Source organism: Bacillus sp. URHA0034 (assembly GCF_056280405.1).
The window spans coordinates 3973549-4031219 of sequence record NZ_JBWCDK010000002.1; the positions used below are offsets into that span (position 1 = coordinate 3973549).

General features: G+C 35.5%; 56 protein-coding genes, 1 pseudogene and 1 riboswitch (2 of these 58 only partly in view). Of the genes and pseudogenes, 50 read left to right on the plus strand and 7 right to left on the minus strand.

All coding sequences use genetic code 11. The features are described 5' to 3' along the window. The 19 genes from ACZ9EE_RS21135 to ACZ9EE_RS21225 all read left to right on the plus strand — a co-directional run. On the plus strand, window positions 1-840 hold the 3' portion of the coding sequence (locus tag ACZ9EE_RS21135) for a glycosyltransferase family 4 protein (RefSeq protein ID WP_476030260.1). The gene continues 315 nt to the left of window position 1, outside the view; only the last 840 of its 1155 coding nucleotides appear in the window; its start codon lies off the left edge, out of view; it ends in the stop codon at window positions 838-840. Beyond that, window positions 825-1934 carry a glycosyltransferase family 1 protein gene (locus tag ACZ9EE_RS21140; RefSeq protein ID WP_476030262.1) on the plus strand — a complete coding sequence of 370 codons (1110 nt, stop codon included), beginning with the start codon at window positions 825-827 and terminating at the stop codon, window positions 1932-1934. Before ACZ9EE_RS21135 ends, ACZ9EE_RS21140 begins: the two co-directional genes overlap by 16 nt. A gap of 5 nt (window positions 1935-1939) precedes the next feature. Continuing rightward, window positions 1940-2824 (plus strand): glycosyltransferase family 2 protein, encoded by an 885-nt coding sequence (locus ACZ9EE_RS21145; RefSeq protein ID WP_476030264.1) that lies wholly within the window; start codon window positions 1940-1942, stop codon window positions 2822-2824. A 53-nt stretch (window positions 2825-2877) separates the two neighbouring features. Continuing rightward, on the plus strand, window positions 2878-3948 hold the full coding sequence (locus tag ACZ9EE_RS21150) for an EpsG family protein (RefSeq protein WP_476030266.1): 1071 nt from the start codon (window positions 2878-2880) through the stop codon (window positions 3946-3948). Window positions 3949-3977: 29 nt separating this feature from the next. Continuing rightward, window positions 3978-4124 (plus strand): YwzD family small protein, encoded by a 147-nt coding sequence (locus ACZ9EE_RS21155; protein ID WP_476030268.1) that lies wholly within the window; start codon window positions 3978-3980, stop codon window positions 4122-4124. Window positions 4125-4143: 19 nt separating this feature from the next. Beyond that, window positions 4144-4758: a sugar transferase gene (locus tag ACZ9EE_RS21160; RefSeq protein ID WP_476030270.1), complete on the plus strand. Its 615-nt coding sequence runs from the start codon at window positions 4144-4146 to the stop codon at window positions 4756-4758. Continuing rightward, window positions 4755-5405 (plus strand): acetyltransferase, encoded by a 651-nt coding sequence (locus ACZ9EE_RS21165; RefSeq protein ID WP_476030272.1) that lies wholly within the window; start codon window positions 4755-4757, stop codon window positions 5403-5405. The genes ACZ9EE_RS21160 and ACZ9EE_RS21165 overlap by 4 nt, the downstream gene beginning before the upstream one ends. 48 nt (window positions 5406-5453) lie before the next feature. Further along, complete coding sequence (locus tag ACZ9EE_RS21170) at window positions 5454-6587, plus strand: DegT/DnrJ/EryC1/StrS family aminotransferase (RefSeq protein ID WP_476033034.1); 1134 nt, start codon at window positions 5454-5456, stop codon at window positions 6585-6587. Between the two features lie 39 nt (window positions 6588-6626). Next, the gene (locus ACZ9EE_RS21175) at window positions 6627-6977 is read left to right on the plus strand and encodes a helix-turn-helix domain-containing protein (RefSeq protein WP_476030274.1); all 351 of its coding nucleotides are present in this window, start codon (window positions 6627-6629) and stop codon (window positions 6975-6977) included. A 30-nt stretch (window positions 6978-7007) separates the two neighbouring features. Further along, entirely contained in the window at window positions 7008-7742 is a 735-nt protein-coding gene (locus ACZ9EE_RS21180; RefSeq protein WP_476030275.1) for a glycosyltransferase family 32 protein, read from the plus strand. Between the two features lies 1 nt (window position 7743). After that, window positions 7744-8937, plus strand: coding sequence for a glycosyltransferase (locus tag ACZ9EE_RS21185; RefSeq protein WP_476030277.1), 1194 nt, complete (start codon window positions 7744-7746; stop codon window positions 8935-8937). Window positions 8938-8951: 14 nt separating this feature from the next. Next, window positions 8952-9989: a glycosyltransferase family 2 protein gene (locus ACZ9EE_RS21190; protein ID WP_476030279.1), complete on the plus strand. Its 1038-nt coding sequence runs from the start codon at window positions 8952-8954 to the stop codon at window positions 9987-9989. Beyond that, complete coding sequence (locus tag ACZ9EE_RS21195; protein ID WP_476030281.1) at window positions 9986-11179, plus strand: glycosyltransferase; 1194 nt, start codon at window positions 9986-9988, stop codon at window positions 11177-11179. The genes ACZ9EE_RS21190 and ACZ9EE_RS21195 overlap by 4 nt, the downstream gene beginning before the upstream one ends. 6 nt (window positions 11180-11185) lie before the next feature. Further along, entirely contained in the window at window positions 11186-12307 is a 1122-nt protein-coding gene (locus ACZ9EE_RS21200) for a polysaccharide pyruvyl transferase family protein (protein ID WP_476030283.1), read from the plus strand. After that, window positions 12304-13482 (plus strand): glycosyltransferase, encoded by a 1179-nt coding sequence (locus ACZ9EE_RS21205; RefSeq protein ID WP_476030285.1) that lies wholly within the window; start codon window positions 12304-12306, stop codon window positions 13480-13482. The genes ACZ9EE_RS21200 and ACZ9EE_RS21205 overlap by 4 nt, the downstream gene beginning before the upstream one ends. Window positions 13483-13509: 27 nt before the next feature. Beyond that, window positions 13510-15054: an oligosaccharide flippase family protein gene (locus tag ACZ9EE_RS21210; RefSeq protein ID WP_476030287.1), complete on the plus strand. Its 1545-nt coding sequence runs from the start codon at window positions 13510-13512 to the stop codon at window positions 15052-15054. Between the two features lie 139 nt (window positions 15055-15193). Next, window positions 15194-16255 carry a glycosyltransferase family 2 protein gene (locus ACZ9EE_RS21215; RefSeq protein WP_476030289.1) on the plus strand — a complete coding sequence of 354 codons (1062 nt, stop codon included), beginning with the start codon at window positions 15194-15196 and terminating at the stop codon, window positions 16253-16255. A 168-nt stretch (window positions 16256-16423) separates the two neighbouring features. Beyond that, window positions 16424-16633, plus strand: a complete 210-nt coding sequence (locus ACZ9EE_RS21220) for a hypothetical protein (protein ID WP_476030291.1) — start codon at window positions 16424-16426, stop codon at window positions 16631-16633. Window positions 16634-16641: 8 nt separating this feature from the next. Continuing rightward, complete coding sequence (locus ACZ9EE_RS21225; protein WP_476033035.1) at window positions 16642-16719, plus strand: hypothetical protein; 78 nt, start codon at window positions 16642-16644, stop codon at window positions 16717-16719. A 301-nt stretch (window positions 16720-17020) separates the two neighbouring features. On the opposite strand, the gene ACZ9EE_RS21230 is transcribed toward ACZ9EE_RS21225, so the two are convergent. Beyond that, window positions 17021-19456, minus strand: coding sequence for a right-handed parallel beta-helix repeat-containing protein (locus ACZ9EE_RS21230; protein WP_476030293.1), 2436 nt, complete (start codon window positions 19454-19456; stop codon window positions 17021-17023). Window positions 19457-21044: 1588 nt separating this feature from the next. Between ACZ9EE_RS21230 and ACZ9EE_RS21235 the strand changes: the two genes are divergently transcribed. From ACZ9EE_RS21235 to ACZ9EE_RS21260, 6 genes are all read left to right on the plus strand, one after another. After that, on the plus strand, window positions 21045-21305 hold the full coding sequence (locus ACZ9EE_RS21235; protein ID WP_476030295.1) for a hypothetical protein: 261 nt from the start codon (window positions 21045-21047) through the stop codon (window positions 21303-21305). A 77-nt stretch (window positions 21306-21382) separates the two neighbouring features. Continuing rightward, window positions 21383-22171, plus strand: a complete 789-nt coding sequence (locus ACZ9EE_RS21240; protein ID WP_476030297.1) for a hypothetical protein — start codon at window positions 21383-21385, stop codon at window positions 22169-22171. Next, window positions 22168-22443 (plus strand): PqqD family protein, encoded by a 276-nt coding sequence (locus tag ACZ9EE_RS21245; protein ID WP_476030299.1) that lies wholly within the window; start codon window positions 22168-22170, stop codon window positions 22441-22443. The genes ACZ9EE_RS21240 and ACZ9EE_RS21245 overlap by 4 nt, the downstream gene beginning before the upstream one ends. Next, window positions 22433-22891, plus strand: coding sequence for a signal peptidase I (locus ACZ9EE_RS21250; RefSeq protein ID WP_476030301.1), 459 nt, complete (start codon window positions 22433-22435; stop codon window positions 22889-22891). The genes ACZ9EE_RS21245 and ACZ9EE_RS21250 overlap by 11 nt, the downstream gene beginning before the upstream one ends. A gap of 18 nt (window positions 22892-22909) precedes the next feature. Beyond that, window positions 22910-24715: an ABC transporter ATP-binding protein gene (locus ACZ9EE_RS21255; protein ID WP_476030302.1), complete on the plus strand. Its 1806-nt coding sequence runs from the start codon at window positions 22910-22912 to the stop codon at window positions 24713-24715. 16 nt (window positions 24716-24731) lie between these two features. Next, window positions 24732-25823, plus strand: coding sequence for a nucleotidyltransferase family protein (locus ACZ9EE_RS21260; RefSeq protein WP_476030304.1), 1092 nt, complete (start codon window positions 24732-24734; stop codon window positions 25821-25823). A gap of 50 nt (window positions 25824-25873) precedes the next feature. Here the strand turns inward: ACZ9EE_RS21260 and ACZ9EE_RS21265 are convergent, their stop codons facing one another. Beyond that, a complete protein-coding gene (locus ACZ9EE_RS21265) occupies window positions 25874-26347 on the minus strand; it encodes a VanZ family protein (RefSeq protein WP_476030306.1) in 474 nt (157 codons plus the stop codon). A 506-nt stretch (window positions 26348-26853) separates the two neighbouring features. Next, a riboswitch (cyclic di-GMP riboswitch) is annotated at window positions 26854-26937 on the plus strand. A gap of 30 nt (window positions 26938-26967) precedes the next feature. On the opposite strand from ACZ9EE_RS21265, the gene ACZ9EE_RS21270 reads away from it, so the two are divergent. Then, window positions 26968-27090 carry an anti-repressor SinI family protein gene (locus ACZ9EE_RS21270; protein WP_476030308.1) on the plus strand — a complete coding sequence of 41 codons (123 nt, stop codon included), beginning with the start codon at window positions 26968-26970 and terminating at the stop codon, window positions 27088-27090. 225 nt (window positions 27091-27315) lie between these two features. Here the strand turns inward: ACZ9EE_RS21270 and ACZ9EE_RS21275 are convergent, their stop codons facing one another. Both ACZ9EE_RS21275 and ACZ9EE_RS21280 read right to left on the minus strand, forming a co-directional pair. After that, window positions 27316-28371 (minus strand): lactonase family protein, encoded by a 1056-nt coding sequence (locus ACZ9EE_RS21275; RefSeq protein WP_476030310.1) that lies wholly within the window; start codon window positions 28369-28371, stop codon window positions 27316-27318. 108 nt (window positions 28372-28479) lie between these two features. After that, complete coding sequence (locus ACZ9EE_RS21280) at window positions 28480-29232, minus strand: SDR family NAD(P)-dependent oxidoreductase (protein ID WP_476030312.1); 753 nt, start codon at window positions 29230-29232, stop codon at window positions 28480-28482. A gap of 282 nt (window positions 29233-29514) precedes the next feature. Between ACZ9EE_RS21280 and ACZ9EE_RS21285 the strand changes: the two genes are divergently transcribed. From ACZ9EE_RS21285 to ACZ9EE_RS21390, 22 genes are all read left to right on the plus strand, one after another. Then, window positions 29515-29823 (plus strand): PTS sugar transporter subunit IIB, encoded by a 309-nt coding sequence (locus ACZ9EE_RS21285; protein WP_476030314.1) that lies wholly within the window; start codon window positions 29515-29517, stop codon window positions 29821-29823. Window positions 29824-29827: 4 nt separating this feature from the next. After that, window positions 29828-30160 carry a PTS sugar transporter subunit IIA gene (locus ACZ9EE_RS21290; RefSeq protein ID WP_235740919.1) on the plus strand — a complete coding sequence of 111 codons (333 nt, stop codon included), beginning with the start codon at window positions 29828-29830 and terminating at the stop codon, window positions 30158-30160. A gap of 22 nt (window positions 30161-30182) precedes the next feature. Continuing rightward, the gene (gene celB, locus ACZ9EE_RS21295; RefSeq protein WP_476030317.1) at window positions 30183-31478 is read left to right on the plus strand and encodes a PTS cellobiose transporter subunit IIC; all 1296 of its coding nucleotides are present in this window, start codon (window positions 30183-30185) and stop codon (window positions 31476-31478) included. Between the two features lie 114 nt (window positions 31479-31592). Further along, window positions 31593-32996: a glycoside hydrolase family 1 protein gene (locus tag ACZ9EE_RS21300; protein WP_476030319.1), complete on the plus strand. Its 1404-nt coding sequence runs from the start codon at window positions 31593-31595 to the stop codon at window positions 32994-32996. A gap of 172 nt (window positions 32997-33168) precedes the next feature. Continuing rightward, a complete protein-coding gene (locus tag ACZ9EE_RS21305; protein WP_476030320.1) occupies window positions 33169-33882 on the plus strand; it encodes a GntR family transcriptional regulator in 714 nt (237 codons plus the stop codon). Between the two features lie 17 nt (window positions 33883-33899). Next, complete coding sequence (locus tag ACZ9EE_RS21310) at window positions 33900-34772, plus strand: ROK family protein (RefSeq protein ID WP_476030322.1); 873 nt, start codon at window positions 33900-33902, stop codon at window positions 34770-34772. Between the two features lie 11 nt (window positions 34773-34783). Continuing rightward, window positions 34784-35731 carry a mannose-6-phosphate isomerase, class I gene (gene manA / locus ACZ9EE_RS21315; protein WP_476033036.1) on the plus strand — a complete coding sequence of 316 codons (948 nt, stop codon included), beginning with the start codon at window positions 34784-34786 and terminating at the stop codon, window positions 35729-35731. A gap of 858 nt (window positions 35732-36589) precedes the next feature. After that, window positions 36590-37318 (plus strand): RraA family protein, encoded by a 729-nt coding sequence (locus ACZ9EE_RS21320; protein ID WP_476030324.1) that lies wholly within the window; start codon window positions 36590-36592, stop codon window positions 37316-37318. A 111-nt stretch (window positions 37319-37429) separates the two neighbouring features. Next, window positions 37430-38290: an NAD(P)-dependent oxidoreductase gene (locus ACZ9EE_RS21325; RefSeq protein ID WP_476030326.1), complete on the plus strand. Its 861-nt coding sequence runs from the start codon at window positions 37430-37432 to the stop codon at window positions 38288-38290. A gap of 91 nt (window positions 38291-38381) precedes the next feature. Continuing rightward, window positions 38382-39683 (plus strand): ABC transporter substrate-binding protein, encoded by a 1302-nt coding sequence (locus ACZ9EE_RS21330; RefSeq protein ID WP_476030328.1) that lies wholly within the window; start codon window positions 38382-38384, stop codon window positions 39681-39683. Window positions 39684-39764: 81 nt separating this feature from the next. Continuing rightward, window positions 39765-40646 carry a carbohydrate ABC transporter permease gene (locus tag ACZ9EE_RS21335; protein ID WP_476030329.1) on the plus strand — a complete coding sequence of 294 codons (882 nt, stop codon included), beginning with the start codon at window positions 39765-39767 and terminating at the stop codon, window positions 40644-40646. A gap of 90 nt (window positions 40647-40736) precedes the next feature. Continuing rightward, window positions 40737-41561: a carbohydrate ABC transporter permease gene (locus ACZ9EE_RS21340; RefSeq protein ID WP_476033037.1), complete on the plus strand. Its 825-nt coding sequence runs from the start codon at window positions 40737-40739 to the stop codon at window positions 41559-41561. 60 nt (window positions 41562-41621) lie between these two features. Beyond that, window positions 41622-42659 carry a LacI family DNA-binding transcriptional regulator gene (locus ACZ9EE_RS21345; protein ID WP_476030331.1) on the plus strand — a complete coding sequence of 346 codons (1038 nt, stop codon included), beginning with the start codon at window positions 41622-41624 and terminating at the stop codon, window positions 42657-42659. Further along, window positions 42652-42999, plus strand: coding sequence for an RraA family protein (locus ACZ9EE_RS21350; protein WP_476030334.1), 348 nt, complete (start codon window positions 42652-42654; stop codon window positions 42997-42999). Before ACZ9EE_RS21345 ends, ACZ9EE_RS21350 begins: the two co-directional genes overlap by 8 nt. Then, on the plus strand, window positions 42962-43348 hold the full coding sequence (locus ACZ9EE_RS21355) for an RraA family protein (protein WP_476030336.1): 387 nt from the start codon (window positions 42962-42964) through the stop codon (window positions 43346-43348). The genes ACZ9EE_RS21350 and ACZ9EE_RS21355 overlap by 38 nt, the downstream gene beginning before the upstream one ends. Beyond that, entirely contained in the window at window positions 43326-44432 is a 1107-nt protein-coding gene (locus ACZ9EE_RS21360) for an Ldh family oxidoreductase (RefSeq protein WP_476030338.1), read from the plus strand. Before ACZ9EE_RS21355 ends, ACZ9EE_RS21360 begins: the two co-directional genes overlap by 23 nt. Then, window positions 44426-45616 carry an iron-containing alcohol dehydrogenase gene (locus tag ACZ9EE_RS21365; protein ID WP_476030340.1) on the plus strand — a complete coding sequence of 397 codons (1191 nt, stop codon included), beginning with the start codon at window positions 44426-44428 and terminating at the stop codon, window positions 45614-45616. Before ACZ9EE_RS21360 ends, ACZ9EE_RS21365 begins: the two co-directional genes overlap by 7 nt. A 26-nt stretch (window positions 45617-45642) precedes the next feature. Further along, window positions 45643-47139, plus strand: a complete 1497-nt coding sequence (locus tag ACZ9EE_RS21370; RefSeq protein WP_476030342.1) for an aldehyde dehydrogenase family protein — start codon at window positions 45643-45645, stop codon at window positions 47137-47139. Window positions 47140-47253: 114 nt separating this feature from the next. Beyond that, window positions 47254-48387, plus strand: coding sequence for a glycerate kinase (locus ACZ9EE_RS21375; protein WP_476030344.1), 1134 nt, complete (start codon window positions 47254-47256; stop codon window positions 48385-48387). Between the two features lie 31 nt (window positions 48388-48418). After that, window positions 48419-49381 (plus strand): 2-hydroxyacid dehydrogenase, encoded by a 963-nt coding sequence (locus tag ACZ9EE_RS21380; protein ID WP_476030346.1) that lies wholly within the window; start codon window positions 48419-48421, stop codon window positions 49379-49381. A 422-nt stretch (window positions 49382-49803) separates the two neighbouring features. Further along, complete coding sequence (locus ACZ9EE_RS21385; protein ID WP_476030348.1) at window positions 49804-51543, plus strand: glycosyl hydrolase; 1740 nt, start codon at window positions 49804-49806, stop codon at window positions 51541-51543. A 245-nt stretch (window positions 51544-51788) separates the two neighbouring features. Next, window positions 51789-54350, plus strand: coding sequence for a beta-mannosidase (locus ACZ9EE_RS21390; RefSeq protein WP_476030350.1), 2562 nt, complete (start codon window positions 51789-51791; stop codon window positions 54348-54350). A 103-nt stretch (window positions 54351-54453) separates the two neighbouring features. On the opposite strand, the gene ACZ9EE_RS21395 is transcribed toward ACZ9EE_RS21390, so the two are convergent. The 3 genes and pseudogenes from ACZ9EE_RS21395 to ACZ9EE_RS21405 all read right to left on the minus strand — a co-directional run bounded on the left by ACZ9EE_RS21395 (window position 54454) and on the right by ACZ9EE_RS21405 (window position 55469). Then, window positions 54454-54750 (minus strand): YesL family protein, encoded by a 297-nt coding sequence (locus ACZ9EE_RS21395; RefSeq protein ID WP_476033184.1) that lies wholly within the window; start codon window positions 54748-54750, stop codon window positions 54454-54456. 84 nt (window positions 54751-54834) lie between these two features. Next, window positions 54835-55101: pseudogene (locus ACZ9EE_RS21400) on the minus strand (DUF624 domain-containing protein); the annotation flags it as partial. Window positions 55102-55172: 71 nt separating this feature from the next. Beyond that, window positions 55173-55469: a hypothetical protein gene (locus ACZ9EE_RS21405; protein ID WP_476030352.1), complete on the minus strand. Its 297-nt coding sequence runs from the start codon at window positions 55467-55469 to the stop codon at window positions 55173-55175. 149 nt (window positions 55470-55618) lie between these two features. Between ACZ9EE_RS21405 and ACZ9EE_RS21410 the strand changes: the two genes are divergently transcribed. Continuing rightward, window positions 55619-56587, plus strand: a complete 969-nt coding sequence (locus tag ACZ9EE_RS21410; protein WP_476030354.1) for an acetylxylan esterase — start codon at window positions 55619-55621, stop codon at window positions 56585-56587. Window positions 56588-56768: 181 nt separating this feature from the next. Further along, window positions 56769-57671, plus strand: the 5' portion of a protein-coding gene (locus tag ACZ9EE_RS21415) for a LacI family DNA-binding transcriptional regulator (protein ID WP_476030356.1). 108 nt of this gene lie beyond the right edge of the window; only the first 903 of its 1011 coding nucleotides appear in the window; it begins with the start codon at window positions 56769-56771; its stop codon lies beyond the right edge, outside the window.

Here is a 57671-nt window from a genome sequence, read left to right on the forward strand (position 1 = left end):
ACAAGTATCATTTATACAGCACATGGTTTTCACTTTTGTAAAGGGGCTCCATTTAAAAGCTGGCTTCTTTATTATCCAATAGAAAAGTTACTTGCTTCTTTTACAGATTGTCTTATTACAATTAATCAAGAAGATTTTCAACTAGCTAAAACCCATGGATTTAGGGCAAATTCCATCAAACATGTGCATGGTGTGGGGGTAAATACTGAAATTTTTAAACCAGTGGAAGAGCTACAAAAGAATAATCTAAGAAAATCATTAGGATATAAACCTAATGATTTTTTAATGTTCTATGCAGCTGAGTTCAATAAAAACAAGAACCAAAAATTGCTCATTGAATCCTTAGTCCATGTTAAACAAGAGGTGCCTAATGCAAAGCTTTTATTAGCCGGAGAAGGATATTTATTACAGGAATGTCAAGAACTTGCACGAAAATTAAAGGTTGATCACTTGGTTCATTTTCTGGGCTATAGAAATGACATTGTTAATCTATTAAAAATATCTGATATAGCGGTTGCTTCTAGTCTGAGAGAAGGTCTTCCTGTAAACATAATGGAAGCTATGGCTTGCGGTCTGCCAGTAATAGCAAATAATAACAGGGGACATAGGGAATTGGTTCAAAATGACCAAAATGGCTGGCTAATTAATAATTTGTCAAATGAATTTGCCCAAAAGATTAAGAAACTAGCATGTAATAGTGAGTTAAAAATAGAGTTAGGTTTAAAAGGACGTAAAAAGATTCTTTCAAACTTTAGTATCAAGAATGTTTTAGCCGAGAAAAGTGAGATTTATCAAGGATATATGGATGAAATGGAGGATTTAGTGTGGGCAAACCACTAAGAATTTTGCATGTTGTGGTCAATATGAATCGGGGGGGAGCAGAAACATTAATCATGAATCTGTATCGTAATATTGATCGGTCTAAGGTTCAATTTGATTTTTTAACTTGTAAAGAGGGAGTATTTGATACTGAAATTGCTGAAATGGGCGGTAAAATCTTTAGAATTCCATATATCACAGATGTAGGGCATTTTAAATATTTAAAAGAACTTAAAACTTTCTTTTCTAAAAACAATAATTATAAAATTATCCATTCCCATTTGGATAGGATGAGTGGTTTGGTGCTCCGTGAAGCAAAAAAAGCCGGGATTCCTAATCGGATTTCTCATAGCCATAATACGAGTAGTGAGGGAAGGGCAGCAACCAGAATTTATAAGTGGTATGCTGGAAACTTTATACTCTCAAGTGCTACAGATTTGTTTGCATGTTCAAATGATGCAGCTGAGTGGCTATTTAAACAAAAATCCTCTGTGTCTAAAATATTAAAAAATGGAATTGAATGTAATCAGTTTGTCTATTCAGAAAAAGTTAGAAAAGAGGTAAGGGAAGAATTAAATATAAACTCAAATGCCATTGTACTAGGGCATGTCGGTAGATTTGCTCATCAAAAAAATCATACATTTTTATTGGAGATATTTGCAGAATTTAATAAACATAAAAATGACTCGGTGTTATTACTAATTGGTGATGGTCCGCTTCGTTCTGATCTCGAAACGCGAGCAGTTGATTTAAAGGTTAGTGACAAAATAAAGTTTGTCGGTATCCGGAACGATATTAATCGCATTCTTCAGGCTTTTGATTTATTTGTATTCCCATCCTTACATGAGGGCCTACCAGTTTCCTTAATTGAGGCACAAGGAGCAGGATTACCCTGCGTTATATCTGAAAATATTTCAAAGGAAGTCGATCTTGGCTGTAACCTGGTTGAATTCCTTCCTTTAAATAATAAGGAAAAATGGGTAAAACGAATAAATAATTTCGCTGAACAAAAATCAGTTAGAAAAGCTTATTCAACTGTAATTGCTGAAAAAGGTTATGATATTAGCGAAACCGCTCAAAAAATTGAAGATTATTATTTAAGAGTCTCGGGGTGAAATCATTGAAAATGTTAACGGTATTTACTCCGACCTTTAATCGGGCGTATTGTCTAGAGAAGTGTTACCAGAGTCTTGTAAATCAAACTAGTAAAGGTTTTATTTGGTTGATCATTGACGATGGTTCTACTGATAATACAAGGGAATTAGTAAGTAGTTGGATACTGGCAAATAAAATAGAAATTCACTATCATTGGCAAGAAAATCAAGGAATGCACGGAGCACATAATACTGCCTATGAATTAATCGAAACAGAACTAAATGTATGTATTGATTCCGATGATTATATGCCAGAAGATGCTGTTGAAAAAATTGTTTCGTTTTGGAGAAGACATGGGAATGGTCAATTTAGCGGCATTATGGGACTTGATGCCTTTAACGATAATCAAGTCATAGGTACTCGATTTCCTGAGCATCTTAAAAGCTCTACTTTGTTTGATATCTATTACAAACACGGTGGAACTGGGGACAAGAAATTAGTTTATAGGACTGAACTAACAAAGGCCAATCCATATCCTAGATTTAAGAATGAAAAATACGTAGGATTGGCATATAAATATTACCTTCTTGATAAGCAGTACGAAATGCTCTTATTAGATGAAATACTTTGTTACGTGGAGTATCTTCCTGATGGTTCATCTTTAAATATGTTTAAACAGTATAAAAGAAATCCAAGAGGATTTGCTTTTTACAGAAAAGAGCTAATGAAATTGCCATTTACAAGTGTTCTTTTTAAATTTAGACAGGCGATTCATTATGTATCAAGCAGTTTAATGATTAGTAATTGGAAGTTTCTAAAAGAAAGCCCATCCAAAGGATTAACTTTTTTAGCATTGCCATTTGGAATTTTATTATATTTTTACATTATGTCAAAGACTAGAACTGTTTGACTCATTATAATTTTGAAAATTTAGACAAATAAAGGAATGGCAGGAATAAAATTATGAATATTCTATGGATAAATCTTTCCATAGTCTTTATATTTTCACTTTTTGCAAGATACTTTTCGAAGCCTATATTTATTAACGGTACATCATTTTCTGTAAGACCCAATAAGATTTCGATTATTGTAGCTTTAGCCTCGTTAATTTTAGTATCAGGCCTTCGAAATAATATTGGTGATACTTTCTTTTACATGCACTCGTATAAAATGTTTAATTTTACTTGGGATTTTATTAAAACTCAAAAAGATATTGGCTTTGGAATTCTACAAATGATATTGAAAAGCTATTCCGACAATCCACAAATCTTAATATTTACAACAGCATTAATCACCAATTTATTAATCCTTATCGTTTTATATAAATATTCCAGAATATTAGAGATAAGTATATATGTTTATATAACAGGTGGATTATTTTTAATTACAATGAATGGAATTAGGCAATGCCTTGCAGCATCCATTATTTTCACTGCAACAAAGTTCTTGATTGAAGGAAATTGGTTCAAATACACCTTAGTAATAATTTTTGCATCTTTATTCCACCAAAGTGCATTAATATTAATACCTATATTTTTTTTCGTGAGGTATAAGGCATGGTCAAAAGCAACATTAGTACTTTTGCTAATGTCTATATTAATTGTATTAGGATTCAATCAATTTTCTTCTGTTTTATTTTCTACAATTCAAGATTCACAATACAGTGAATATAGTAATTTTTCTGAAGGAGGAGCAAATATTATTAGAGTAATAGTTTTTGCAATTCCTTTAGTAATTGCTTATTTGGGTAAAGAAAGGCTTCGGGAAATATATTCTGAAAGCGATTATATAGTAAATATGTCAATTGTTGGTTTGGTGTTTATGATAATTTCAACACAAAATTGGATATTTGCGAGGTTTAATATTTATTTTGAACTTTATCAAGTAATTTTAATTTCGTGGATTATAAAAGTATTTAATCAAAGGGATCAGAAGCTAATCTATTTGGCTATTCTAATTTGTTATTTTGCATACTACTACTACGAAAGTGTGATTAGTTTAAATATTGTATATAAAAGTGATTACTTGGGTTAATGACCTAAAAATTAAGTGAGGTAATTAAATTGAATTTATCTGGAAAGGTTTCACAGGAGAAACTGCAGGAAATTTTAGTATATGCGTATAAAAAGGGCACTAATTCTAAAAGTCTAAGAATCGAAGAAATAATAGAAGATATTAAACAACGGCTATTAGCAGTAAAAACTAAATAGATTTGGAGAGATAATAATAATGAAGCGTATGTTTGATTTCTTTGTTTCAATCATTATATTTATCGGCCTTTCTCCAATTTTTTTGGTAATCGCAATTCTAATTAAAATTAAACTTGGTAACCCAGTCATCTTTAAGCAACAGCGTCCTGGACTATTAGGTAAACCGTTTTATTTATACAAATTTCGGACAATGACAGATGAAAGGGATCAAAAAGGTAGATTGTTACCAGATTATGAGAGGGTAACTCCCTTCGGGCAATTTCTGAGGAAATATAGTCTAGATGAATATCCCCAATTGATTAATGTAATAAAGGGAGAAGTAAGTTTAGTTGGTCCAAGACCTTTATTAATGGAATATCTCCCATTATATACAAAAGAACAGTCATTACGTCATAATGTAAAACCTGGCATAACAGGATGGGCCCAAGTAAATGGTCGAAATGCGATTTCATGGGAAGATAAATTTGATTTAGATGTCTGGTATGTCAAGAATCATTCATTCATATTTGATATGAAAATATTATTTTTAACTGTCTACAAAGTAGCCGTTTCTGAGGGAATCAACCAACCAGGAAATGTCACTATGGAAAGCTTTAAAGGATCAAAATCTACTGTTGGAGGGGGACACGGTTGAAAATTGTAGTGATTGGTCGTGGAGGGCATAGCAGGGTGGTTTCTGATACTGTTCTAACAAATCGAGGCTATGAAATTGTAGGATTTTTAGATGATAAATATGATGATGTAAGACTAATAAACAACACTTATTGTGGTCCTATTTCTTCGGTTAAAAGATTAATAGAAAATATTTCTGATTTAAATTTTGTCATAGCAATCGGAGACAATAAGATACGTCAATCCATCTTTAGAAGACTAAATCTTCCTGATGAGTATTTTCCGAGTTTAATTCATTCTTCTGCAGTTATAAGTCCAAGTGCAAAGATAGGTTATGGGACTGTTATCATGCCAAACACAGTTCTAAATGCAGATACCATAATCGGTAATCATTCCATAATAAATACAAGTTCAATTATTGAACATAATAGTATTATTGGAGATTTTACACATATTTCTCCGGGAGTAACACTGACAGGAGCTATTAAAATAGGTGACGGTGTACATATTGGAGCAGGGTGTACAATAATTCCCAATATTATAGTAGGTAAATGGAGTATTATTGGTGCGGGTGCAACTGTAATTAATGATATTCCACCATATTCTACTGCTGTTGGTATACCCGCAAAGATTATTAAAGTTAACCAAATGGCCTCGGAGGTGAAATAGTTGTTAAACACAACCGTAAAAAAGAGAATACTCCTCTCATCGCCACACATGAGTGGAAATGAGTTAAAGTATATAAAAGAAGCATTTGATACTAATTGGATTGCACCCCTTGGGCCAAATGTAGATGCCTTTGAAAAAGAAATAGGGGAATATGTAGGAGTCAATGAAGCTGTAGCTGTTAGTTCGGGAACGGCAGCAATTCATCTGGCTCTTTCTTTATTAGATGTAAAAAAGGGAGATAAAGTGTTTTGTTCAACTCTTACTTTTGTTGCTAGTGCAAATCCGATTGTCTATCAGGGGGCAGAACCAGTTTTTATTGACTCAGAGTTAGAAACATGGAACATGTCGCCATTAGCCTTAGAAAAGGCTCTTAAAGAAGCACTGGATGAAGGGAATCTTCCTAAAGCAGTTATAGTCGTAAACTTATATGGTCAAAGCGCTAAAATGGATGAAATTGTTTCATTATGTGAATTTTATAATGTCCCTATCATTGAAGATGCAGCAGAATCCCTTGGGTCAACCTATAAAGGTAAACCGAGTGGAACGTTTGGGAAGTTTGGAATTTATTCTTTTAACGGAAACAAAATTATCACAACTTCAGGCGGAGGCATGCTGGTATCTAACGACGAAGCAGCATTAAAAAAGGCCCGTTTTTTAGCCACTCAAGCACGGGATCCTGCACCACATTATCAACATAGCCAAATAGGGTTTAATTATCGTTTGAGTAATATATTGGCTGGAATTGGTAGAGCCCAACTGGAGGTTCTAGGAAATCGAATAGAAGCAAGAAGAAATATATTTGAAAATTATTATAATGAATTGAGCAACCTCCCAGGAATCTACTTTATGCCTGAATTAAAGAATACGTTTTCGAATCGCTGGTTGACGTCATTTACAATAAATGAGGGTAAGGCGGGGATCTCTGTTAAGGATATGTTGAACAAACTTACAGAAGAGAATATTGAGGTCAGACCAGTATGGAAGCCACTTCATCTTCAACCAGTTTTTAAGGATTTTAAATATTACCCTCACAATGAAAGTGAAAATATCTCTGAAATTCTTTTTAATAATGGGTTATGTCTACCATCAGGATCAAATTTGACTCGAGATGAACAAATGAGAGTTATAAATTCAATTAAAGAATTATTTTCTTTGAAAAATGGAATGAAGAGTAGTTTTTAATAGATGAAAAACTAATAAGTTAAAACGGGGTAGTGGCTAATGATTGGAAGAAATATATATGAGTTAAGATTGAAAAGGGGTTTAACATTATCAGAGTTGGCTGAACGAGCAGGGATTTCAAAATCTTACCTTAGTAATATTGAGAGAAACTTAAATCAGAACCCATCAATTCAGGTTATGAATAAGATCTCTTTAGTATTGAATGTGGATCTCAGAACTTTATTAGAGAATGATAAAACTGAAAAAGAACAATTAACAAGAGACCAAGATGTTATGGAATTGTTAAATGAAATAAAGGAATCAGGGATTAAAAAGGAACAAATTAAAGAATATAGAACATTAATTGAATTTATTAAATGGCAAAATCAAGTTAATGGGGTAAAAAAATGATCTTTGAAAAAAATATACTGAGGAAGATTTATGAATAAAATTCCTAAAATTATTCACTATTGTTGGTTTGGTGGTAAAGAAAAGCCAGACATTGTAACAAAATGCATTGAGACGTGGAGAAAACAAATTTCTGATTACCAGATTATCGAATGGAATGAGTCTAATTTTGATATAAGCTGTAATTTGTATGTAAAGCAGGCCTATGAATCAAGGAAATTTGCTTTCGTTAGTGATTATGTCAGGGTCCATGCTTTATATAATTTCGGAGGAATTTATTTAGATACAGATGTTATGGTATTTAAGCCATTTGATGAACTGTTACATCATGATTCGTTTTGGGGATTCGAACAAGAGAATTATATAGCAACCAGTACGATCGGAGCTGCTAAAGGAAACAAATTGATAGGGTTATTCTTAGATTCCTATAAAGGTAAAACTTTTCTTAAAGCTGATGGTACCCAAAATGATTTAACAAATGTTGCAGTTATAACTAAATTATTAAAAACTAAAGGGCTTAAACAGAATGGTCAATTTCAAGAAATTCCTCACTTGGGGGTTTTTTATCCGCAAACTTATTTTTCTCCATATGATTATATCAATTGCAGGAAATTTATAACTGAAGACACTTTTGCAATGCATCTTTTTTATAAAAGTTGGTTACCACCGAAAGCTAGATTAAAGGGTAACATTAAGAAATTAGTATCTAAGCTAATAGGTGGAGATAATATAGCAAGGATTAGAAAAGCAGTTTCAGGTAGGGGATAAAATGAAAAAATTACTAATAGCCTCTTTCGATATGGAAGTTGGTGGAGTAGAGAGAAGTTTAATTAGCATGTTGAACAACTTTGATTACGAAAGGCATACAATTGATTTAATGTTATATAGTCATAAAGGTGATTTTATGCAGTTTCTTCCTAGTAACCCTAATCTATTAGAAGAGAATCAGTACTATAGTACTTTTAGAAAATCTATAAGTGAAATTGTTAAAGAGAAAAATTATACTATTGGTTTTTCAAGAATATTATCAAAACTACATGCTAGTCTTTATAAAAAAATAAAAAGGATAGATGAACCCGGTTATTACCAAATGCAGTTAATGTGGAAATACTCCCTGCCATTTTTACCAGCATTGGATATTGAGTACGACGTTGCAATAAGTTACTTGTGGCCTCATTATTTTATAGCTGAAAAGGTGAAAGCTCGAAAAAAAATAGCATGGATTCATACCGATTTTTCAGTCATTAATACCGATGTGAAAATGGATTATAAGATGTGGAATAAGTTTGATCACATTGTAGCAGTCTCCGAAGCTTGTAAAAATTCTTTCTTAGAAAAATATATTGGTTTGAAAGAGAAAGTAATAGTTATAGAAAATATATCCTCTCCAAAATTTATTTTGGATATGTCCAAAGATAATTCTGTAAACCCTATGGATACTGATAGTAGATTTAAAGTACTTACGGTAGCACGACTATCGTATGCTAAAGGAATTGACAATGCTATTAAGGCTTTAAAAATACTAATAGATAAGGGTTACAAAGATTTAGTCTGGTATGTAGTGGGATATGGTGGAGATGAAGGTAAGCTTAAAGAATTGGTTAGAAGAAATAATTTAGAAGATAATTTCATCTTATTAGGTAAGAAAACTAACCCGTATCCTTATATTAATAAATGCGATATTTACGTTCAACCATCTAGATATGAAGGTAAGGCTGTAACTGTCGAAGAAGCAAAAATCCTAGGTAAACCAATCTTAATTACCAACTATCAAACTGCTACAAGTCAAATTAAAGACATGGTTGATGGGTATATATCTGAGCTGTCAGTTGATGGGATTGCGAATGGAATAGAGAAACTATACTTGGATTCAAAATTAAGGATGAAGTTAGCAAATAATTGTAAAAATATAGATTGGAATAACGTTAAAGAATTAAATAAGTTGTACAATTTAGTTAATTAATTTGGAGGTAGGGGATGGTACCCAAAGTTAGTGTTATAGTTCCGGTTTATAATTGTGAGAAGTACCTTTCGATGTGTTTAGATAGTATACTAGCCCAGACTTACCCAAATATAGAAATTTTAATTGTTAACGATGGATCAACGGACGGTACTGAGAACATCATTAACAAATATAAGGAAGTTTATAAAGATATTAAATATTTTTTTCAAAAAAACAGTGGACCTTCCGAAGCACGAAATAAAGCAATTTCAAATGCAACCGGTGAATATTTAGTATTTATTGATTCAGATGACTCTGTTGAAAAGACATATATTGAAAATTTATGTGGGAAAATAATAGAATCAGGTGCCGATTTAGTTTGTTGTGGATATAAAGATATATCGCGATTTGGGATCATTAATCATTCGGATTTTAATTTTGATTATACTACATCATTACACTCTTTAATTGATATGGTATGCAATGGTACTGGTGGAGTTCTATGGAGTAAGATATATAAAAAAGAGATTATTTTTAATAACAATTTAATACTTGACAAAAATATTTTTATGTCAGAGGATTTATTGTTTGTATTGAGATATGCTACTCATTGTAGGTCTTTTGCCTCCATAGACGAGTACTTATACAATTATAATAGATTAAATGATAATAGCATTAGTTCAAATAAATCGATAAATTATTTACAAAATTACATTACTTTTTGTAGATATTTAGAGAAGATATTAAATTCAGTTAGTTTAGATAAAATTAAGATAGACAATATAATTGCAAGGAAAATCCAAGATATTGTAATAGATATAGTAGAGCAGCAAAGTAAAAATTTAAAAGGGATTGGGTGGGAAAATGCAAATAAAAATGTGTTTGCAATTTTATCGATAGAATATATACAAAAATATAAAGACTTTTTTTCTACTAAACGGGTAATATATGTACCTTTAATATATTTATTAAAAAATAACTTTGTTAGAATAAGCATCATTTATGGTATCCAATTAAATATCTTAAGATCTTTTAAAAATATATTTAGAAAAAGAAAGCAAGTGAGTCTATGAAGAAAAAACTGTTATTTGTAATTGATTCACTTTCAATTGGTGGAGCTGAAAAAAGTTTAGTATCCTTATTAAATTTAATTGATTCTTCTAAATATGATATTGATTTATTGTTATTTAGAAAAAATGGGGAACTTGAAAGATATTTACCTCAATTTATAAACATCTTACCTGTTCCAGAATATTTCCAATTTACAAATAAAAAAAATCTTAGCTTTATTAAGAACTTAATATTTAAATATTTTAGAATTAAAACTGCTATAAATTTAAGATTGAATAATTTAAAAAAACATCCGCTTCATTCTGAACAAGTTGTTTTTAAATGTATAAACAAAATAATGTTGCCTATTCAGAAGAAATATGACATCTCAGTAGCATACAGTCAGGGGATGCCTACATATTTTGTTGCCAATAAAGTAACTTCTGCTAAAAAACTTGCTTGGATTAATACAGATTATGTTAACACACTATATAACAAAGAAATTGATTACCAATCGTACAAAATAATGGATAAGATTATTGCTGTATCCAAACACACTAAAGAGTCAGTATCCCAAGTTAGAGAAGAATATAATAACAAAGTTGAATTAATACTAGATATCGTTGATCCGACTTTAATACATAAAATGTCTGATGAACATGAAGTAATTGAATTTGATAATTCTGTGGTAAATATATTGACAGTGGGAAGGTTAGTAACCGCTAAGTCGCATGATAAAGCAATAAATGTAGCCAATAAATTAAAAAATTCAGGGTATAAGTTTAAGTGGTTTTTGATAGGTGAAGGACCAGAAAGAAAAAAACTACAAACACTTATAGATAATTTCGGTTTAAATGATCGCTTTATTTTGCTGGGAAAGAAATTAAATCCATATCCATACATGAAAAAATGTGATATATACGTTCAAACTTCAATAAAAGAGGGGTTTGGTCTTACTGTATGTGAGGCTAAAATTTTAAAAAAGCCGATAGTTTGTACAAATTTCACAACTGCAAAGGAAATAATTAATAACAATGTAGATGGATTAATTGTAAATCAGGATATTAATAGTATTTTTACTGGCATAAGTATATATATGAATGATATAAGTTTTAGAAAAGGAATAGTGGAAGAACTTAATTCAAAAGAACCTTATAATTCAAAAGATCAGTTAAATGAATTTTATCGATTAGTACATAATAATGTGTGGTGATAATAAATGAAAAGAATATTTGTTGACATTTATCTAGCATTTAATTTAGGGGATGATTTATTTTTAGATCTCCTTGCGACTAAATATCCAGATTGTGAATTTACCGTTAATTATTTAGGGAGAAATTATAATGAATTTATTTCTGAATATAAAAATATATCAACAAGAAAATATACAGTCTTTAACAAAATTGCCCAACGACTTAAAATATCAAATTTTATAAATAATTACGAAAAAATTGCTGAGGACCATGATGCTCTCTTATTTATTGGAGGCTCTATTTTTAGAGAAGAAAGTTATCATGACTCTTTATATCAAGATAGAATAAGGATTATTGAAGGGTTTAAAAAGAGAAATAAGCAAGTATTTATCATTGGAGCAAACTTTGGTCCATTTAAAACCCAAAAATTCTTTAATGAATATTATGAGCTTTTTAAACTTTGTGATGATGTTTGTTTTAGAGATGTATATTCTTACGATTTATTTAAAAACTTGCCACAAGTAAGATATGCACCGGATATTATTTTTCAAATGAATATGGATGAATTTAAGGGATTAATTAAAAAAAATAGAGTTGGTTTTTCAATAATAGATGTACGTCATAAAAATGGATTAATACAATATTATGAAGAATATATAAAAAGTACAGTCAAAGCAATAGAATTACTAACTAATAAAGGGTATGAGTGTTATTTGATGTCATTTTGTGAACAAGAGGGGGACTTAGAGACTATAAATATTATTAAGTCTTATCTATCTAGTGAGACTTTGAAAAATATAACAATCTATCAGTATAAAGGTAAGTTAAAAGAAGCTATTAGATTAATAGCTTCTTTTAACTTATTTATTGCTGCAAGATTCCATGCAAATATAATTGCGTTATTATTAGGAATTGGGACCATGCCGATTATTTATAGTTCAAAAACATCAAATATGCTAATAGATATTAAACTAAATGATATTTTAATAGGTATGGACAAACTTCATTTACAGTATGATGAATCAATTATAAATAGGGCAATTGACAATAAGATAAACCTACAATCCGTAATAAATGAAGCGGAAAATCAGTTTGAGATATTAAATGAGTATATGCAAATTAACACGGTTATACCGGAGGAAGTATGAAAAAAAAAATTATATTTATGATAATAAATATGAATATTGGTGGAACAGAAAAGGCATTACTTAATATGTTATCAGAAATTCCAATGGATAAATATGAAATAACCATACTTATGTTAGAACAAGAGGGTGGATTTTTAAACTTTGTCCCAAAAGAAGTTAATGTTCAATGCGTAAAAGAGTATTCAAGAATAAAGGATGTACTTAACAAGCCTCCTAGTACAGTTGCTTTGGATTTAATTAAAAGAGGTAAAACAATAAAGGCATTTAATGTGATATTTTTACATTTATTAACCAAAATCATAAAAGATAGAAGTCTCTTTTTTAAATATGTATTACGTAAATACCGTGTTATTAACAATAATTTTGATGTTGCTATAGCTTATGCAGGCCCGATGGACTTCATAAGCTATTTTATTTTAAATAAAATTAATGCCAAAAGGAAAATTCAGTGGATTCATTTTGATGTAACTAAGATAGGTTTTAATCAAAAATTTGCATCAAAAACATATAAAAAATTCGATAAAATTTTTATCGTTTCAGAGGAAGGAAAAGAAAGAATTGTTAAATTGCTTCCAGATCTACATGGGAAGATTGAAAGGTTTGAAAATGTCATATCAGCTAAAAATATAAAGAAGATGGCTAAAGAAGGTGACGGCTTTAAAGATAATTTCAAAGGAATAAGAATTCTTACTGTTGGTAGACTTAGCAAAGAAAAAGGGCAAGATTTAGCTATTACTGTACTAGCAAAACTTAAACAAAACGGTTATAACGTACGTTGGTATTGTATTGGGGAAGGTAATGCAAGAAAGGATTATGAAAATCACATTAGAGAATATGGACTTGAAAAAGAATTCATTCTACTTGGTTCGACCCCAAACCCTTATCCTTTTATAAAACAGTGCGATATTTATGTGCAACCTTCTAGACATGAAGGATATTGTATAACTCTTGCAGAAGCAAGAGTACTTTGTAAGCCTATTGTTGCAACTAATTTTGTAGGAGCGAAAGAACAGATTGATTGTAAAAATAATGGCTTAATAGTTAACTTTGAAAAAGATGATCTTTATAATGCAATTCAGAAATTAATCATGAATAAAGACCTAAGAATTCAATTCACCAATGCATTAAAGGAGTATAATTTTGATAATTCAAATGAGATAAGTAAATGCCTATAAAAAATTTAACGATAGAAGGTTACAAAATTGAAAAATCAACTTAAAGCAGGGGCACTTTTATCTTATATTGCCTTATTTCTTAATAGTTTTATTTCCATTCTCTATACCCCAATCATGTTAAAACTACTTGGACAATCTGAGTACGGCTTATATAGTTTGGCTAATTCAGCAGTTGGCTTTATAGGGGTTTTAAATTTTGGTTTGGGGAATGCATTAATTAGATATACGGCAAAATATAAAACATTAAACGATGAAGAAAGTTGTTCGAAATTATATGGGACGTTTTGTATCATTTATGTAACTCTAGGATTAATAGCATTTGTATTAGGTCTTTTTTTAACAGCTAATTCAGAATTATTATTTTCAAATTCTTTAAATGTGAATGAAATCGTAAAGTTAAAAATTCTAATGTTGATAGTAACAATAAATATTTCAATTGGTATTGGTTTAGGCATGTTTAGTGTTATCGTATTAGCACATGAAAAATTTATTTTTCAAAAAGTAATGGTCATTTTAAGCACGATCATTAATCCAATGCTAATGTTACCGCTATTATTAATGGGGTATAAATCAATCTCAATTGCGATTGTATCTACAATTATTAGTTTTATAACAATAGTTGCTAATATGCTATATTGCTTTAGAGTTCTAAAAATAAGAGTTTTATTCAAAAAAATTGAAAGTAATTTATTAAAAGAGATATTTATTTTTTCGTCTTATATATTTTTAAATTTAGTAATTAGTAAATTATACGACTCAACCGACCAAGTTATTTTGGGGATATATAGTGGTACAGTGGCAATTTCAATTTATGCTATTGGAGCAACTTTTACTGGATATTTCGCCGGTTTTTCCTCATCGATTTCTAATGTGTTCTTAAGTAAAGTTACTAGTATGGTAACTAAGAGTGTATCAAATAAGGAACTTTCAGATCTGTTTATTAGAATTGGAAGAATCCAGTTTATTGTCTTATCCTTTGCATTAAGTGGTTTTTTAGTATTTGGTGAAGAATTTATACTTTTATGGGTCGGGAAGAAATACCAAGAATCCTTTATTATTGCCATAATTATTCTTATACCCATGATTGTTTCGCTAATTCAAAGCTTAGGAGCTGTTATACTTCAAGCAATAAATAGGCAAAAGTTTAAAACATTAGTAAATGCTGCAGTAGCTCTTATTAATGTTCCTATAAGTATTATATTTGCTCAGTGGTGGGGACCTGTTGGATGTGCTCTAGGAACCGCAATCGCATTTGTTATTGGTAATATTGTTATTATTAATATTTATTATTGGAAATCCATAAAAATAAATATACCAATATTTTGGTTAAATATCCTTTATATGAGTGGTCCATTTGTAATAAGTATAATATTTGGACTCACTCTAAATAAGATGATTCAAGCAAATTCCTGGATTTTGTTGTTAATAAAAATGGTAACTTTTTCAGTCTTTTATATTATTTTAATGTGGAAAATTTCTATGAATAAGTATGAAAAAAATTTATGTTTAGCTCCAATTAATGAAATTACAAAAAAGTTTAATAAAATACGGAATCGTGTTGCACAGAACTAATCCAAAGTAATATAGATTTTGATTTATAAGGCTTTTAAAAAGTTTGTATTAGCAAAATAAATAATAAATCAATAAAAAATGAATATTTATATGATTTATCATTCGTTATAAAGTGTATTATAATTCTTGGAGGATATTTATGAGTAAAGTAAGTGTTGTAGTACCGATTTATAATGCAGGAACTAGACTTCATAAGTGTATAAAATCAATATTAAATCAATCTTTTACAGATTTTGAGCTAATTTTAGTAAATGATGGATCAACTGATAACAGTTTAGAAATATGCCAAAAATACGCTACCAAGGATAAACGAATTGTTATAATTAACAAAAAAAATGAAGGTAGTATCATAACTAGAAAAAGAGGAGTAGAATCTTCTCAATCTGATTACATTATGTTTATTGATGCAGATGATTGGATTGACCGGAAATTAATTGAAACATTACATGATGAATTACTAAAAAATAATGCTGATATTACAGTATGCAATATGTATAGAGCAATTGGTAACGGTGTAATAAGGAAAAAAGTAAAAAGCTGGTATTTTATAGAAGATAAAATGTACGATGAAAAAATGGTAAAGGAAGAGTTAGTGACTGCTTATTTTCACGGTCATCCCTTTCCTTCTTCTCTTTGTGCAAAATTGTATAAAAAGGAACTGGTGATTAATTGCGGTAACTATCTTACTGATATTAAATTCTTAGGTGACGATTTATTCTATAATTTAGAGATACTTTTAAAAGCTACAAAGGTGAAATTAATTAAAGAGCCTATGTATTATTATCGATACGGTGGAACAACAAGTAAATATATGCCTTATTTATTCAATGATATGATAGCTGGCTTTAACATTCAACGTAAAGTTATACAAAAATATTATAGACATTCCCTCCATAAGCATAACAATGGAATTTGTATAATGTTACTAAATACTTTTAAATCAACTTTAGCGAATTTATTTTATAGTGGACTACCTAGCAATGAAATAGAATCTTTAATTAAAAGTTATACTATGAATCAAGTTGTTAGAGAATGTTTAGACAATGAAGGTGTAATAAAATACTTTTCTAATGATTTCTTATCTGCAATAAAATTAAATGAAGTTCAAACTTTGTTTAAGATGGGAGAATCATTATATAAGGAAAGAAGATTGGGGAAAAAGGTCGCAAATTTTATTTCTAGTCTAGTAAGAGTAAAATAGTTAAGTGAACACCTTTTCCGCACATAATGATTTGGCACACAAGGATTAGTATTTGAGTAATTACTCAGATATTTTAAATGTATTAACTAAAATATCTGATTTAGGTGTAATAATGATCGATCCGTGTTGATATAATCTGAAACAATAAATTTGCACTAAGTCATCAAATTGAAAGTATCCCAATCTTTCCTCATAGAGCAATTAGAACAGGCACTAAAACAGGACAAGGTACCATCCTTTAGGAAAAGGTTTGAAAAGGTAGATTTAATTATTCTTGATGAAATAGTTTATCTACCTTTCAGTAAGGATCATTACCTAAACCTTGAATTTAGCCAATGGAATCGAATATTTATTAATTTAATCTATCCGCCGCGTTAGTAAATCGTTTGATTCATCACGCCCATGTTTTAACGTTCAACGGTGGAAGTTATAGGCTTACGAATGCTTTATCTAAGGCTAGGTAGTTATTTAAATTGGGTGGCAAAACTCTGCAAAAAATCTTTAGCATTTATGCACTTTTTTCTTGCAAAATACATCTAATATATCCAAACTATGCTTTCGACAACGAAGTTTTTTATTTTTCTCTATTTTCAAAACCTCAGTAATAATATCTAAAAGAATCAGAAGTCCTAACAAATCTAATAATTAAACATCCTCAAAAAGTAATGTCCTTGCAATTTCTAAATTTAAATCATTCAATATTAACATTAATAAATCTCCTCAAAATAAGAAGCCTCTGCATTTAGGCAGAACCTTTATTATCTGCTAATTTAGAGAAATCCAATCGGATATAGACTTACCTGCAGCTTGGTATATTTTTTTTGCGGAAGTATCAATATACACTTGACCTATATATTGTGGGATTGCATTTGGTGCAGAATTACCTGTTATCGGCATTCTAATATATGGTTCAGAACTATCATACGTTATTACATTGGCTGGCTGATTCGTCAAAGAAAAATTTATAAATTTATTATCAACTAATACAAGGATAGGAGAACTAACCGAATAAGAAGCTTGTGCAGGTGACGCACTTATTGTTGAATTCTTTATTTTTAATGCATTCTTAATGCTTCCATAAAAATCAGCTAGAACACTTGAATAATTGGTTACTAAATTAAAGTTTATCGTGGAATTATCAATGTCTAATTCTCCCCAATAAAAAGCATAAATAAGAGGTACTTTTGCAATTGGGTACACATTCCATTTGACAGTTCCATCAACGGTTACTGATCCTGTTGTTGTACTCCAATTAGGTTCACTTGTTCCCGACTTGCCAACTGCAATACATTGATAATTGTAACCATTGGGTTTAGTAGGAATTACAGTATCTCCTATATAGTAATTATGAGTTGCTTGCCAGCTTGATGGGGCAATACCTAAAGATATGTTGCAATTTTTAAGTTGCAAAACGTTGGTTGTTGTATAACCAGCAGGTTTGGGGTTAGTGATTAAAGGTCTAGAAGTGTTGTTAATTGTGCAGTTAATAAGTGTATATGTGCCAGATTGACTACTGTAATAAACATACCCATCATTGAATACTGAATCCCTTATAATAACTTGGGGGCTATTTTGCATTCTTATATAACTCCCATTATTAAAAATGCATCGTATGATCTTGTCAAAAGGGTTTATCAAGTTATACATTTCAATATAACCTCCATTAACAAAAGAGCAACCGTCAATAATAGTTTGGGTTTCTGTTACGGCATAATGTGAATTGTCGAATGTATTATTTTTAAAACTCAACGAGGCCACACTATTATTAACATAAGACCCCGAATGGAAGCGGTTATTACTAATGGTTGTAATTGTTCCGGAACCGGCAAAAGTCATTTGCGAAGCATTGAAAATATTTTCTGTAATAATCCAATCTCTGTCGAAATTATAGTAATTAAAACACTGGAAGTTACTGTAATAAAAGTAGTTTTTCGTTACAGTAATATGCCGTTGGTAATATAACTGTATTGCAATCGGGCAGTTTCGAAATTCATTAGAAGAAACTTCGTTGTATTCCCCACGAAGGGCTATTGCAATCCTACAGTTATCAAAAGTATTTTCAACAATATGGCAGTTTTGCCCAACATTATCTTCTGTGGTAATTGCATAACGAGTGAAGTCTGGGAATTGTGGCAGCCCGTCAATGTCCATCCCGTCAGGAGCGCCTGTATCGTGAAAATAATTCTTTCTTATTAAGGCATTGTTAGTTCCAAGAAATAAACCGCCCCGATGACAGCGATGGATTTCGTTGTATTCTACAATAACATGATCAGCAACTCCATTTTGTATTAATATTGCCCAATATGGAGGATTATTCGGCAAAGTACCATCATCGACTGTACCATTACCTTCCCAAGATAGTTTTAACCTTGTAGCATTTGTAGGAACTTGGACAATATCCCTAGTTCGCGCATTAGTTTTAGCCATAATAAACGTGTTATCGCTTCTAAAAAAATATATATTGTAAGTGCCAGATGGAATAGAAGTAGCAGGGGCATATCCGAGACCAATCATTGAAAATTCTTTAAGTCCTGTCGGAATAGAAATATAGTTAACACTTCGCACAGAGTTAGAAGTAACTCCGGTTATAGTAGCTCCAGTGGTGTTACTCAAACTACCAAATTCCATTGAACCGATACTCCCGACAACTGTATATGGGTTATAGTAAAGTGCAATTGCATCTCCCATATAATAAGATATATTGCAGTTTCTAATAGTCGAATAATGTGCTCCAGCTCCAAACTTAACCCCATTGGTAGACTCCATCGATCTTTCTGACGAATTTGACCAACTTCTATCAATTCGGTCCCCTATCAAAATCAGATTAATAATATGAGTTTGTGGAGTTGTACAAAGAATGCTGTCTCCTCCAAATTTATAAATTGGGTTCCCCGATTTATCAAATGGAGAACGGTTGTCCGAATCGTAAATGACCTTTAATGTGGAATGGTTAAAATCTATTGTCATGTTAGGTTGCGTTTTAATCGGATTCGGATAACAAATTGCATAGCTTCCTTTTGGTAAAACCGCATAATCATATCCATTTTGATACGCCCACGACAATGCATTATTTATACCAGAAATATTATTATTAGCCAAAGTATAATGGTCTGTTCTATATGGTTTAGAGGGAATCCCCTTTGTAATCCCCCAGGTGGATAAATCTATTATATAAACATTAGAGCTGTTAATAGTCATCATTCGCCCTCCTGTTAATTATTTTAAAAGAATTTTTAATATAATATTCTTTTATTTGAGTGTTTGATTGTACAATAGTGTACTAAAGCGCCATGTTTATATAAAAATTTTAAAAAAGGCTCCTATAAACTGCTTCCCCGTACGAATAAAACGTCACAAGGTAGAATTTCCATCTCTTCTCTTTTTGGGCAAAAGTAAAAGCCCCTGCTGTTTAGCAGAAGCTTCTCTTGATAATTGCATCGTTATTTGTTTAGTTAAGCTCAACTTTCACAGACTGAAATTGGCAGGTATGCCAGCGATCCATTGTCGTATTTGACTTTTAATTAACTTTTGAATTTTTTTGACTCTCTTTAAGGGTATCTTCAGGAAGCTCGATGTAATGCTGAAGCGCAATTGCCCAGTACCTGTAATTCTTTAAATGTGGCTGTTAGTTCATTTGGCAGTTGCTTATTTTGACCATTAATCGATATCATATAGGAGGCACCTCTTCTTTATAGTATTGTGATTCTCGACAAATCAGCTATACCAAACGAAGAGGTGCTTTTTCATGCTTATATTTAAAGTCAAGCATCCTCCTACAACGGCTCCGAACTTTACACACATTTAAACTCATCATATTTTTTCATGTGCGAAAGTTGAATTACAATGATATGTTATTAAAATCAAATGGCCAGACTTTATATAATAGCTTTTTCAGAGACTATAATATGAAAATGTTTGCACTACAGATTTATCTGAATTAGCATCGGAAAATATGAACAAATAAGAAATGTACAAATGGATAAGAATATATTGGAGGATATAACGGTGATTTTGTTTATCCATAAGCCAATATAGGAGCGAAAGGCATTCCACTAGGTTTAGCTAAAAATATAGATATTGATTTTAATTCTAAGGTACAATCAATTAACTTAAGAAAGTGGTTAATGGAAAAACTTTGCCATGGGAAAGTTTATTTTCAAAAATTCCTCTTGTTATTAGCGCCCCCCGGATACAGCTCTATGTATGTAGCATGTTCTCCCTAATTTTTTGAAAATAAGAAAGATGCGCTTGAATTAATAGCAGAAGTATTTAAAGAATTAGTACAACTTGGATTTATTGAAAAAAAGATGATATTGTTACAAAACGTGAAATAAATACTGAAAACAATTATTGTTTACCGGATATTGAAACAACTAATATAATTAGGAAATATTTAGAGGAATACGGTATTCATAGTATTTGTAGATATGGAACTTGGCATTGGTCTAGTCAATATGATGACATGCAGCAAGCAGTAAATTTAGCATTTTAAAAATAATGATAAGCATCTTTCATTTTCCTTTTAATAGAATATATTTCAATAACCTACTTTTAATAAAATATTTTTGACTCGACTCTAACTTAATGTCTATTTGGGAGCTTCAATTGTTACAATTATATTTTTTTTGTCGAATTATTGTTCTTTTAATAGAACGAATGGTGGTTTATAATTATTAAATAAGATATAATCTAATAATTAATTTAATGCATCTTAAGGGAAGTAAAAATTTTTTTGTTCTCCGCGTTCTTTATAGTGAACAGTTGAAGAGATAGTTAAGGAGGTGAAAATATGACAAAAGAAAAAGTTTATAGGCGTCCAATGGTTCTTACCCATCAACCCCTTCGCTTTGAAACTGCACAAAGTACCAATCCAGGATTAGGGAACCAAAATCATTTTGGAACCGGTAATGGTCAGAAAAATTTTCCGAATGATAGTAATCCAAACCCAACACCTGGCGGAGCTGGTACCCCTGGAATAGGAAATGCCAATGGTAAAGGCAAGGCCGATCCAAGCGGAAATGGCAATCAAACAGGAATAATATTTAAATAGGAAAAAGAAGAAGGGGGCAATGGTACCCATTGATACCCTTCTTAAAATTTTTAAGAGTTTCTCTCAAGGAGTCTAATATGAAAGAATTACTAATAAAAATTGGTGACCACAATATCCAAATCCACTGTGAATCCGTGAGCCTCGTTAAAATGTTTGAAAAGAATTTCCAAATTATTAACAAAGAAAAGAATCTCCTGCCGGACCTTACTATTAAAATAAATGAAGGTTTTGGGGTTCCCTTTACAGATTATAAAGTGGAAATCACCAAGCACCCTCCTTACGAAATTCAATATCAAAGAGCTGATTATTTAATTTCCACCGACTATGAGTTTAAAACTGCAAAGATCTTAGTTTATGATGAATTGGCTTTAAAACACGCATTTATGAATTTATACAGTTCCTTTATTGTTCATCATAATTGGGGGCTGCTCATCCATTCATCCTGTGTTGTTGAAAGTGGTCGAGCTCATATTTTTGCAGGACAGTCTGGTGCAGGAAAATCGACAGCAGCGAAATTATCATATCCAAAGAAACTTCTTTCAGATGAGGCCTCAATTATTAAAATAACTCCAGAGGGAGTAAGTGTGTTTAATTCCCCGTTCCGTAGTGAGCTAAAATGTGAGGCCTTCGAAGGGAATGTTGAGTTAACAAGTATGCAAATTCTTTATCAAGCCCTTCAAAACAAACGAGTAGGGTTGGAAAAGTCGGATGCACTCCTTCATTTAATCGATAAAGTGTTTTTTTGGCCGCAAAATCAAGAAGAAATCAAAACTATATTACAGCTGCTTACATTGTTAGTAAGACAAGTACCCGTATATGAGCTGCATTTTCAAAAAAATAATACGTTTTGGGAGCTAATATCATGATGACTCAATATATTCAAAAAGGAAATTATGAAATAACCGAACTAGATGGAGAATGGATTATCCTAAATACCGATCAATACACGATTACTAAGTTAAATGATGTAGGCGGATACTGCTGGTCCATTTTAAAGGAAGTTCAAACCGCTGACACGCTTACCAAAACATTGGTAGAGAAGTTTTCAGTCCGTGCAGACCAGGAACAGGTCAACAAGGATATGAAAGATTTTTTAGAGAGTCTCGTTGAGTGCGAATTGATTAAATATGTTGATTGATATTCATACCTTTTCCCTGCTAAAAAAAGTAATTTTGAGGGATGGCTGGCTAGAATTGCCTTCGTCTGGAAATAGTATGTTCCCTTTAATCCAAAAAGGGGATCTCTGCCGTTTTGTTCCATATAAATATTCGTTAATTAAAAAAGGCGATATTATTCTCTATTATTCACAAACAGGTCAATTAATTGCCCATCGATTTATCGAAATGAGAAATGTTAATAATCAATCGATGTTAATACTAAAGGGAGATACGAACCTTGGCTTCGATCAGCCAATCGAAGAACATTGGGTACTTGGAAAGATAGTTAGTGTGCAAAAAAAACATTTAACAATTAACTCAGATCAATTGATTTTCCGATTATGGGGAAAATTTATCTTTTCTTGTCCGTTCCTATCAGGTGTTCTACGGAACTATTTGAATAGAAAGTTAGATTTACATTTTAACTGATTATGGAGTGTCCATTTTATGAAGGAACAACTAAAATCGTTAATAACTCAATATTTCACAATGAAGGATATTCGCCGAACGTTTTGCCTTGTGACGCCGTTCATACTTAAGCAATGGAAAGCTTATTTGGGCATTCTTTTTTTTATAGGTGTGGATATTTATTTAACGATTGCCTTCGCAAGGTTTTATGGTGAAATCACAGATTCTGCAATCCATGGAAGATACCATCAAATAGTATCTTTAATTCCTTATGGTGCTCTGCTTATTTGTATAACAATAACTGGGAATGTATTATTTACCTATTTTAATACAATAGCAACTAATGCGGTGAAAATGGATTTGAAAAACCATTTATTTCACCATATTTTAAGATTACCAGCAGGAGACGCTTCAAATTACCGCTCTGGGGAATTAATGTCACATTTTTCTAATGATATTCATGGAGTGGATGGGGTAATTGGAAGTAATCTTATTAGTTTAATCAGACTACCAATTATATATATTGTTGTATTTGTTTATTTGATACATATTAATTTAACACTTTGTTTGGTCAGTCTGATCATTGCTCCAATCGTGGCTATTGCAGGAGTCATATTTGGTTTATTACTTCGAAAAAATGGTAGGACCATTCACAAATTGGTAGGAAACATTAATAGCCTCTTAAATGAAACGTTTCATGGTTTTATGGTGATTCGATCCTTCACACTTGAAAAATTTCAATATAAAAAGTATAGAAATCAAAATAAGGAATTGCTTGGTTTAGAATTAGAAAATGCTAAGCTCCAGAACTGGTATAATGCCGGTGGACAAATCATCGGCTCCGCTACCTTTTTTATTAATTTATCTTTAGGCGCATTATTTGTTTCTAAAGGTATTTTAACTGTAGGGGCATTATTGACATTTTTAAACCTAGTTAATCATTTATTTTATCCGTTAACAGGGATGGCCAGTCTATGGGCCGGCTTTCAACGCTCAGTTGCCGCACTTGAAAGAGTACTTGATGTTCTCGAAAAACCAGCAGACGTAAATGAACTACCATCCTTTTCTCAAAATAGCTGTGTTAACGGAAATATTGAATTTCGAGATGTTACCTTCAGCTATGTGGAAAATAAACAGGTATTTGAACATTTTAACCTCGAAATTCCAGAAGGAAAGGTAGTTGCTTTAGTTGGTCCGAGTGGTGCTGGAAAGAGTACGTTGTTTAATCTCCTGCAAGGCTTCTATAAACCTCTATCAGGTGACATCCTCATTGCAGGGAAATCCCTTCAGGAGTTGTCTGCCTCTGTTTTAAGAAGTTCAATTGCTCTTGTTCCACAAGAGACCTTTCTTTTTTCAGGGACAGTGAAGGAAAACCTTTTCATTGCTCGTCCGAACATTACTGAAAAAGAAATGGTGGAGGCAGCCATTCGGGCTGAAATCCATGACTTCATCTTGTCATTACCTAAAGGATATGACACAGAAATTGGTGAAAATGGAATCAAGCTATCAGGAGGACAAAAACAACGAATTGCCATAGCAAGGGCGGTTTTAAAAGATGCACCCATCCTTTTATTAGATGAAGCTACATCTGCCTTAGATGGAGAGACAGAGTATTATGTTAAAGAGGCGTTGGAGGAATTAATGAGAGGTCGGACCACGATTATCATTGCACATCGATTGTCCACCATCCAACACGCAGATATCATTATGGTTATGGACCAAGGGGAAATAGTTCAACAAGGAACTCACAACGAACTAATGAAGCAAATTGGTTTATATAGAAAACTTTATGATTCATCTTTTAGTTCAAAAAGTGAGAGTACTTTACCTTTAGTTGCAAAATAGTATGGGGGTGAGAGCCATGAGTTTAGAGATCGTTACATTACTATATGATCAAAACACTGTCATGCCCCAAGAAGAGGGATTCTACACACGTGCGCTTTTGGATATTGAAAATGAAGGAATCTCATCTCAGGTTTTCTTCATTTTAAAGCAGCAAGGGAGACTAAAACATACCCCTGCTTTTTTTCAAAGTCGTTTAAAAGAGATCTATGATAAAGGGCTGTTCCAAAATCTTTTGATTAGAAATCAAATCAATACCATTCTAACCAATTTTGAGAAACAGAGTATAGATGTTATCACACTTAAAGGGGTTCATTTTGCTGAAAACTATTTTGGACATATCGGAGCAAGGGCCACTTCGGATATTGATCTATTAATTCGATTACAGGACCTTAATAGAGCAATTGTAATAATCAAGGACTTGGGATTTACTGTTGAAGAGGAGCAGGTACCTGGTCATTTTCATTGTAGTTTTAGTAAAACTATACCTGGTTCTACCATGCCGTTAGTGGTAGAAATACACTGGAACATAGTGAGGGAAAACACGTCAGCTTTTCGAATAAATGACTTATGGGATCAATCAGAACAAGTTGGCAGCTTTAAACATCTTAAAAAGCTATCACACAACCACTTATTTTACATGATTTGCTTACACGGTTGGCGGCATAATTTAGACTCAGCGAAATACTTTATAGACATTATTCAGTTGATCTACAAATTAGATGGAAAAATTGATTACGATTATCTATTAAAACTTGCTGCTTCGCACAAAACACTAAAGCGGCTAAAGAGGACTTTATCAATCGTCTATCATCAGTTCCCTCATTTGCATGAAGTAAAAGAGCTGCCATTTAAAATAAAACAAACCAAAGGGGAGTATCAGAATATAAAAGGATTAAATCAATACCTCGACTTTATTGATTATCAATTATTTAGCTACGATACAATTAAACATAGTCTGATTGAACTGGCAAACTTGATTTGGCCTTCAAAATATGAACTTGCTGCACAAATTGGTCAAGAGCAGAATGGGAAGTCGTTGTTCAGGATGTATATGATTTTATATAAAAAAAGATTAACCTCCATGGTCAAGGTATTTTTAACTCATTAACAAACCTTCAAGCGGAGAAACTGTGAAACGGAAAAGGATGAGCCATTTGCTCATCCTTTTTTCATCCTAGCCTTGTGTTCTGAGGAAACCCTCTTAGTTAAAAAATATACAAAAAATATCCCGAATGAATCAATCATCAGATCATAAAATCTGCCATCCCTGCCGAAAAACAATTGGAAGAACTCGGTGATAAAAGCAAAAGACAAAGCTAATCCAACGGAGTATTTATGATTTTTTATTAAGGTGAAAAGAAGAAAATCCAATATTCCAAAACCAATAAAATGGCCTGATTTTACTTTAATAAATTCAGAATGAACCAATGTAATATCATTAAAAATAAGGAATGAGGAAAAGTCAGGGTTAGGTATCCATTTAAATCCGAAGGTATGTAGGTACATTAGCTTCTCGATACTTTCCGTCCATGTATTTAATAATAAAAATAGTCCCCATAAAGTAATTAGTAGTAATTTAAATAAAGTGGGTTCTCTTTGTGAGTTTTTCTTCTCAATCCGTTGGTCACTCATTTTTTCCTTCTCCTAGTATTTTTATAATCATCTAATTTTTATATTACCATTGTTCTTTATGAAGAACAATAATTTAGATGCCCAGGTAGTAAAACAAAATCCTGCAATTTTATTTACAAAATTCTACATATTCTTTATAATGAACATATATTGTTCTTTGTTAGGAACAAATACCTAGAAAAGAAGGGAAGTCATGATCTATCCATTAATAGAAGAAAGAGATCAGGTACACATAGTGAAAGACTCTAACTGTTGTGTGTGTGGTCTAGAATTTAACTCGGAAAGAAAAATTAAAAGGAAAACCCTGAGAAAAATTAAATTCATTGAATTAGGTCAGGTTACTTGTGAGAAATGTGTTTTAAAACTTCTTAACTACTACTAAGTAATTTACAAAATTTGTCGAAAGTTTTGGAAATTTTTTCATTTAGATTGAAAGAAGACTATAGTACTATTAGTATAGTGATTTAAATATTTAATGCTTTAAAACTCTAACACTTTAATACTATACAAGATAAAGGCAAACCATTCGAAAGAATGGGACGCAAAGCTACAGGTCTAAGGTTTTTAACTAGGATGGCTGAGTTACCTAAAAAATAGTAACATTTTTAGGAGGGTAAATTGTGTCCGTATTAACTAATGCTGAAAAAGAACTAGATAGTGAATGGTTAGCACTAATTAATGAAGCTAAAAATCTAGGACTTTCCATTGATGAAATAAGGGATTTTATATCAAATCCTAAGTAATATTCCTTAGAAAATTTTAAAAAGCAGATTATAGCGTTCGAAATACTAAACAAACCATTAGGGGTACTACGCGGTAATTTTTCATAATATTCACAATGTACTATAAAAATTCTGCCACAATGCGCAGTATTTTCATTAAGGAGAAATGTACATAAATGCCCTATAACACAAAAAAACAGCTTAACCAATTGTTAAACAATTAGTTAAGCTGTTTTCTAAGTACGGTTAATAATTTAAAAACTTCACACAAACCCCATAAGGTACCGTAATATCAGAAGTAATCAATGTCAATCGACCAGAAACCTCGTCTCTTGCATACAACACCACATTACCTGACTCCTGATTCGCAGCCACCACAAACTTCCCGCTCGGATCAATCTCAAAATCCCGTGGCCAATCTCCTTCAGTCGAAGTATGCTCAACAAACGTAAGCTCACCATTTCCGGGATCCACACTGAACACCGCAATACTGTTATGCCCGCGATTCCCCGCATAAACATAACGTCCATTCGCCGAAATATGAATCGCACTGCCTTGATTATTTTCTTTAAAATCCTCAGGTAATGTAGAAATATATTGAACCTCACTGAAACGGCCACTTTCTGGATGATAATTTAACACGATCACCTCAGAGCTGAACTCTGTCATGACATAAGCCATGTCCCTATTGGGATGAAAGACAAGATGTCTAGGGCCGCTGCCTGCTTTTAAAGGCAAAAGGTCTACCTTTGTAAGCGTGCCATCGTCAGCGACTGCATATGTAATAACAGCATCAATTCCTAACTCACACACTACTAGATATTTTTCATCAGGCGTTAGTTCTGAATAATGGCTATGAGGCTTTTCCTGCCTTGGATCAGGCCCAGAGCCTTCATGCTCTCTAATTGAGGCATATGGTAAAACCGCTCCGTCCTCCTGGTTAATGAGATGTGATTGCACAAGCCCGTTATGATAATTGGCACCAAACACCATGCGGTTTTTGCTGTCTACACTAACATAACAAGGTGGTGCCCCATCTAATACTTGGCTGTTAATCGGTGTCAGTGAACCTGAATCCCCAATGGAGAATGCTGCAATACCTCCAGTATCCCCTTCTTTAACAACCGAGTAAAGATAGCGATTATCCTTACTGATGGCAAGGTATGTAGGATTTCCAAGTTCTGCAGCCACTTGAACATCTTCTATTTTCCCTTCGTTTGTGTCTAATGTAAAAGAATAAATTCCTTTACTATCCCCTTTTGTATAGGTTCCGATATAACCCTTGAATTTTTTTTCAGCCATATTTATTCTCCTTGAATAGATAAAATTATTTTCACTATTATAATATCCTATTTTTAACTAAAAACTAAAAATAAAGCTCTGCCCGAAAATAGGCAGAGTTTATGGCAGTTAAATCAGGTAAGGATTTGCTCCGATTGCTTCTGCTTTTGCAACGGCTTCTTCCAAAGATAAGCCATAGAATTTTTTTGCATGGAAAAAGCGTCCGCTTTTTTGATCGTCTACAAACGCTCCAACAATCACACCTGGTACCGCATCTTCGACTGAATTAGGAGCATTGGGACCTCCTAGGTCTGTTCTGCACCAGTTTGGATCGGTAATATTAATCATGACATTTGTTCCTTCTAATTTAGAAGCTAAATCCTTAGTAAATTTATCTAATGCTGCTTTGCTTGCTGCATATGCTGCTTGTTCTGGCTCATTTTTAATGCCACTTGTGGTATTGATTACACGTCCAAATCCTCGTTCAATCATTTTAGGAATTAAGCGATAGCATATGGTTGTAATGGAGATAAAATTAATTCGAAAACTCATTTCAAAGTCCTCAAGAGGGGTCTTCCAATAATCCTTTCGATAAGCAATTTGTACGGCAGCATTATTAAATACGATATCTACAGGAATTTCTTTTGATTCAATCTCATCTAGCATAGCAACGACCTCTTCATGGTTATCTAACTCAGCCGCTACACAGATTGTTTCAACACCAAGTGCAGATACTTCTTCTTGTACTTTCTTTGTATGTTCTAAACTTCTGCTATGAAGGATGAGATTGCACCCATGCTTTGCCATAAATAGTGCTGTCTGATATCCTACACCCCTGCTTGCACCTGTAATAAGAGCCCATCTCCCTTTAACATCAACCATCGAAATCCCTCTCCTTTTCTATTAATCCATTTTGTTCAATGAATAAACTTATCGTTAAGGTAAATTATAGTATATTTAAAGTCTTTATCAAAGTAATATAGATAAATATTTGAAATAAATAGAAAATAAAGTGAAAAGAAAAACTACTAAAAAATGTTTATATTTTTTAAAATAAATGTCTAGACATTTAAAATAAAATGATTATAATAGAGTTTGTAAGCGGTTATTGAAAACGCTTTTGGAAAACGCTTAAACCAAAAAACTTTAAGGAGTTTGATAATAATGAAAAGAATCTTATTAGCTTGTAGTGCAGGAATGTCAACTAGCCTTTTGGTAACAAAAATGGAACAGCATGTTGCTTCTATTAATGAAGATGCGAAAATTTGGGCGGTTGGTCAAGACCAAGCGAGAAAAGAAATGGCTAATGCAGATGTAGTATTAATTGGACCGCAAATGAGCTTCTTAAAAGGTGATTTACAAAAAGAAGCAAATAAATATGGTATTAAAGTAGATGTTATTGACATGATGGCTTATGGATTAGCTGATGGTAAAAAAGCTTATGAGCAAGCTGTTAAGCTAATGGGGGAATAATACAATGGAAAATATCGATTTAGACACATTAACAGCCGAACAAATAAATTTTATGCTTATTCTTCATAGTGGCAATGCTAGAAGCAAAATCATTCAAGCCCTTCGCGAATACCGCGAGGGGAACGTGGAAGAATCAGACAATCTGCTCGTTCAAGCGGAAGAAGACTTAAAAGCATCGCACGAAATTCATTTTAAGATGATTCAAAAGGAAGCTTCTGGTGAGAAAGTGGAGTTCGCTTTACTTTTAATGCACGCCGAGGATCATCTCATGTCTACCTTGACAATGAAGGAGCTTGTTAGAGAGCTGCTGGACATCTTTAAACAGAAAAATTTATAAAAAATAAGAGGGGGTAAGTCCTTTGTTTGAAAAACTAAGTCAGTATCTCGTTCCTATAGCGGGAAGATTAAATAACAATCGTTATTTAACTGTTTTACGAGACGCCTTTATGTTATCTTTTCCTTTAACTATTTTCGGTTCCATCTTTGTTGTTTTAACCAATTTACCATTTTTAAATAAGTTGATGAGTGAAGCAGCAATCAACCAATTCCGAGATATGTTTGGAATTGCATCCTCTTCAACAATGGGAATTATGTCTGTCTTTGTTGTGTTTGGTATTGGATATTACCTATCAAGGAGTTACGATGTTGAAGCCATATTTGGCGGGGCAATAGCACTAGTTTCCTTTTTAATTTTAACCCCATTTGTGCTTCAACCGGAGCATGGACAAGCGATTACAGGTGTCATACCTGTGGACAGACTTGGAGCCAAAGGTATGTTCCTTGGAATGATTACAGCGTTTATTTCAGCAGAAATTTATCGAACGATTGTACAGAAGAATATTACTATTAAAATGCCTCCTGGTGTTCCGCCAGCAGTAGCAAAATCATTCGCCGCACTTATTCCAGCAATTATCACGTTAACTATATTTTTAGCTATCAATATTTTTGTCACACAAATATTTAAGACGAATATGCACGATGTAATCTATAAAGCTATCCAAGCACCATTAGTAGGTTTGGGAAGTGGAATCATTCCTACCTTAATAGCTATTTTCTTTATTCAGATCTTATGGTTCTTTGGCTTACATGGTCAAATTATCATCAACTCGGTAATGGATCCAATTTGGAATACATTACAAATTGAAAACTTAAATGCATACACACACGGTCAGCCAATTCCCCATATCATTTCCAAACCGTTTATGGAAATCTATACGGTTGGTATGGGTGGAACAGGAATGACTCTTGCAGTAGTTTTAACGATTCTGTTCTTTTTAAAGAGCAAACAAATGAAACAGGTTGGTAAGCTTGCAATCGGACCTGGTATTTTCAACGTTAACGAACCAGTTATCTTTGGTCTGCCAATTGTGATGAATCCATTAATTGTGGTTCCTTGGGTCCTTTCGCCAATGATTGTTACATTAGTATCTTATTTTGCAATGAAAACAGGACTTGTTCCACCGCCAACTGGTGTCACTGTTCCTTGGACTGTTCCAATTTTCATTAATGGTATTATGGCAACCAACTCTCTTGCCGGTGGATTGTTACAGATTGTTAACTTGGCGATTGTATTTGTGATTTGGTTCCCATTCTTAAAAATAATTGATCGTGTGAACGTAAAGAAAGAACAAGCAGATACAAACAACGCAGCATAGTTTTTATATGAATGTAAAGGGCAGGTGCTGAACGGAGGATGCAAGTTAACATTGCTGGACCGTCCTCTTCTGCCCATTTCTATTAGTAGACCTTGAAAAGGAGAACAACTGCATATGACTAACATAAATGAAATTCAATATCGCTTTCCAGAAGGTTTCTGGTGGGGTTCTGCAGCATCCGCAACCCAAACGGAAGGTGCAGCAGACGTGGATGGTAAAGGGAAGAACATTTGGGATCACTGGTATGAAATAGAACCAAATCGTTTTTTTGAAGGAGTTGGTCCTGAAAAAACATCCCAATTCTATTATAAATATAAAGAAGATATTAAGTTAATGAAGGAAATTGGCCATAACTCATTCCGCATGTCCATTTCGTGGTCAAGGTTAATTCCGAATGGTGTAGGGGAAGTCAATCAAAAAGCAGTCGAGTTTTATAATAATGTAATCAATGAAATGATTGAAAATGGTGTTGAACCTTTTGTCGGTTTATTTCATTTCGATATGCCGATGGAATTGCAAAAAATCGGTGGCTGGGTAAATAGAGAAGTAGTCGATGCCTATGAAGTGTATGCGAGAACGTGCTTTCAATTGTTTGGAGACCGTGTGAAAAAATGGTTCACACACAACGAACCGATTGTTCCGGTCGAAGGTGGTTACCTATATGACTTCCATTATCCAAATGAAGTGGACTTCGGAAAAGCTGTTCAAGTTGGATACCATACCATTTTAGCCAGTGCAAAGGCTATTAAGGCTTATAGACAATTAAACCAAGATGGGAAGATTGGGATTGTTTTAAACCTAACGCCTTCATATCCAAGAAGTCAGAACCCGGCTGACGTAAAAGCTTCTGTGCTTTGTGATGCCTTCTTTAATCGCTCATTTTTAGATCCTTCAGTAAAAGGTGAATTCCCAGCTGAGCTTGTACAGATTTTAAAAGAAGAAGGTTATATGCCTGTCGTCAATGAGGGAGATATGGATATTATTAAAAATAATACCGTTGATATCTTAGGTGTTAACTACTATCAGCCAAGACGCGTCAAAGCAAAGGAAAATCTTCCAAACCCAGAAGCACCATTTATGCCTGAGCGTTACTTTGATTATTACGTAATGCCTGGACGCAAAATGAATCCACATCGTGGTTGGGAGATTTACGAAAAAGGTGTATACGACATCTTAACCAACCTAAAAGAAAACTACGGCAATATTGAATGCTTTATTTCTGAAAATGGTATGGGCGTAGAAGGTGAAGAAAAATTCCGTGATGAAAATGGAATCATCCAAGATGACTACCGGATTGAATTTATCCAGGAGCATTTAAAATGGGTACACAAAGCGATTCAAGAAGGTGCGAATGTGAAAGGCTATCATCTATGGACTTTTATGGATAACTGGTCATGGACGAATGCTTTTAAAAACCGCTATGGGTTTGTGTCGGTAAATCTGAATAAAGATGGCGAACGAACGATTAAAAAGAGCGGCCAATGGTTTAAAACGGTATCAGAACAAAACGGTTTCTAATAATGCATCTTTAGCAGGAACTATTATAGGTAACATAAAACCTGACTATTTAACTGAAAATAAGTCTTAAAAAGATGGTCGAGTTTGACCATCTTTATTTTAAAAGTGTAAGCGGTATAAAAAAATTATATTATAATTAAATAGTGTATCTTTCTAGTTGGGTGGTTCTGGTATGAATAAGTATGAATCTATATCTTCAGAAATTAGACAAAGGATTAAGGACAGGCAGTATCCAATCGATCAGCCCATTCCTGACGAGATTTCTTTAGCAAAAGAATTTGGCTGCAGTAGAATGACCATGAAAAGGGCACTTGACCTATTGGTTGTGGAAGGCTTGCTTTATCGGAAAAGAGGGCATGGGACCTTTATTGTACAATCTGCTATTAATAAAAGCCGAGTACATGTTACTACAAATGAATCTCTAGGGTTATCGAATCTTTTAAAGGATAAGAAGGTTACCAGTAAAGTGATAAAATTTGAGGTTCAATTTCCATCAGAAGATATTGCAGTGCACCTTGCGATTGATCCGAAAACTCCAGTATATTTTCTAATTCGTCTAAGACTGGTTGATGGGGAACCATATGTTATGGAAAAAACATACATGCCAACCACGCTTATACCGGGTATTAACGATGAAATTCTGCAAGGTTCTGTCTATAAGTATATCCAGAAGGATTTGGGTTTAACGATGGCAGGCTCCCATCGGATTATCCGGGCTTGCAAAGCGGATCAGTTAGATCAAGAGCATTTAGAATGCTTACCAGGTGATCCCATTCTTGAAGTGGAGCATGTTGGGTTCTTGAATAATGGACTCCCTTTTGAGTATTCATTCTCACGCCATCGCTATGATAAATTTGAAATAACAACTGTTAATCCTATTCGATGATATTGGGGGAAATGTTGATGTTAGGTGCAATTGAAGCAGGAGGTACCAAGTTTGTTTGTGCAGTCGGGGATGAAACGGGAAAAATCATTGACCGAATTCAGATCCCTACAACGGTACCTGAAGAAACGATGACAGGAGTCATTCGATTTTTTAAGAAATATCCGGTCAAAGCTATTGGAATTGGTTCTTTTGGGCCCATTGATGTGAATGCAGATAGTCCGACATATGGCTTTATTACCTCTACACCTAAACTAGCTTGGAAGGACTTCCCTTTTGTGCAAACCATAAAGGAGGCATTCTCAGTCCCAGTTGGTTTTAATACGGATGTGAATGCTGCTGCTTTAGGTGAAGCAACCTTTGGAGCTGCTAAAGGCTTGGATAGTTGTTTATATATCACAATTGGTACAGGCATCGGAGCAGGGGCAATGGTCCAAGGAAAATTACTTCAAGGCCTGTCCCATCCTGAAATGGGCCATATTTTGGTAAGACGCCATCAGAATGATTCATATCAAGGCAAATGCCCATATCATCACGATTGCTTTGAAGGCCTTGCAGCAGGCCCTGGAATTGAAGAACGTTGGGGTGAAAAGGGAATTAACTTAGTTGGACGCGAGGAAGTATGGGCTTTAGAAGGGTATTACATTGCCCAAGCGCTTATGCAATATATTTTAATCCTTTCACCGAAAAAGATCATTCTTGGCGGCGGTGTCATGAATCAAAAACAAGTATTTACTTATGTCTATAAGTATTTGCCTGAATTAGTTAATCATTATGTGTCCTTACCAGAGCTTTCCGATTATATTGTTAGTCCTGGTTTAGGAGATAATGCTGGGATTACAGGATCCCTCCTGCTGGCTTATCAAGAGTTACAAAACGAAAATGAACTATAATAGGGAGACACATTATGCAGCCATTATTTTTAAAACCGGTTTTTAAAGAGCGAATCTGGGGAGGAACTGCCTTAAAAGACGAGTTTGGTTATTCCATTCCATCTGATAAGACAGGGGAATGCTGGGCTATTTCAGCACACCCTAATGGACCTTCCATCATTGAAAATGGACCTTTTGCTGGTGTAACGCTAGACAAGCTTTGGAAGGAACATCCAGAGCTTTTCGGAAACCCGACAGAGGAAGTTTTTCCTTTATTAACGAAAATATTAGATGCGAATATGGACTTATCTGTCCAAGTTCATCCAGATGATGCGTATGCCAAAGTGAATGAAAATGGAGAACTAGGGAAGACAGAATGCTGGTATATTATTGATTGTAAAGAAGACGCCGATATGATTTTCGGTCATAATGCTAAAACAAAAGAGGAATTAATTGCTCAGGTTAACGATGGAAATTGGAATGAATTGCTTCGTAGAGTGAAAATCAAACCTGGAGACTTTTTCTATGTGCCAAGTGGAACCATTCATGCCTTATGTGAAGGAACTCTTGTATTAGAAACACAGCAAAGCTCTGATACAACCTACCGAGTGTATGATTATGACCGTGAAGATGACCAAGGAAATCTACGGGAACTGCATTTAGATAAAGCCATTGAGGTAACCACTGTACCGCATCACGTAACAGGAAGTAAGCCATCTGTAGAGGTCAAAGAAAATGTGGAAATTACCACATTTGTAGAATCAGATTTTTTCTCTGTTTATAAGTGGGAGGTAAGTGGTAAATCCACCTTTCTATTAAATGATCAATACAGCCTTTTTAGCGTGATCAAAGGGGAGGGCTCGTTGATTCATAATGGAGAAAAGTATTCTCTTCATAAAGGGGCACATTTTATTATTCCTGTAGGTTTAGGAGAATTTGTCCTTGATGGTGAATGTCAACTGATTGTGTCTCACCCATAAAAGGAGGAGGAAAAGGGCAAATGTTAAAGCAATCCGATATATTACTTTTTATCGGTGCACAGTATTACAGAGTCTGGAAGATTCGAAGATGCTGAAGACATCGGTTTTGGTTATGTTAGGCTCATTTGTGATTATTTAGCCATAAATCTTCCAAACCAGCTCCCTCAAGTTGTAAACAAAGGAATAAGTGGAAACCATATTACAAAATGCTAATTCCTTATGTAGAAGTAGTCCGAAAACTTGCAAAGGAATATAACGCTATTTTAGTAGAGACCCATCAAATTTTTATGGACTATTTAAATCAGGAGTCTCCTCAAAGGCTAACCAGTGATGGTGTCCACATGAATTCGATTGGGAATATGCTGATGGCTAAAGCTTGGATAAAATCTTTTAAAAACGCGCATCTAAATGATGTAGCGTTTTTTTTTTTTTTATTTTTTATTTCAAATTTGTCGAAACATGCAATGAAAACTCTTTCATAAAATAATAAATTCATACATGAGTTTAATCTATTAACTCCGATAATTTAGTTTATCTAATATCTCAGTAAACTAGTAATTTATACTTATATAGTTTCAAAAATTCCGATTGTAGAAACAAGTCAGATTTTTGGGAAAATTCAAAATTGACCTGATAGAGGAGTGGTGGTAACTTGTAATTAAGGAAACCGATTTCCAAAATCGATTTCCAAAATCGATTTCCAACATGAGGAGACAAATGTTTGAGATTTTGTTAATCTGCTGAATTTCAAACGCTTACATAGTTTTGGGGGTGAGGTTGCAGCTTAAATCTAGTAGTTTTTGAATGTTGGCTTTGGTCCTTGGATTTAAATAATTTTAATTAAAGGGAGAAGATAAAATGTCTGAAAATCTACAAAACCAAACAGCTGTAACAACAAAAGATGATCGCAAAGAGATCTTAGAACTTTACAAGGATTTACGCGTAACCGATGTTCGTGATGGTATGGATTGGGTTGGAATGCATGGGTATGGAACTGTCCATCATAGCATTAAACCTTTATTCCGTACAAAAGTAGTAGGAATTGCTCGTACTGCTCGTTATCTACCGTTCGAAGGACCAGCCCCAAAGGTTACTGGTGCTGAATATACGGAGTGGGTTAAGTGGTACTACGGTGAGGTTTGTAACGATCCATGGGGTCATGACATCCAGGAAGGAGATTTTGTGGTTCTAGATGTAGCTGGAATCGACGTTGGTCTTCTTGGTTCAAATAATACCCTCGATCATAAGCACAAGGGTTGTGTTGGATACTTAACAAATGGCGGAGGAATCAGGGATACGGACGAAGTAATTATGCAGAAAATTCCTGTCTGGTCTCAGTTTGTATCACAGCCAATGGACCAAGCCCGCATCCGTTACCACGAAAAAGATATCCCTGTAGCGATTGGTGGAGTTGCGATTTATCCTGGTGACGTTGTTGTAGCAGACGGCGATGGTGTTGTAGTTGTGCCGCGTCATCTTGCTTATGAAGTTGCTAAATATGCGCATCAGGAACTGAAAGGTGACAAAGCTGGAAGAAGACGCCTTTATGAAAGGTTAGGCTGGGAATTAGACGAAACAGTTATTTAATCATAAAAAGAATAAAAAAACTAGACGTTATCATAACTAGGCTAATAGAATGTTAGATTTCTTTTCTTTCCTTTCTATTAGCCTTTTATAAAATGGCAGGAGGATTGGTGCATGACTGTAAAAAAGATAGGTTTTATCGGGCTAGGTGCTATGGGATTACCTATGGCAAAGAACCTGTTGAAAAATGGGTTTGAATTACACGTGGCTGCTCACCGAAATCGAGGACCGGTTGAAGAATTAGTAGAAGCCGGGGCAATTGAGGAAACCTCAATAGCCCAGATCGCTTCTAAATGTCAGGTGCTGATTAGTATCTTGCCTGCAGATGGTGAAATGGCAGCAGTTTTGCTAGCTAATGAGGTTCTTGAACAAATTAATCCAGAAAAAGTGTTGATTGAAATGACTTCGGGCTCTCCGGATATGATGAAAAAGGTAAATGAGATCTATCAGGAAAAAGGGGCGCAAGTTTTAGATGCACCTGTCAGCGGCGGTACCATTGGAGCTGAAAAAGGAACCTTAACCATCATGGCAGGCGGAGATGCAGAATTGTTAGAAACATGCCGTCCTGTGTTAAATGCAATGGCAGAGAATATTTATTTGGTCGGAGCCGTTGGTGCTGGCAAAGCGATTAAAGCCATTAATCAAATGCTTGCCGGAATTCATATGCTGGCTTCAGCTGAGGCAGTAGCTCTAGCGGAAAAATTAGAAATCAAAAAAGAAGTTATGAAAGAAGTAATCGGCAAAAGCTCTGGTGCTTCTTGGATGCTGCTAAACAAAGTGGATACACTGACAAATCGGGATTTTACCCCCGGATTTAAACTAAGTTTAATGAAAAAGGATATAAAGATCGCGGTGAATGAAAGTGCAGAAAAGGATTTACCGCTTGCCTCTTTTGCTCTGCAATTATTTGAGGATTCAGTGAAAGAAGCGGGAGAATTAGATTTTTCTGCAGTCGGTAAGAAGGTATTATCTTAGTTGTTCATTTTTGAAATGTAAGCCCTATCATTTCGCTTTTTTAAACATACATCCTTTTATAAAAGAAACTAATTAATGGGGGAAATCTTAAATGAATAAAATGAAAATGCTTTTGATTTCGTTGATTTCTGTATTTCTTTTAGTAGGAATGGCAGGATGCAGCAGCAGTGATAAAGCATCATCAAGCGGTACCAAGAAAGATCCAGTTGAAATTCGTTTCGCCTGGTGGGGGGACACGAAGCGGAATGAAGTTTATAATGCCATTGCCGATAGATTCGAGCAAGAGCACCCGAATATTAAAGTGAAACGTGAGGCAAGCGGCTGGGCAGATTATTGGCAAAAGCTTTCAACACAAACAGCGGGCGGTAATGCACCGGACGTATTCGGGATGCATGCGAACTATGTAAGTGATTATGCCAACAGAAACACATTGCTAAAATTGGACGGTTACGTTAACGATAAAACAATTGATCAAGGTAACTTTCCTGCTTCAGTTGTAAACAGTGGCAAAATTAATAATAACCTCTACATGGTTGCCCAAGGTGTTACCATGACAGGATTTGTATATAATCCATCGTTATTCGAAAAGCTTGGTGTACCACAACCTGCAGAGGACTGGACATGGGATGATTTTGCCAAAACCGCACTTGCACTTAAAGCTAAAGGGATTACTGGTTCGGCCGATATGGGCGGCGGGGCACTTCAGCCACAATTCCGTTATTTCCTTCGCCAAAATGGACAAGATCTATTTTCTGAAGATGGTAAAAAACTAGCGTTCGACAAGGAAACATTAGTTAAATGGTGGAGTTATTGGGATGATCTTCGTAAAAAAGGCGGTGTTCCGACTGCTGAAACCTCTACAGAATTTCAAAGCGCTCCACTTGAGCAGAGTTTGTTTGTAACTGGAAAAACGGCTATGCAGCAAATCCCTGCTAATCAGCTCTATTTATATCAACAGCAAAACAAGGATGGGCAATTAAAAATGGCCAAAATGCCAGCCCTGGCCGGTGGAAAAAGAGGGGAATTTATCGAGGGAGCATACTTAAGTGTTGCTGCGAAATCAAAACATCCGAAAGAAGCAGCAGAATTTATCAATTTCTTCGTTAACTCACAAAAATCACTTGAATTATTTAAGGTCGAACAAGGTTCACCTGGTTCGACAAAAATGGCTGATTATGTGAAGCCACTCCTTGAGCCGGCACAAAAGGATGCAGTTGACTTTATTCAAGAAACACTAAAAGTCGCTGAACCAGCTCCTTATCCGCCGATGGGTATAGCACAAATTGAACAAGCGTATAAAGATGCCTATACTGCTATTTCATTCGGTAAAATGTCCGTTCCAGTAGCAGCTGAAAAATTTATGAAGGATGCAAAGAGCATTCTAAATCAATAACTTTCAATAATCTAGCAATGTATAGATGGAGGAACGGCTATCTCCATCTATACAGCTAGAGAGGAGTTGAATTATAAATTCATGAAAAAGGCATGGAGAAAAAATGCGGTTGGCTATCTCTTCCTAAGTCCATGGCTGATAGGTTTGATCGGCTTGAGCTTCATTCCTATGGTCGTGTCACTATATCTCTCATTCACTAATTATGACATGTTTACAACCCCCAAATGGATTGGGATGGACAATTATCAACACATGTTTGAAGACCCCAAGTATCTAGCAAGTGTAAAAGTAACACTTATATATGTATTATTGAGTGTCCCATTACAACTCATGTTTGCTTTAGGCGTTGCCCTTCTATTAAATAAGGGATTAAGAGGCTTGAAAATTTATCGAGCAGCTTACTATATTCCTTCTTTATTTGGAGGCAGTGTTGCTGTATCCCTTCTTTGGAGGCAGTTATTTGGCGGAGATGGTTTACTAAATAAAATATTAGCCCACTTTGGAATACATGGAGAAAACTGGATTTCATCACCTAATACTGCTTTGTACACCTTGGTTATTTTATCAATCTGGCAATTCGGAGCACCGATGGTAATCTTTCTGGCAGGTTTAAAACAAATACCAGTTGAACTATATGAAGCGGCAAAGATTGATGGGGCCAGCAAAGTTAGACAATTTCTTAAACTTACACTCCCGATGTTATCACCCATTATACTTTTTAATCTGGTTATGCAGATTATTCATGCCTTCCAAGCATTTACACCAGCATACATCATTAGTGGAGGAACGGGGGGACCGTTAGACTCTACTTTATTCTATACCTTATACCTCTTCCAAAAAGCCTTTACACTTTTCCAAATGGGATATGCTTCAGCAATGGCTTGGGTATTGCTGGTAGCAGTAGCAATTGTTACAGCCATAATATTTGGAACATCAAAGAAGTGGGTGTTCTACCAAGAATAGGAGGAGGAATCTGTGGAGACCAGCAAAGCTATCAGTCAACATAATATGGCAGAAGTAGAAAGACAAAGTTCAATTAGGCTAAAAAAGAGAATGTCTAAACTGCTGTTGCATGTATTCATTATTGCAGTAGGGATCTTAATGCTTTACCCACTAATCTGGATGGTAAGCGCTTCTTTTAAAGAGAATACCGAAATATTTCAAGGATCTAATTTTTGGCCGAAAAAGTGGTTACTAGAAAACTATATCCAAGGCTGGAAAGGGGTATCCGGGGTCACATTTGGTAAATTCTTTGCAAATTCATTTTTCATTGTCATCATCTCAATAATAGGAAACGTTTTATCATGCTCGATGGCAGCCTATGCATTTGCCCGCTTAGATTTTGCCTTTAAAAAAGTGTTTTTTGCCATCATGTTAATAACATTGATGCTGCCATTTCACGTTACGGTTATTCCGCAATACATCATGTTTAATAAGCTTGAATGGATCAATACCTACCTCCCTTTGACAGTCCCGAAATTTTTAGCAACTGATGGGTTCTTCGTCTTTCTCATGGTTCAGTTTATGCGTACGATTCCAAAAGAGCTAGATGAAGCTGCAGAAATGGATGGGTGTGGTCCAATCAGAATGTATTGGTATTTAATTATGCCTCTTGCAGTGCCAGCCTTAATTACAACGATGATTTTTACTTTTATTTGGACTTGGAATGATTTCTTTACACAACTACTCTATTTGAGTGACATTCAAATGCAAACTGTTGCCGTGGGCTTGAGAATGTTTGTTGATGCAATGGGAGAAAGTTCTTGGGGAGCATTGTTTGCGATGTCTACTCTGTCATTAATTCCATTATTCGCTGTATTTATTTTCTTCCAGAAATATCTAATAGAGGGAATAACTGCTGGCGGGGTTAAAGGATAATGGATATGATTAAGGGGAGGATCAACTCACATCATAATATAGATGAATGAGGTCATAAAAATGAGAGTTACTATCGCTGATGTAGCAAAGAAGGCCAATGTCTCCAAATCAACAGTATCAAGAATTATTAATGGTAATCATGAACAAAACACAGAGGAAACGATTAATAGAGTATTAAAAGTAATAGAGGAACTAGATTACAAGCCCAATGCTTTGGCCCGAAGTTTGAAGCTTACAAAAACTAATGTTATTGGAATTATTTTGTCTAATCTTCAAAATCCTTTTTGGGCCTATGTTTTAGAAGGTGTGGAAGATACTTGCCAAAGTTTAGGCTATAATTTAATGATTTTTAATTCCAATGAAAAAGCAGAACTGGAGGCGGAGCATTTTCGTTCCTTTGATAGTAGGCAGCTAGATGGAATGATCGTGAACCCTACATTAAAAAATATTGAATTATATCAAAAACTTATTCATAACGGATTCCCATTTGTGTCGATAAACCGGAAGATTTATGGGATGGAGGTTAATACAGTTACCGTTAACAATATTAATGGTGCTAAGTTAGCTGTAAATCACCTAATTTCCTCTGGGAGAAAGAAAATAGCTATTTTTCTCTATTCTCCGGAAGGCATTAGTCCCAGATTAGAAAGATTAGAAGGGTATCAAGAAGCATTGAAGGAAAATGGCATAAAAATAGATTCATCACTGATTCATATTGTCCGCGAACAAAAAGGAGAAACAGCATCGGCAGTTCAGCGCTTACTTGAGGGACCCAACATTCCTGATGCAATCTTCTCAACTAATAATCTAATGACGCTCGAAATTTTAGAAGGGATAAGAAAAAGGAACTTAACTATCCCGGAAGACATTGCCTTGGTTGGTTATGATGAAACCATTTGGTCAAAGCATTTAAATCCACCTTTAACAACAGTAAAACAACCGGCATATGAAATGGGAGGAATTGCAGCCAAAAGGTTGATTCAACTCATCGAATCAAAAGAAAATGACACACTTCATCCAGAGATCATTTCCCTAGAGCCATTCTTAATTATTAGGGATTCGTGTGGAGGAGAAAAAGGAGGAATTGTATTTGACTAACATCGGTTTTCGAATTTTACCTGTAAAGAGAAGAGTGGAGCGGAGACTTGTAGAACAGTTCCGAAATGTAGTGACCCCTCATATTAGTGATAACTTAAATCGTATACATGCGATCGGGGCTAATTTGGGACCCTATCACAAGGAAGGGAAACTGATTGGTACGGCCATTACTGTCAAAACAAGACCGGGGGATAATCTGCTTGTTCACAAAGCCATTGACATGGCCGAACCAGGTGATGTGATTGTGGTTGATGCCGGCGGAGATACCACCAACGCCATTGTTGGTGAAATTATGATGCAGATTGCACGAAAAAAAGGAATTTGCCGGATTTATCATTGATGGGGCCATTCGTGATTTAGCAGCTTTCCAAAATGGGGATTTTCCTGTTTACGCAAAGGGTGTCACACACCGTGGTCCATATAAGGATGGTCCGGGAGAAATTAACGTTTCTATCTCTGTCGATGGAATGTTAGTTGAACCTGGTGACCTGATTGTGGGTGATGAAGACGGCCTTGCAGTTGTGCCTTATGATTTTGCAGAAGAAATTCTCCAAAAAGTAAAAGCGCAAGAGATTCGCGAAAGAGAGATATTGGAATCAATAGAAAATGGCACAGTTGATCGACAATGGGTAGACGAAACCCTAAAACAGAGAGGTTGTGAGTTGAATGACATTACCCAACAAGTATGACTGGAAAAAACTCCAACGTTTTTGCCGTGAAGTATTTGAAAAAGCTGGTGTTTCCAAAGAAAACGCAGAAATTGTGTCTGATTCTCTCATTAACGCTGACTTACGCGGAGTGGACTCCCATGGAGTCGTACGTACAGCCATATATATAGAAAGAATTGAGAAAAAAATGATGAACCCCTTTGCCTCACCTGAAATTGAAGCAGAGGATTTTGCTACCGTGTTAATAAACGGAAACAATAATCTAGGGGCTGTCGTTGGCACAAAGGCAGTGGAAATTGCCCTGGAAAAAGCCAAAGAACGTGGAGCGGCCATTGTTGGGGTAAAAGGATCGAACCACTTTGGAACGGGCGCCTTTTATGCTTTGAAAGCTATTGAAAAAGATATGATTTTATTAGTGATGTCAAATGCCTCACAAACCATGCCGCCAACAGGCGGGAAAAGACCCTTTATTGGAACAAATCCTTTGGCGATCGGAGTGCCGGCAGGTAAAGAAGCCCCCTTTATTTTAGACATGGCCACAAGTGTGGTCGCGAGAGGAAAAATTATTGTTGCCGCCCAAAAAGGACAGGATATTCCGCTTGGTTGGGCAGTAGATAAGAATGGAAATCCCACCACAAATGCGGATGAAGCATTAGATGGCGCTGTCTTGCCAGTTGGGGGACCGAAAGGCTATGCCATCTCCATGTTTATTGATATATTAGCTGGAGTTTTGACAGGCGCAGGGTTTGGTAAATATGTTAATAACATGTATGAAAACTGGGACGAACCGCAAAACGTCGGACATATTTTTATCGCTATTGATATTAACCGATTTATTCCAATTGAATTATTCAAGGAAAGAATGGACCGATATATAAACGAAATTAAAGCAGAGCCGAAAGCTGATAGTGTGGAAGAAATTTTGATTCCAGGTGAAATTGAGTTTCGTAAAGTGATAGAGCGAAAGAAAAATGGTATCGAGCTTCCAGAAAAGGTAGCAAAAGAATTAGCTGAAATTGGAAATAGATATGGTGTTAGCCTTTCAGAGGCGGCATTTCATGAAAATGAGTTAGTAGAACAAAAGGAGGCAATCAATAAATGTTGACATTAACAAATTTCCGTTACGAACTTCCAACTGCCATCGAATTTGGCCGGGGATATATTAAGAAGCTAGCTGAACATGTGACCAAATTGGGTGGAACGAATGTACTTATCGTAGGTGATCCGGGAGTACTGCAGGCAGGGATCGTCCAACGTTTGGAGGTTCCTCTTCAGGAAGCAGGTATACCTTATACCATTTTTACCGAGGTTGGAATGGAAGCAACGATTGAATCGGTTGATAAAGGGACAGCGTTAGCAATAGAAATGGGATGCGATCTAATTGTTGGTGTGGGCGGCGGAAGTGCTCTTGACACGGCAAAAGCGATTGGTCTCATGGTGAAAAATAAGGGAAATATCCGTGATTATGTTGGAATCGATTTAGTTCCTTCTCCAGGTGCACCAGTTATTGCAGTCCCTACTACTGCAGGGACTGGAAGTGAACTTACAAGGTTTTCCGTTCTATCTGATAAAGCCGCTAATTTAAAGCTAAGTGTTGGCAGCATGTACAATTGTCCGTCATTAGCACTTTGTGATCCGGAGCTTACAACGACTTTGCCGCCGCATATTACGGCTTCAACCGGCATGGATGCATTGACCCATGCGCTAGAATCCTTCGTTAATAAGGCAACTCAGCCAATTTCAGAGGCGTTATCGATTCAGTCAATGAGTTTGATCGCCAAGAGTTTACGCTTAGCTGTAGTGCAAGGTGAAAATATTGAAGCTCGGCATGATATGCTGCTTGCCAGCACCATTGCAGCAATGGCGTTTAATACCACCAGATTAGGTTTGGCACATGCCTTAGCGATGCCGCTCGGCGGGCAATTCAAAATTCCTCATGGTGTTGTAAACGCGATTCTTTTACCAGAAGTTATGAAGTTCAATATTATCGGAAATACAACGAAATTTGCTCGAATTGCCAGAATATTCGGTGAAAAAACAGATCACTTATCTGAGAGAGAAGCAGCAGAACGTGCTGTTGAAGCGATTCGTCAATTAAACAAGGATATTGGAATAACGCAAACATTATCTGATTATGGAGTCGAGGAAGAACATCTAGATGCGATTGTCGACGAAGCGATCTTGTCCGGAAATGTGCCTGTAAACCCTGTCAGAACAACGAAAGAAGATTTAAAAAATATTTGCCGTACCCTGATGGCGCCGCGTGTTAAAGAAAAAGTATTATATTAACGAATTACATAGTAAGGAGTGATACCATGACAGTAACGCAGACCTCCAGTATGATTGAGTGGCTTGAAGCAAATAAATCCAAAGTCTATGGGAATTTTATTAATGGTGAATGGGTCGAGAGTGTTAGTGGGAAAACCATTTCCATTTTTAATGCAGCAAAAAATAATCAATTGTTAGCTACCTTTCAAGATTCCAATGAATCAGATGTTAATCTAGCAGTGGAAGCGGCGCATGCTGCTTTAAAAAAATGGTCAAAGATGCCGGGTCCTGACCGCGGAGCCTTGTTGTACCGCTTTGCAGATTTACTTGAGAAAAATGTCGATGAATTAGGCTATATGCTTTCCGCAGAACAAGGGAAAACCTTGGCAGAATCAAAAGGCGAAGTGTTTCGTGCCGCTAAAGAAGCAAGATTTTGCGCTGGTGAAGCATTTAGGATTGAAGGAGATACCCTTCCAGGAGAAAGAGGGAATGTGTGGAGTTCAACCGTCCGTAAGCCGTTAGGTGTTATCGCGGCCATTGCTCCTTGGAATTTTCCAGTCGTTACGCCTGTCCGAAAAATTGCTCCGGCATTAGCCTATGGCTGTACAGTTGTTTATAAGCCAGCCTCTTTCACTCCTTGGACTTCCGTTCGATTAATGGAGCTGTTAGCAGAAGCAGGCGTGCCGAAGGGGGGTGTTAACCTAGTGGTTGGAAGCGGCACGAAGGTTGGTGACCCGCTTGTCAATCATCCATTGGTGAAGGGCATTAGCTTTACTGGTTCTTCGGATCTTGGTATTAAAATTAATCAAACCGCAGCTGGACGTTTAGTTAAGACTCAGTTAGAGCTTGGCGGGAAAAATCCTGCGATTGTTCTAGATTATCAGGATGCTTCGAGTGTGGCTAAACAAATTGTGTCAGCAGCATTTGCTTGTAGCGGACAGCGGTGTACGTCTATAAGCCGTGTCATTGTTGTCAAAGAGAAAAAGGAAGAGTTAACAGAGGCTCTTCTTCAGGAAGTAAAGAATATTAAAGTTGGACCTGCTTGGGAACCAGTCGTAACAATGGGCCCTTTGGTGAACAAGCGCCATTTAAATACGGTACAGAATTACTTAAAGGTTGGCCTAAAAGAGGGGGCACGTCTCCGGTATGGCGGGGAAGTATTAACAGAGGGGGAGTTCTCAGCTGGTGCTTACATGAATCCGGCCCTTCTAGATTTGGTAACCCCAAATATGCGTGTAGCGAAAGAGGAAATCTTCGGGCCAGTTTTATGTGTGATTGAAGTAGAGAATAAGGAAGAAGCGTTAGAAGTGGCAAATAATGTTGAATATGGTTTGGCGGCTTCCATTTTCTCTCATCAGCTTTCCGATGCTTTCCGGTTTGCAGATGAAGTGGAGGCTGGTATGCTTCATATAAATCACGGGACAGCTAGTGCAGCTCATATGCCATTTGGCGGTGTAAAGCAGTCAGGTGCCGGTGCCTATTCAATCGGCAGTTCGAATGCTGATTTCTTTACAGAGACAAAAGTTGTCTATTTTGAGTATTAATCAAATAACAATATCATAAAATCCAGACCAGGTTACAGGGCGGCTATTGAAAAAATAATAACTGTTCCTGTAACCTTTTTTAATAATCAAAGAACTAGATAAGTAGGGATGAGGATGAAGGTAGTTATTGCACCAGATTCATTTAAGGGGTCCATTTCAGCAAGGCATATCTGTACGGCCGTTCGAGAGGGGATTTTGCGTGTTTTTCCATTTGCAGATATCAAGGCGATCCCGCTTGCAGATGGCGGAGAAGGGACAATGGAAAATCTAATTTATTCATCGAATGGCACCTTGAAAAGTATTAAAGTTAAGGGGCCAATCGGAGAAGATGTGACGGCGTCCTACGGGATTTTGGGTGATGGTGAAACCGTCGTTATTGAGATGGCCCAAGCTTCTGGGCTCCCACTTCTTACAACTGAGGAAAGAAATCCATATATCACTACTAGTTTTGGGACAGGGCAGCTGATAAAGCATGCACTTGATGCAGGGTATCGGCGATTTATTGTTGGTTTAGGGGGCAGTGCAACAAACGATGCTGGTACAGGGATGCTGACGGCGTTAGGTTTAAAACTATTTGATCAAAAAGGTCATCTACTGTCAGAAGGGGGAGGGTTTCTTGACCAATTGGCTTATTTTGACGAGTCCGAACTAGACCCCAGGATTAATGAGGCAACCTTTGTCATAGCTAGTGATGTTATCAATAAGCTATGTGGCCCAGAAGGTGCATCTGCGATTTTTGGTCCCCAAAAAGGAGCTACACCTGTCATGGTTGAGCATCTTGATAAAGCCCTGAATCATTTTGCTGAGATCGTGCTCAAACAAAAAGGTGTAAATATCAGAGAACTGAAAGGCGGAGGGGCTGCAGGTGGTATGGGGGCAGCATTACTAACGTTCTTAGATGCATCGATGCAATCAGGCATTGATGTAGTGATGGAAGAATTAGATTTTGATAGGGAAATTAAAGAAGCTGACCTCATTATTACCGGTGAGGGACAGCTCGATACACAAACCCTTTCAGGAAAGGTCATTGCCGGAGTTAGTAAAATGGCCGCAAAACACCAGGTTCCAGTCATAGTCTTGTGCGGTGGAAGCAAATTAGAATCATCTAGTTTCAATGAGTTAGGAATTCTTTCGGCATTTTCAATAGTTCCTGGGCCTTGTTCGTTGGAAGAAGCCATAAAGAATTCGGCTGAATGGATAACTGAGCGTACCGTAGGATTGATGAATTTGATTAACTACTATAAATAATTGAAGACTAATAAAAGGGAGAGGGCTCGAAATGAGACCAAAGGTATATATAACAAGAAGAGTTCCGGAAGAGATTATAGCTAAAATACAACAAGAATGCGACGTCAGGGTGTGGGATGAAACAGATATACCTGTCCCGCGGGCTGTGCTTGAACATGAGATCTCCAATGTGGATGGCCTTTTTTGTTTGTTAACAGAATCCATTGACAGGGAATTACTTGAAAAAGCTCAGAAGTTAAAAGTGATCAGTAATATGGCAGTCGGTTACAATAATATTGATATTGAAGCAGCAAAAGAAAAAGGGATTACGGTAACGAATACGCCTGGTGTGTTGACAGAGACCACAGCTGACTTGACTTTTGCTCTTATGATGGCAACAGCACGCAGACTAATAGAGTCATCTGATAATTTACGCAAAGGTAATTGGAAAACATGGTCGCCGATGCAATTAACAGGACAGGATATATATAGCGCGACTCTTGGTATTATTGGGATGGGCAGAATTGGTGCATCCGTGGCTAAAAGAGCAAAAGGTTTTGATATGAACATCCTCTACTATAACCGTTCTCAGAAGCCTTCATTAGAGGAGGCTCTAAATATGAAATATGTTGATATGGATACTTTATTAAGACAGTCGGATTTTGTTTGTGTCCTGACACCTTATACACCTGAGACCAAAAATCTGATTGGAGCAAGGGAATTGTCCTTAATGAAAAAATCCTCCATTCTGATTAATACAGCAAGGGGAGGAATTGTAAACGAGGATGATTTATTCCAAGCATTGAAAGATGGAGAAATATGGGCAGCGGGTCTTGATGTTTTCGAGCAAGAACCTGTACCTCTGGAACATCCACTACTGACTCTTCCAAATGTTGTCACACTGCCGCATATTGGCAGCGCAAGTATTAATACGCGTATAAAAATGGCAGAATTAGCGGCAGATAATCTACTGTTGGCTATTAACAAGCAGACGCCAAAACATGTGGTCATTTAGAAAAACTCAATGTTTTATTAAATAGTTAAGAGTACTGGAAACCCTCCAGTACTCTTATTTTTTTAAACGAAAAATTAGTTAATCGATTATCTATTAAAAATAGCTATAAAGAACTACATTTTTGCGTAATTTCATGTTTTTATAGGAATAAACTACAGTGTTTTATGTTTTGTCAGAATTATATAGACAATAGGTTGGAAATAAATATATAATTTCATTGTTATGTATTTCTATAAATTAAGTTATTTTATAGTATATTTTACTTTAATTAAGATGTTTTGTTAGTTTAAAATACCCTATTGAACCTTGTGATAAATTGAAAGGGCTTACGAGAGGGCAAGTTTAACAGTACCCAGTAGGGAATGGCTGACTTGGACAAATATTTTCATATTTGTATAAACCAAATTTAAGGGGGAAAACAAGTGGAAAGAGGTAAAACCCGAAAATCAATTCGCAGTAAAATGAAAAAGCTTATGGTTACAGCAAGTGTTTCGGCATTAACATTGACATTACTCCCGGCAGTGTCCTCACAAAAGGTCAAAGCAGATACTGGAGAAACAGTATTAGAAGCTGAAAATGCGGTGCTTAATGGTGTTACCGTTCAATCGTCACAACCAGGCTTTTCTGGGACTGGTTATGTTGGAAATTTCAGTGACAACTCTCAATCGGTTACCTTTAATGTGAATGTACCTACAACCGCATTATACAATTTAGCGGTTGGTTTTGGAGCCATATATGGGACCGGTAAAGTAGCTAACATTTCCGTTAATGGTAAGCCGGCAGCCTCATTTACAATGGGAAGCGGCTTTGGTGAGGTTTCTTCCGGAAATGTTTTATTGAATGCAGGAGCCAACACCATCACAATCACTCCTAATTGGACATGGTTTGCGATTGATTATATAAAAGTCAAGCCTGCCCCGGCCCCAGCACCGCATCAAGTTGAAAAAACGCTAATTAATCCAAAAGCTACAAAAGAGACCACCGCTTTAATGAGCTATCTTGTTGATAATTTCGGAAAAAACATCCTGTCCGGCCAGTATGAATATCCAAATTCCACTCCGACAGACCGGGACTTTATTTATCAGACTACAGGCAAGTACCCAGCAGTATTAGGATTGGATTTTATTGACAATAGCCCGTCACGAGTGGAGCACGGGACATCAGCTGATGAAACAAAGGTTGCGATTGATTGGTGGAAAAAAGGGGGAATTGTTACCTTTACGTGGCATTGGAACGCTCCTAAGGATCTGTTGGACGAACCGGGGAATGAGTGGTGGTCCGGTTTTTATACAAGAGCCACAACCTTTGATGTGGACTATGCAGTGAATCATCCGGAATCAGAGGATTATAAGCTTCTTCTTCGCGACATTGATGTTATCGCCGGTGAATTAAAGAAACTCCAGGATGCTGGTGTTCCTGTATTATGGAGACCGCTCCACGAAGCAGAAGGCGGCTGGTTCTGGTGGGGTGCAAAGGGACCAGAGCCAACCAAGAAATTATGGAAGCTGATGTATGACCGTTTGACCAATTATCACGGATTAAATAATCTTATTTGGGTTTGGAACAGTGTTGGTGAGGATTGGTATCCGGGGGATGATTATGTGGATGTGGTAACGTTTGATTCTTACCCAGGAGCCTATAATTATGGTCCGGCAAGTAGCCAATATGAGGCACTTGTCAAACTTTCAAGCAATAAAAAGCTAGTCGCAATGGCAGAAAATGGACCAATTCCGGATCCCGATCTTTTACCGCTTTATCATGCTAATTATAGCTGGTTTTCCACTTGGAATGGCAGTGTATTAAGAGACCAAAACAGCATCGAGCACCTTAAGGAAGTCTATAATGATGACTATGTAATAACATTGGATGAACTTCCTAAAATCAGTACGTATCTTGAAGATTCGCAACTCAAGAAAATTTCTAGTTTAATTGAGGGTTATGCAAAATCCGGCGAATTATCGGGGCCTGCTTATGTACAAGTTGCTAACAGCTTTAAACAAGTAGAAGACCAATACAAGAAAGGTCATCTTGAACAAGCTAAAACACATCTAAACGATTTACAAAAGCATTTAAACAATGGGGAACTGCAAACCATTTCAGTTGAAGCTAAAAAGGTACTTTTAACGAATGTAGCTGAATTGATGCGGATTTTTTCTGAGTAATTTGGTAAATTCATAGTTTAAATGGAAGAAACCTCGAAGAAAGTTCAAGAGTTCTCGATTTATGTAAATGCAAAACAACCAGGAACACAATTGTCGAGTGTGCTTTATTTCAATGATATTCATGTAACAAATAATTAAGTGAATGACTAAAGGCCCCACATTTTTTATGCGGGCCTTTAGTCATAATGTCTGAAAAATCTTCTATAAGTTTTATTGCCAAGTTTATCAAGAGGAGGAATTAAAACATGATGAAAAATAGCCTTAAAACAAGCAATGTAAACACAATGAATCTGTCATTACAGAGTTGGGCTTTTAGACAAAAGGATGAACAGGAATGGCTGCCGGCCCAGGTTCCTGGCTGCGTACACACGGATTTACTTCGGAATGAAAAAATCGATGAACCTTTTGTTGGAACGAATGAGCTTAATCTGCAATGGATTGATAAAAAGGTTTGGGAATATCAAACAAGCTTTGATGTTCCTGAAAGTTTACTAGATTCTTCGCATTTGCAACTCACTTTTAAAGGGTTAGATACCTATGCAACTGTCTATTTGAATAATGAAAAAATCCTTGAGGCAGATAATATGTTCCGAGAATGGAAAGCTGATGTAAGCTCTCTTGTCAAAAAACAGGCTAACCAATTACACATTTACTTTCGTTCCCCAATAAATGAGGACCTTCCAAAGCTTAAAAGGTTTGGGTATGGTTTGCCAGCGGCTAATGACCACTCTGAGGATGGAGGCTTGGGTGATCAAAAAATTAGTGTTTTTGCAAGAAAGGCACCATATCATTATGGCTGGGATTGGGGGCCAAGATTTGTAACGAGCGGTATTTGGAAAGACATCTATCTTGAAGGATGGTCAGATTGCAGGGTGACAGATTTGTTCATCCGTCAAAATTCAGTTTCCTCCACTTTAGCAAGTGTGACAGGGAAGTTGGAAGTTGAAGCTGACGGAGAATGGGAGGGTACATTACAGCTCAGTGCAGATGGAATGATTGTTGAGAAGACTGTGCAAATAAGTAACGGAATCAATGAACTGGATATTAATATGGATATTTGCTTTCCAAAATTATGGTGGAGCAGGGGGCTTGGTGACCAGTATTTATACGAGTTTACCGCTGTTCTTTTTAAAGATGGAGAGATTGTGGCTGAAAAAACAGTTAGGACGGGCCTGCGGTCAGCCAAGTTGATCACGGAAAAAGATGATCGGGGAACCAGTTTTTATATTGAGTTAAACGGTGTTCCGGTTTTTGCCAAGGGTGCAAACCATATTCCGAATGATAGTTTTGTAACAGAAGTAACCTATGAGCGCTATAAGCATGAAATTGTTAGCGCGGCTGAATCAAATATGAACATGCTGCGTATTTGGGGCGGCGGTATTTATGAATATGATACATTCTATCAATTATGTGATGAGTATGGGATTTTAGTATGGCAGGATTTCATGTTCGCCTGCAGTATGTATCCCGGAGATGAAGCGTTCCTTTTAAATGTGAAAATGGAAGCGATTGATAACATTAAAAGGTTAAGAAACCATCCTTCGGTTGTGTTATGGTGCGGCAATAATGAGATAGATTCTGCCTGGTCCCATTATAATGAGAATGCGGGCTGGGGATGGAAGCAGCAGTATCAACCGGAAATCCGTGAAAAGATCTGGAATGACTATGAAAAAGTTTTTCATGAGATTCTTCCTGAAGCGGTGAATCAATTATCACCAGATATCGACTATTGGCCATCCTCCCCATTAACAGCCTTGACGGGGGATAGCAGCCAACATGCTTCAAGTGATTCCACAAGTGGAGATATCCATTATTGGGATGTATGGCATGGTTTAAAGCCATTTGAGGAGTATGAACATAACATCGGCCGTTTCATGAGTGAGTACGGATTCCAATCATTTCCGGAATTAAAAACAGTCCTGACATTTGCAGAGGAAAAGGACTTGGCCATCGATACCGAGGTAATGTTGAATCATCAAAAAAATAACCGCGGTAACCAAATTATTAACGAATATATGGAGAAATACAGCCCAGAGCCTAAGGATTTTCCATCCTTCTTGTATATGAGCCAAATCCTGCAAGCGGAAGGGATCAAAAGCGCCATTGAAGCTCATCGCAGAAATAAACCATACTGCATGGGCACCTTGTATTGGCAAATGAATGATTGCTGGCCGGTTGCCTCATGGGCAAGCATGGATTATTACGGCAGATGGAAGGCACTACATTACTATGCGAAACGGAGCTTCCAGGATGTTATGATTTCATTTGTGGAAAAAGGTGAAACTCTTGAAGTTTATGCTGTTTCTGATTTACTCAAAGCCCTAACCGGCACGTTAACACTGAAGCTGGTTGATTTTAATGGTCAAGTGCTATCAGAAGTATCACAACCGGTTCAGATTCAAGCAAATTCCAATCTGTTGGCAATGGAACTGAAAACGGATGAGCTTTTAAAAGGACATGATGCTAAAAACATTGTGCTTCTTGCGGAACTTGAAGAAAATGGACATGTCCTGGATTTGAAAGAATATTATTTTGTCACCACAAAAGAACTGGAATTAAAGAAACCGGAAATTGTCATCACGGAAGTAGAGGGCGGTAATGGAGCTGAATTTATTCTGTCAACCAATGTACTGGCAAAGCAAGTCCAACTTTCCAGCGAAACCGAGGGAATCTTTTCAGATAATTATTTTGATTTAATTCCAGGTGTTCCGAGAAGAGTAAGCTTCAGGTCACGAGTGAACGATTATAATATGGAACGCCCGGAAAAACTTGAGGTTTCTTCTATCGTCGATTATATGAGAAATTAGTTGGCTTAAAAGGATTATTGCTTAATTAGAAAAGTGATTTTTATCATTTAAAAGCTTCTGCCAGCAAAGAAGAGACCCATGAGCGAATCATGGGTCTCCTCTTTTATTTGGACTCTATTACTTCATTGCGTTTAATGTCCAGATGTGAATCCAGGCGCTTGCTTACCTTTGTAAAAACGATTTGCGATAACCGATAAATGATATATGCGCCGAGACTGCCGATAAACAACATGGATAAAGGGAAGATATATAGAACCAATGCGATTAACAAGATTACTATACAGATAAGCAGTGAAAAAGGAAAATAAACAATGGATAGAAAGACCATGTTCTTCACCATATTCCGTATACTCGTTTTGAATTGAACGATGGATGGAAAAAGAAAGGTTGACCCCATCATAAAGAAAAATCCTAGGAAAATTAAAATCGGTGAAATGAACATTTTAAGAAAGCCTAATTTTAAAGAGATTGTATAGTCTAAGAATAGAAAGGCAGCCAGAAATAACCAAATGAATTGGAGTATAAAACTTTGTTTAAAATTCTCTTTAAAACAGCACATAAATGTGGGGAAGACGCTGGAGTCTTTATGAATGATCCATTGTCTCACTACTCCAAACATGGCAGCGGTTGCAGGAAATATTGTAAGGATAGGCAAACAAAATAACAGCCATAACACATTCAAAAGAAATATATTGGAAATAAAAACAAAGAAAGAGTAAAACCTGCTGTCAATAAATTTCAATTCGTTCACCTAATTTCTAATAAGTCTATTATAACTTAAAAATACCATATTTTACTTTAGTATAAAAGGTTATATTAACACTAGGACGGCAAGTATTTCTTTAACTTCTCTAAAAGTAACCGATCCATTTTTTTTAACTCCATGCATGGCTGGTTCCCGATTGGGAAATGGGCGATAGTGCGATTACATAGCGGGCAATTCCCAGGTTCTTTAAAGCGATGCAGGATGTTTATAGGCATTAGTGGCTCTGTTTTTGCAACCATAAAATTATACAGCTTTCCTTGGATTGTAAAGTGAATATCAAAACCTCTATAACCGCTAACCTCAATAATTCTAATATTCTCCAACGTTAAACCATTTAGGATAATGTTTTCCATATTAATATCACTACTTTCCTATTACATTTATTAAGTATTATACCATAATATCGAATTGACCATTCTAATAATCACGTTTATAATTAGGTTATCGGTAAGGTAAAAAAGAAGAAGAATAGATTTAAATTTAGTTAGGGAGGGAATTAGTAGTGAAATTTGACATGCCTTTACATGAATTAAAGGAATACAAGGGAATAAATCCGAAACCAAAGGATTTTGATGAGTTTTGGGATAAGGGGCTCCAGGAGTTAAGCCAACAACCGATGGATTATGAATTAATCCCTGCAAACTTTACTAGTAGAGTAGCAGAATGCTATGATCTCTATTTTACAGGGGTTGGCGGAGCTAGAATTCATTGTCAGCTCGTGAGGCCAAAGAATCAAGTTGGACAAGGTCCAGGACTTGTTTGGTTCCATGGCTATCATGTAAGCAGTGGGGAATGGGTGGATAAGATTGGCTATGCAGCCGAAGGTTTTACAATCTTAGCGATGGATTGTCGTGGACAGGGTGGGTTATCTGTAGATAATAACCAGGTAAAAGGAACAACCTTAAAGGGGCATATTATCCGCGGAATTGAAGAAGAAAATCCTGAAAAGCTTTATTATCGAAATGTTTTCTTAGATACGGTACAAGCTGCCAGAATATTATTTTCAATGGATCATGTGGATGCTGACAGAGTAGGTGTCTATGGTGCTTCACAAGGTGGGGCTCTATCTGTTGTTTGCTCTGCTTTAGAGCCTAGAATTAAGAAAACAGTAGCAGTATACCCTTTCCTTTCAGACTATAGAAGGGCATGGGATTTAGATATCTCCAATTCTGCATATGAGGAGATACACTATTATTTCAAGTTTATTGACCCAAATCATGAACGAGAAGAGGAAGTTTTTAATAAGCTTGGGTATATTGATATTCAACATCTTGCAGATCGAGTAAAATCACAAGTATTATGGGCTGTTGGGATGGAGGATAATATTTGTCCGCCATCAACTCAGTTTGCCGCCTATAATAAAATTCAATCACCTAAACAAATCATGGTTTTTTATGAATATGGACATGAACACCTTCGTACCTTTAGTGATAAAGTCCACTCGTATTTTTCAGAGCTTTTAGATATATAAAGTTTATGATCAGATGGAACCGTTCCTTGATGGAAGTTTTGTTACTCCATAAAAAGGAGGGTTCTTTCTGTTTTCTAAAAAAAGAGGTATATTTGTAATTAATATTCTATTTACTATTACCATAATAAAAAGTTATTCTAAAGTAAATGAACTATGTAGAATGCGAATCGGAGGAATTTTTGTGAAAAGCAATGTTACAATGCGTGACATAGCAGAGAAATTAGGAGTCAGCAGTGTTACTATTTCAAAGGCGCTTAATGATAAAGAAGGCGTTAGTGAAGAACTAAAACAGAAAATAAAAGTGGTCGCAGAAGAAATGGGTTATCGATTTAATACTCATGCAAAGTCTATGAAAGAAGGATTATCCTATAATTTGGGGATTGTTATACACGAACGTTTTTCTGGCACTACTACTTCATTTTATCTGCAATTTTATCAATTATTATCAAGGGTCCTGGAAAGTTATCATTATTCAGGAATCCTGCATATATTAAGCCATGATGATGAGGCTCAGCTTGTCTTGCCAAGAATTTACACCGAGAAAAAGGTGGATGGCCTTATTTTTCTTGGTCAAGTAAATAAGGATTATGTAGAAGAAATTCAAAAAATAGATATTCCAGCTGTCTTTTTGGACTTTTATACAGATCAAAATGAAATTGATTCGGTATTGACGGACAATTTCTATGGAATGTATGAAGTTACAAATTATTTAATCCGTAATGGTCATAGGGAAATTGCTTTTGTCGGGGATGTTCATGCAACCAGCAGTATCCAGGACCGCTTCCTTGGGTATTATAAATCACTGCTAGAACATCGAATCGATCTTAAAAAGGAATATGTCATTAAAGATAGAGATGAACGTGGATTTTATATCGACATTGAATTTCCTAAAGATATGCCTACAGCATTTGTATGTAATAATGATGAGGTGGCCTATAACCTTATTAACGAGCTACAAAAGAGAGGTATAAATGTACCGGAGGATTGTTCGGTCGTTGGTTTTGATAACTCGATCTTTGCTACCCTAACTGAACCTTCTTTAACCACGGTTGCAGTTGATATCGAAGAAATGTCGAAGGTTTCG

What these genes read in the sequence shown, in the direction of transcription:
- ACZ9EE_RS21325 (WP_476030326.1), top strand. Translation starts at nt 37,430, where the DNA reads ATGACTGTAAAAAAGATAGGTTTTATCGGGCTAGGTGCTATGGGATTA.
- ACZ9EE_RS21250 (WP_476030301.1), top strand. Translation starts at nt 22,433, where the DNA reads ATGTTGATTGATATTCATACCTTTTCCCTGCTAAAAAAAGTAATTTTG.
- ACZ9EE_RS21260 (WP_476030304.1), top strand. Translation starts at nt 24,732, where the DNA reads ATGAGTTTAGAGATCGTTACATTACTATATGATCAAAACACTGTCATG.
- ACZ9EE_RS21205 (WP_476030285.1), top strand. Translation starts at nt 12,304, where the DNA reads ATGAAAAAAAAAATTATATTTATGATAATAAATATGAATATTGGTGGA.
- ACZ9EE_RS21175 (WP_476030274.1), top strand. Translation starts at nt 6,627, where the DNA reads ATGATTGGAAGAAATATATATGAGTTAAGATTGAAAAGGGGTTTAACA.
- ACZ9EE_RS21300 (WP_476030319.1), top strand. Translation starts at nt 31,593, where the DNA reads ATGACTAACATAAATGAAATTCAATATCGCTTTCCAGAAGGTTTCTGG.
- ACZ9EE_RS21390 (WP_476030350.1), top strand. Translation starts at nt 51,789, where the DNA reads ATGATGAAAAATAGCCTTAAAACAAGCAATGTAAACACAATGAATCTG.
- ACZ9EE_RS21345 (WP_476030331.1), top strand. Translation starts at nt 41,622, where the DNA reads ATGAGAGTTACTATCGCTGATGTAGCAAAGAAGGCCAATGTCTCCAAA.
- ACZ9EE_RS21180 (WP_476030275.1), top strand. Translation starts at nt 7,008, where the DNA reads ATGAATAAAATTCCTAAAATTATTCACTATTGTTGGTTTGGTGGTAAA.
- ACZ9EE_RS21340 (WP_476033037.1), top strand. Translation starts at nt 40,737, where the DNA reads ATGTCTAAACTGCTGTTGCATGTATTCATTATTGCAGTAGGGATCTTA.
- ACZ9EE_RS21150 (WP_476030266.1), top strand. Translation starts at nt 2,878, where the DNA reads ATGAATATTCTATGGATAAATCTTTCCATAGTCTTTATATTTTCACTT.
- ACZ9EE_RS21195 (WP_476030281.1), top strand. Translation starts at nt 9,986, where the DNA reads ATGAAGAAAAAACTGTTATTTGTAATTGATTCACTTTCAATTGGTGGA.
- ACZ9EE_RS21285 (WP_476030314.1), top strand. Translation starts at nt 29,515, where the DNA reads ATGAAAAGAATCTTATTAGCTTGTAGTGCAGGAATGTCAACTAGCCTT.
- ACZ9EE_RS21215 (WP_476030289.1), top strand. Translation starts at nt 15,194, where the DNA reads ATGAGTAAAGTAAGTGTTGTAGTACCGATTTATAATGCAGGAACTAGA.
- ACZ9EE_RS21370 (WP_476030342.1), top strand. Translation starts at nt 45,643, where the DNA reads ATGACAGTAACGCAGACCTCCAGTATGATTGAGTGGCTTGAAGCAAAT.
- ACZ9EE_RS21280 (WP_476030312.1), bottom strand. Translation starts at nt 29,232, where the DNA reads ATGGTTGATGTTAAAGGGAGATGGGCTCTTATTACAGGTGCAAGCAGG.
- ACZ9EE_RS21405 (WP_476030352.1), bottom strand. Translation starts at nt 55,469, where the DNA reads ATGGAAAACATTATCCTAAATGGTTTAACGTTGGAGAATATTAGAATT.
- ACZ9EE_RS21360 (WP_476030338.1), top strand. Translation starts at nt 43,326, where the DNA reads ATGACATTACCCAACAAGTATGACTGGAAAAAACTCCAACGTTTTTGC.
- ACZ9EE_RS21365 (WP_476030340.1), top strand. Translation starts at nt 44,426, where the DNA reads ATGTTGACATTAACAAATTTCCGTTACGAACTTCCAACTGCCATCGAA.
- ACZ9EE_RS21310 (WP_476030322.1), top strand. Translation starts at nt 33,900, where the DNA reads ATGTTAGGTGCAATTGAAGCAGGAGGTACCAAGTTTGTTTGTGCAGTC.
- ACZ9EE_RS21200 (WP_476030283.1), top strand. Translation starts at nt 11,186, where the DNA reads ATGAAAAGAATATTTGTTGACATTTATCTAGCATTTAATTTAGGGGAT.
- ACZ9EE_RS21235 (WP_476030295.1), top strand. Translation starts at nt 21,045, where the DNA reads ATGACAAAAGAAAAAGTTTATAGGCGTCCAATGGTTCTTACCCATCAA.
- ACZ9EE_RS21290 (WP_235740919.1), top strand. Translation starts at nt 29,828, where the DNA reads ATGGAAAATATCGATTTAGACACATTAACAGCCGAACAAATAAATTTT.
- ACZ9EE_RS21170 (WP_476033034.1), top strand. Translation starts at nt 5,454, where the DNA reads ATGAGTGGAAATGAGTTAAAGTATATAAAAGAAGCATTTGATACTAAT.
- ACZ9EE_RS21380 (WP_476030346.1), top strand. Translation starts at nt 48,419, where the DNA reads ATGAGACCAAAGGTATATATAACAAGAAGAGTTCCGGAAGAGATTATA.
- ACZ9EE_RS21395 (WP_476033184.1), bottom strand. Translation starts at nt 54,750, where the DNA reads ATGATGGGGTCAACCTTTCTTTTTCCATCCATCGTTCAATTCAAAACG.
- ACZ9EE_RS21160 (WP_476030270.1), top strand. Translation starts at nt 4,144, where the DNA reads ATGAAGCGTATGTTTGATTTCTTTGTTTCAATCATTATATTTATCGGC.
- ACZ9EE_RS21190 (WP_476030279.1), top strand. Translation starts at nt 8,952, where the DNA reads ATGGTACCCAAAGTTAGTGTTATAGTTCCGGTTTATAATTGTGAGAAG.
- ACZ9EE_RS21230 (WP_476030293.1), bottom strand. Translation starts at nt 19,456, where the DNA reads ATGATGACTATTAACAGCTCTAATGTTTATATAATAGATTTATCCACC.
- ACZ9EE_RS21305 (WP_476030320.1), top strand. Translation starts at nt 33,169, where the DNA reads ATGAATAAGTATGAATCTATATCTTCAGAAATTAGACAAAGGATTAAG.
- ACZ9EE_RS21320 (WP_476030324.1), top strand. Translation starts at nt 36,590, where the DNA reads ATGTCTGAAAATCTACAAAACCAAACAGCTGTAACAACAAAAGATGAT.
- ACZ9EE_RS21330 (WP_476030328.1), top strand. Translation starts at nt 38,382, where the DNA reads ATGAATAAAATGAAAATGCTTTTGATTTCGTTGATTTCTGTATTTCTT.
- ACZ9EE_RS21275 (WP_476030310.1), bottom strand. Translation starts at nt 28,371, where the DNA reads ATGGCTGAAAAAAAATTCAAGGGTTATATCGGAACCTATACAAAAGGG.
- ACZ9EE_RS21265 (WP_476030306.1), bottom strand. Translation starts at nt 26,347, where the DNA reads ATGAGTGACCAACGGATTGAGAAGAAAAACTCACAAAGAGAACCCACT.
- ACZ9EE_RS21245 (WP_476030299.1), top strand. Translation starts at nt 22,168, where the DNA reads ATGATGACTCAATATATTCAAAAAGGAAATTATGAAATAACCGAACTA.
- ACZ9EE_RS21185 (WP_476030277.1), top strand. Translation starts at nt 7,744, where the DNA reads ATGAAAAAATTACTAATAGCCTCTTTCGATATGGAAGTTGGTGGAGTA.
- ACZ9EE_RS21335 (WP_476030329.1), top strand. Translation starts at nt 39,765, where the DNA reads ATGAAAAAGGCATGGAGAAAAAATGCGGTTGGCTATCTCTTCCTAAGT.
- ACZ9EE_RS21240 (WP_476030297.1), top strand. Translation starts at nt 21,383, where the DNA reads ATGAAAGAATTACTAATAAAAATTGGTGACCACAATATCCAAATCCAC.
- ACZ9EE_RS21255 (WP_476030302.1), top strand. Translation starts at nt 22,910, where the DNA reads ATGAAGGAACAACTAAAATCGTTAATAACTCAATATTTCACAATGAAG.
- ACZ9EE_RS21375 (WP_476030344.1), top strand. Translation starts at nt 47,254, where the DNA reads ATGAAGGTAGTTATTGCACCAGATTCATTTAAGGGGTCCATTTCAGCA.